Raw genomic sequence first — 57,671 nt, 5'->3', positions numbered from 1 at the left:
GATATCACCATTTACGACAACGTGGACCGCAAGAGCGGCGACAGCGTCTGGTGCGATCTGTGCCGCGGCCCGCATCTGCCCAACACCAAGCTGATCTCCAACGCCTTTGCCCTGACCCGTTCGTCGGCCGCCTATTGGCTGGGCAACCAGAACAACCAGCAGCTCCAGCGCATCTACGGCACCGCCTGGCCCACCAAGGACGCCCTCAAGGCCTACCAGGAGCGCATCGCCGAGGCCGAGCGCCGCGACCACCGCAAGCTTGGCGCCGAACTGGACCTGTTCTCTTTCCCCGATGAGTTGGGTTCCGGCCTGCCGGTCTTCCACCCCAAGGGAGGAATTATCCGCAAGGCCATGGAGGACTACTCCCGCCAGCGCCACGTGGACGCCGGCTACGACTTCGTGTACACCCCGCATATCACCAAGGGGCACCTTTACGAGGTCTCAGGCCACCTCGACTGGTACAAGGAAGGCATGTTCCCCGCGATGCACATCGATGCGGAACTGAACGAGGACGGCACCGTGCGCAAGCCCGGCCAGGACTACTACCTCAAGCCGATGAACTGCCCCATGCACAACCTCATCTTCCGTTCCCGCGGACGGTCCTACCGCGAACTGCCGCTGCGCCTCTTCGAATTCGGTTCTGTCTACCGCTACGAGAAGTCCGGCGTGGTCCACGGCCTGACCCGCGTGCGGGGCATGACACAGGATGACGCCCACATCTACTGCACCCGTGAGCAGATGAAGGACGAGCTCACCACCACGCTGAACTTTGTCCTCGGTCTGCTCAAGGACTATGGCCTGGACGACTTCTACCTGGAACTCTCCACCAAGAACGAAGACAAGTTCGTCGGCGAGGACGCCGCGTGGGAAGAGGCCACCCGCACCCTGGCTGAAGTCGCCGAAGCCTCGGGCCTGGACCTGGTTCCGGACCCGGGCGGAGCCGCGTTCTACGGTCCCAAGATTTCCGTTCAGGCGAAGGACGCGCTTGGCCGAACCTGGCAGATGTCCACCATCCAGCTGGACTTCAACCTTCCGGAACGCTTCGAGCTTGAGTTCCAGGCCGCCGACGGCACCCGGCAGCGCCCAGTCATGATCCACCGTGCCCTCTTCGGCTCGGTGGAGCGATTCATGGGTGTACTCACCGAGCACTACGCGGGAGCCTTCCCGGCCTGGCTTGCACCGGTCCAGGTGGTGGGCATTCCCGTCGCCGAGACCTTCAACGACTACATGTTCGACGTCGTGGACCAGCTGAAAGCCGCCGGCATCCGAGCCGAGGTCGATATCTCCTCCGACCGCTTCCCCAAGAAGATCCGTACAGCCAGCAAGGACAAGATCCCGTTTGTCCTGATCGCCGGCGGCGAGGACGCCGACGCAGGCGCTGTGTCCTTCCGTTTCCGTGATGGCAGCCAGGACAACGGCGTGCCGGTGGCCGAGGCTGTCCAGCGGATCGTGGACGCCGTCCGCAACCGGACCAGCTAGCCCGCGGCGGAAAGGCACACAGTGCAGGAGAACACAGGCGCAGGCTATCCGGGCGACGCCGAGGTGACGGACGACTTTGGCCTCGCCGGCGTTCCGGATGCCTTCCAGCGCCTGTGGACTCCGCACCGCATGGCGTACATCAAGGGTGGCCAGCACCAGTTCAAGAACCAGGACGACTGCCCCTTTTGTGTGGCCCCGGCACGCACCGATGAGGAATCCCTGATCGTGTACCGCGGCCGCACCAGCTACGTGGTGCTGAACCTCTTCCCGTACAACCCGGGCCACCTGCTGGTCTGCCCCTTCCGCCACGTTCCGGATTACACGGACCTGACCGTTGAGGAGACCGCCGAATTCGCCGACCTCACCCAGACCGCCATGCGCGTGCTGCGGAAGGTGGCGAACCCCGGCGGCTTCAACCTGGGCATGAACCAGGGGGTAGTGGGCGGCGCAGGCATCGCCGGGCACCTGCACCAGCACATCGTTCCGCGCTGGGGCGGGGACGGGAACTTCTTCCCGATCATTGCCCAGACCAAGGCCATCACCCAGACGCTCGATGAAGTCCGCCAGCAGGTTGCCGAGGCCTGGCCAGGGGAGACGCATGCTGAATAGGCATGCCCGCGGTTTCTTCACCGCGCTGTTCTCCCCGCTTGCCCGCTGGCTGCTCAAAATTGGCGTTTCGCCGGACGCCATCACCATCGTGGGAACGGCCGGTGTGGTGGTGGGCGCTCTAGTGTTTTACCCGCTGGGGCAGCTCTGGTGGGGGACGATCTTCATCACGGCCTTCATCTTCTCCGATGTCATCGACGGCATCATGGCGCGGCTGCAGGACCGGGGTGGCCCTTGGGGGAATTTCCTCGACTCGACGCTGGACCGCGTGGCCGACGGGGCGCTCTTTGCCGGCCTCACCATATGGTTTTTCACCGGCGGCGGGGAGACGGCGATAGCCGTGGCCGCCGTCGTCTGCCTTGTCCTGGGCATGGTGGTGTCCTACGTCAGGGCCAAGGCGGAATCTCTCGGGTTCCAGGCGAACGTGGGCATCGCCGAACGAGCCGAGCGGCTGGTCTCCGTGCTTGTCGTCACCGGATTCACCGGCCTGGGGCTGCCGAGCATCGTGCTGTTCGTGACCCTCGTTCTGCTGGGCGTGGCGAGCCTCGCCACGGTGGTCCAACGTGTGCTGGCAGTCCGGCGCCAGGCCTGCGAAGACACCCGGCCATCCTGATTAAGCCGGGCTGCCGCGGTGGGACTAGTATTAGGACTGCCTGGTCAATGGATCCGGTAATCCGGTGTGTGCGAATTACGGCATTGCCGTGCCACCTGCACTCCCGGCGAAGGTCATCTATCTACCCATAGGGGTTTTTGTGTCTACACCTGATGTAAGCAGCGAAGCCGGCTCGTCCGCCAACAGCGTCACGGGCAGCAACCGCGTCAAGCGCGGCATGGCAGAGATGCTCAAGGGCGGCGTCATCATGGACGTCGTCAACGTCGAACAGGCCCGCATCGCCGAAGACGCCGGTGCCGTTGCTGTCATGGCGCTTGAGCGCGTTCCGGCCGACATCCGCGCCCAGGGCGGCGTGTCCCGCATGTCCGATCCGGACATGATCGACAAGATCATCGACGCCGTCTCCGTCCCGGTCATGGCCAAGGCCCGCATCGGCCACTTCGTCGAGGCGCAGATCCTGCAGTCGCTCGGCGTGGACTACATCGACGAGTCCGAGGTCCTGACCCCGGCCGATTACACCAACCACATCGACAAGTGGAACTTCACCGTTCCCTTCGTCTGCGGCGCCACCAACCTCGGTGAGGCCCTGCGCCGCATCAACGAGGGCGCGGCCATGATCCGCTCCAAGGGCGAGGCCGGCACCGGAGATGTCTCCAACGCCACCACGCACATGCGCCAGATCCGCGCCGAGATCCTCAAGCTCGCCGCCCTCCCCGAGGACGAGCTGTACGTCGCGGCCAAGGAACTGCAGGCCCCGTACGAACTGGTCAAGGAAATCGCCACCACCGGCAAGCTCCCCGTGGTGCTGTTCACCGCTGGCGGCATTGCCACCCCGGCTGACGCCGCCATGATGATGCAGCTCGGCGCCGACGGCGTGTTCGTCGGATCCGGCATCTTCAAGTCCGGCAACCCCGCCCAGCGTGCGGCCGCCGTCGTGAAGGCCACCACGTTCTTCGACGACCCCGACGTCATCGCCAAGGCATCCCGCGGCCTGGGCGAAGCCATGGTCGGCATCAACGTGGACGAGATCCCGCAGCCGCACCGCCTCGCCGAGCGCGGCTGGTAACAGCTCCAAAAGCAGTACGACGGCGGCCGGTCACCTTTACTAGGTGACCGGCCGCCGTCGTACTGCTTTGCCCGTCGATTGCTCCGTAACTGCCCTTTAGAGCGTCGAAAAGGGCAGTTGCGGAGCAATCGATGTTCTTATTCCAGGCCGCGGCGCTTCAGGAGCGGCTCCAGGGCAGCGTCGCGGCCGCGGAGCGTGCGGAAGGACGCCAGCGGGTCCCTGCTGTTCCCGCGGGACAGGAGATCATTGCGGAAACGCTCGCCGTTGGCACGGGTGAGGCCACCATTTTCACTGAACCAGTCCACCGTTTCGGCGTCGAGCACCTCACTCCAGATGTACGAGTAGTAGCCGGCCGCGTAGCCGTCCCCAGCGAAGATGTGCTGGAAGTAGCCGGTCCGGTACCGGGGCGGAATGAGGGCGTGCGCGACTCCGGCTGCGGCCAGGGCCTTCGCCTCGAACTCCTGCGCGTCCTGCGGAACGCTGCCGGGATCCAGCACGTGCCAGGCCAGATCAAGCAGGGCGGCGCCGAGGTATTCCGTGGTGGCAAAGCCCTCGCCCCACAGCCGGGACTCATTCAGCCTGTCGATAATGTTCTGGGGAAGTGGATCTCCGGTGGCGTGATGGCGGGCGTAATTGGCCAGGACCTCGGGCCACATGATCCACATTTCGTTCACCTGGGACGGGTATTCCACGAAGTCACGGGGCACGTTGGTCCCTGAGAATCGCGGATAGGTGACACGGGAGAACAGCCCGTGCAGGGCGTGCCCGAATTCGTGGAAGGTGGTGCGGACTTCATCCAGCGTCAGCAGCGTGGGTTCCCCGGCAGGCGGTTTGGAGATGTTCAGGTTATTGATCACCACAGGTTTGGCGCCAAGGAGATCAGACTGCTCAACCAGTGAATTCATCCAGGCTCCGCCGCGCTTGGATTCCCTCGTGTAATAGTCGCCCAGGAAGAGTCCCAGTTCGGTGCCGTCCTCGTTGCGCACCTCCCAGACGCGGACGTCCGGGTGGTAGCCGGCGAGGTCTTTGCGTTCCTGGAAGGAGATGCCGTAAAGCGACGTCGCGGCAAAAAATACGCCGTCCACCAGGACCCGGTCCAGTTCGAAGTAGGGCCGGATGGCTTGCTCGTCCACGGAGTAGCGTTCCAGGCGCACCTTGGCGGAGTAATACGACCAGTCCCAGGCCTCCAGCGGGTGCCCGGCGCTCTCGGCCAGGGCGGCGGCTTCGGCGTCAGCGTTCCGGACGGCCGGCGGGGCCAGCCGGTTGAGCATGGTCCGCACCGCCTCGAAGTCCGGCGCGGTCTGCCGGTCCACCACGAGTTCGGCGTAGTTGGCGAAACCCAAAAGCTCAGCCTTCTCGGCACGCAGCTGCACCATGGACTTTACGAGGTCGAGGACGTCAAGGCTGCCTCCGCTGCTTCCCCGGGCTACGGAGGCCTCGTGCAGGCGGCGGCGGACCTCGCGGTTCTCCAGAGCTGCCAGGGCGGGCTGGTTGCTCGGCTGGATGAGGGTCAGGAGGAATTTGCCCTCGTGGCCCGCCACGCGGGCTGCTTCGGCGGCGCTGGCGACCTCATCCGCCGGCAGGCCGGCCAGGTCCCCGGCATCGTCCAGAAGCAGGGCTGCCGACTTCATCCCTTCCTTGACGCGCTGCCCGAATTCCGTGCCCAGCCGGGAAAGTTCCGCATTCAGTGACTTGAGCTTCTCCTGGCCGGCGTCGTCCAGCTGGATCCCGGACTGGCGGAATTCCTTGAGGTATTCCTCCACGAGCCGCGCCGACTCCGCGTCGAGGCCCTCCGTATCGATGTCGGCGAAGCGCTCATAGAGTCCGCGGTTGAGGTAGACGGCATCCTGGTGGGCGGCAAAGCGGGGAGAGAGCTCGGTTTCGAGGTCGCGGATGGCGTCCGAGGCGTCTGCCGATACCAGTGTGAAGAAGGACGCGGCAGCACGCTGGAGCAGGCCTCCCGACCGTTCCATGGCCACGGCGGTGTTTTCAAAGGTGGCCGGCGCGGCGTTGTCCACAATGGCCTGGATCTCAGCCAGGTGTTCGGCCAGACCGGCATCGACAGCTTCGGCGTAGTGGGCGTCTGTTATGTCCGCAAACGGCGGCAGCCCGAACGGCAGTTCACTCGGGCTCAGCAGTGGATTAGTCATGAAGCAACACTTTCATGCAGGAGACGCGTTCTCAATGGTGTCCACCGTGTTTTGAGTGCAGGTTCCGTCAGGGGCCCGCCGTAGGATTGCGGCCATGGGGAAAACAGGGAGCGTACTCTTCCGCCGGACGGCCCGTGCTGCCGCCGCGGCAGCACTTGTTGCATCACTGGCGTCCTGCGGCGTGATTGCCGGACAAGGCAGGCCTCAGGACACCAGGCAGGCCAGCCCCCCGGACACCGCCAGCGCGGCGCCGGGCAGTTCGGCCGCGTCCGCCGCCGCCCCTACGCCCAAACCGACCCCGACGCCGGGCGCCGGCCCGGCGTGCACCGCGATCCGCTGTACGTCCGTCCTGGTCACCGGCGACATGCTGGTCCATGCCCAGTTGTGGGAGCAGGCACGGCAGGACGCACTGGCAGCCGGCGCCAAGGGTCTTGACTTCGGTCCGCTGCTGGAGGGGCAGCGGCGGTATATCGACAAGAGCGATCTCGCCATCTGCCACCAGGAAACGCCTGTGGCGCTTCCGCAGGGACCGTTCTCCGCCTATCCCTCCTTCAACGTGCCGCCACAGATCATCGCCGCGTCTAAGGCGGTGGGCTACCGCGCGTGCACCACGGCCAGCAACCATACGATTGACCAGGGCACGGAGGGACTCGTGCGGACGCTGGACGTCCTCGACGCGTCGGGGCTCGAGCACACGGGGTCGTACCGGACGGCCGTGGAGTCCCAGGGCGTCCTCATCCTGCAGACGCCGGCCGCAAAGGTTGCCGTCATTGAGGCCGCCTATGGCCTGAACGGTCAGATCCCGGAGCAGGCCTGGCAGGTGGACATGCTCGACGCCCCGGCCATGATCGCGAAGGCGAAGAAGGCCAGAAAACTCGGCGCCGATATTGTGCTGGGCGTCATGCACGCTGGTGACGAGTATGCCAGCGCACCGAATGCGCAGCAGCAGGAGGTGGCGCACGCCCTGGTGGACAGCGGCCAGTTCACCATGGTCTACGGCCACCACACGCACTCGGTGTTGCCCATTGAGAAATACAAGGGCACCTGGATTGTATACGGCCTGGGCAACGGAGTGACGGAACTTTCGCCCACCTACGTGGTCAACAACGAGGGGCTGCTCGTGCGCGCCCAGTTCAGCCAGGACGCCACGGGAAAATGGACAGCCTCTGACCTGGGCTGGGCGCCGTCCGTCATTGTCAATGCTCCCTACCGCTGGTGTTCAGTGGCTTCGGACGCGCCGCAGGGCGTCTGTGCCAGCCCGGCGGCGGACGCCGAGACGCGGCAGCGGACCAAATCGGTGGTGGAGTCGATGGGTGCCGCCGCGGCGGGGGCCCACGAACTGCTCATCAGCAAGGGGCGCTGACCCGCTTGGACGGGCGCCCCGCCTAACGCGGACGGCGGATTGCGTGCTCGCGGGCAAGAACCGCATAGCGGTCATCCGGTCCGCCGGGCGTGAAGCTCCCATACTTGCGTTCGACGGCGGTCCGGATCAGGTAGTCAGCGATGGCCGGGTTCTTGGGGAGCAGCGATCCGTGAAGGTAGCTCGCCACGATGTTGCGGTAGCGGGCGCCCTCCTGCCCGTCTTTGCTGTTGTTGCCGGTTCCCTTGGGTACGGTGCCAAGCGGCGCCACGCCCGGGCCGAGAGTGGTCTGGCCGCTGTGGTTCTCATAGCCGAGAACCTCGCCGAACTCCGTCGTTGTGACCTTGACATTGCCGATCAGCCGTTCATCCGTGCCGTGCGTTTCCACGTCAAGGACACCGATGCCGGGAATGACCGACCCGGAACGTGTCTTGAAGAAGCGCCCGAACAGCTGGTACGTCCCGCAGATCAGCAGCATGGGCGTGTCGTCCTCCGCGAGGCCCCTGAGGGTTTCCGCGCGCGACTGCAGGTCGTCTTGAATGACCAACTGCCCGCTGTCCTGCCCGCCGCCGCCGACAATGAGGTCCACATCGTCAGGGAATTCGTCCCCCACGTTGTACTCAAGCAGTTCCGGAGTGTAGCCGTGCCATTTCAGCCGCTGTTGCAGGACCAGGGCATTGCCCCAGTCGCCGTAGATGTTCATGTCGCGGGGATACAGCTGCAGGACCCGGATGGTGCCTTTGCTGGCGTCCGCGGACGGGGTTGTCGGGGGAGCGTGTCCCGAATCGGCGGTCAAGAGACTACCTCCACTGTGGTGATTTTGGACAGTTCGCGGCGGATGGCGAGCATGGCAGTGTAGGTGCAGAAGACGCGCTTCGGCTTGCCTTGGGCGTTCCGGATGAAGTCGGCCAGCGCGGGGGCGATGTCCGTCTGCACTGCTCTGATGCTGACCTCGTCATACTGCAGCCGCAGTGCCATGTCGTAAGCGCGGGAGCCAGTCAGCTGGTCCACACCGTCCTCCCGCAGCGACTCAAAATCCACGTCCCACAGCCACGACATATCGCGGCCGTCCGCGTAGTTGTCGTTGATCGCGATCATGGTGGCGTAGCCGCCCGCCGGGAAGGACTGGAGGCCCAGCCGGAAACCGCTCGGGTTCTTGACCAGCACGAGGTCCAAGGGGAGGCCGTCCACGACGAGGCTCTCACCGCGGCCGAAGGCCGGCGCCACCTGGGACAGGGCCGTCAGCAGTGCGGCGTGGTCCGGCGCCGCCGAGCCCCCGCCGCAGATGCTGCGTGCCAGGGTCAGGGCCGCGGCCGCGTTGAAGATGTTGTAAACACCGCGGAGCTTCATCCCGGTGGTGACCGTGGCGCCGTCGTACTCAAAATCGGCGTTGTCCGCCCCCACCCGTCGAAGGACGACGTCGGCAGGTGGCTTTTGCGGCAGGGCCGCCGGTGCGGGGCTGCCGGGACCGGCGCGGAGTTCGTCGTCGTTGGGGAAGGTGCTGAGGAGGGAGTCGTCCAGTCCGAAGTAACGGACCTCGGGGCCGTCCAGGGTCGCGGCGATCCTGGCTACACGCGGATCCTCACGGTTCAGGACCACAGTCCCCGTGGTCTTGGAGGCGATGTGCTGAAGCAGTTGGGCGGTCTTATCGATTTCCCCGAAGCGGTCCAGCTGGTCGCGCAGCACGTTCAGCAGGAGGCTGAACCGCGGCGGAACCCGGTTGACGAAGTGCACGGCGTGGGCCTCGTCGAGCTCAAGCACGGCGATGTCCGCCTCGAGGCGGCCGCGCCAGTCCACCTCGCCCAGCAGTGCGGCGGCCACGCCTCTGGTGAAGTTGCTGCCGGTGCGGTTGGTGAAGACCCTCAGCCCCTGGCTTTCCAGCAGCTCCACCACCATTTTGGTGGTTGTTGTCTTGCCGTTGGTTCCGCTCACCACCGCCACGCCATGAGGGAGCGTGGACAGTGTCCGCTGCATGAAGCCTGGATCGATTTTTTCGACCACAAGCCCGGGAAGAGCGGAGCCTCCGCCCCTGAGCCGGGAAACCCGGCGGACGAGCTTGCCGAGCGGAACGCTGAAGGAAAACATGCTCTGTAATATATCCCAGCAGCGGCATGCAATGAGGCCAGGCAGGGCGGGCGGGGGCGTCGCCCGGCATCCGGGACACTATGATATTTGGATGACCAATCCCCTTTCTGCCGCGGTTCCCCGCGTTCCCCCGGGTGCCGGTTCTGGCTTGCGCATCGGCGTCCTGGCGCTCCAGGGCGATTTCCGCGAGCACCTTCGTGCCGTCGAAGCGGCCGGTGCCACCGGCGTCGGAGTCCGCCGGCCCGCGGAGCTTGACGGACTGGACGGGCTCATTATTCCCGGCGGCGAATCCACCGCCATCGACAAGCTTGCGCGGGCCTTCGAACTGGCCGAACCGCTCCGCAAGCGCATTGCGGATGGCCTTCCGGTCTACGGGTCCTGTGCCGGAATGATCCTGCTCGCCGATGACATTGCCGACCCCGCCACCGATCTCGCCGGAAATCCCCAGCAGACCTTCGGCGGACTCGACATCACTGTGCGGCGCAACGCGTTCGGCCGCCAGCGCGAATCGTTCGAGACCGATCTGGATTTCAAGGGCCTGGACTTCAGCGCCACCGAAAATGGCGTGGCGCCCGTGCACGCAGTGTTCATCCGGGGACCGTGGGTGGAGCGCGTAGGACCCGGCGTCGACGTGCTGGCCCAGGTGGAGCCGGCAGATCCTGCCCACGCCTCTCACACAGCCGATCTGCAAGGGACAGCTAGAATTGTTGCAGTGCGTTCCGGCCATCTGCTGGCCACCTCCTTCCACCCGGAAGTGACGGGGGAGAAGCGCGTACATGAACTTTTTATCCGCATGATCAGAGGAGAAGCGTAAAGCATGTCAGGCCACTCCAAATGGGCAACGACCAAGCACAAGAAGGCCATCCTTGATAGCCGCCGGGCAAAGTCGTTCGCCAAGCTGATCAAGAACATCGAAGTCGCGGCACGCATGGGCGGCCCGGACCTGGCCGGCAACCCCAGCCTGGAACTGGCAGTAACGAAGGCGAAGAAGACCTCGGTCCCCGCCGACAATATCGACCGTGCCATCAAGCGCGGCGCAGGCCTCACCGGCGAAGTCGTGGACTACACGGAGATCATGTACGAGTGCCGAGGCCCGCAGGGTTCTGCGCTGCTGATCGAATGCCTCACGGACAACAAGAACCGTGCCGCGTCCGAGGTCCGGCTCGCCATTTCCCGCAACGGCGGCACCATCGCCGATCCCGGTTCTGTCAGTTACCTCTTTTCCCGCAAGGGCGTGGTGACCCTGCCCAAGAACGGCCTCGGCGAGGACGACGTTCTGATGGCCGTGCTGGACGCCGGTGCCGAGGAAGTCAAGGACAACGGTGAGACCTTTGAGATCCACTCGGAGCCGACAGACCTGCAGGCCATCCGTGACGCCCTCAAGGAAGCCGGCATCGAATACGACACCGATGAGGCAGAATTCGTTCCGTCCATGGAGGTGCCCCTCGACCTGGATGCGGCCAAGAAGTTCATGAAGCTGGTTGACGCCCTGGAAGAGCTTGACGACGTCCAGAACGTTTACAGCAACGCCGACCTCAGCGACGAAGTGCAGGCCGCACTGGAAGCCGAGTGACCCTTCGCGTCCTCGGCGTCGATCCGGGCCTCACACGGTGCGGCATCGGGGTGGTGGACGTCGAAAAGAACCGCCGCGCCACCATGGTGGCGGTGGGCGTGGTGGGGACGTCCCCAGAGGAGACGCTGGACCAGCGCCTCCTTGTCATCGCCCTCGCCATCGATGACTGGCTCGACCGGTACGAACCCCACGTGCTGGCGGTGGAGCGGGTCTTCTCCCAGCTCAACGTCAGCACGGTCATGGGCGTGGCCCAGGCCTCCGGCGTCGTGATTGCCGCGGCCGCCCGGAGGGGCATCCCGGTGGCGCTCCACACGCCGTCGGAAGTCAAAGCGGCGGTGACGGGCAGCGGAACGTCTAATAAGGATGCCGTCACCAAACTGGTGACCAAGATTCTGCGGCTGGACTCCCCGCCGCGTCCCGCCGACGCCGCCGATGCGCTTGCCCTCGCCATCACGCATGCGTGGCGGGCCGGCAGCGGGGCCACGGTTGCCACCACCGGCCCGGGCAGCCAGTCGCTGACTCCGGCCCAGCGCGCCTGGGCCGAGGCGGAGGCCAAGGCGCGCCGTGCGCGCTGATTGTCCGGGGCCCTTGCTAGGGTATTCGTAGATATGTTCGGATAGTCGGTCTTGGGCCGGCGGTAGTTCAGGAGCTCGGCCTTGATAAGTTTTCTCCGCGGAACCGTAGCGCACGTTGGCCTGTCCACCGCCGTGATCGATCTCAACGGCGCCGGCATGAGTGTCCACGCCACGCCGCAGACCCTCAGCAGGCTCCGCACGGGCGAGGAAGGGAAGCTCTTCACATCCCTGATCGTGCGGGAGGATTCCCTGACCCTGTTCGGCTTCGCCAGCGACGACGAACGCGAGGTCTTCGACGTCCTGCTCAGCGTCAGCGGCGTGGGTCCGCGCCTTGCCCTGGCGGTCCTTGCCGTCCATGACCCGGAAGCGATCCGGGTGGCTGCACACACCGGTGACAGCAAGACATTCACCAAGGTTCCAGGCATCGGCCCGAAGGTTGCCGGCCGCATCGTGCTGGAACTGGCCGGAAAGCTCGTGCCCCACGGCACGGCGCCGAGTTCGGCCCCGTCGCCGTCCGGCGAGTCGGTCTGGAAGCCGCAGGTGGTCGCTGCCATGACCAGCCTCGGCTGGTCCGAAAAGGACGCCACTGGCAGCATCGACAAGGCGCTGGCCGATGCACCTGACCTGGCAGACCAGGGCAACGTGGCCGAGATCCTGCGGACCACCCTGCGCTGGCTTGGCCAGGACGGCGCCCGCGCCGGCAACAGGGTAGGCAGCCGTGGCTGAACCGTCCCTCGTGGCCGGGGGAGAGGAACCCGAGGAAAGAGTTATCGAGGCCGCCCTGCGGCCCAAGAACCTGCACGACTTCGTGGGCCAGCACCGGGTCCGCAAGCAGCTCTCCCTCGTGCTGCAGGCGTCCCGCATGCGGGGCCGCAGCGCCGACCACGTGCTTTTCTCCGGTCCGCCGGGTCTGGGCAAAACCACCCTGGCCATGATTGTCGCCGCGGAAATGAATGCCCCTCTGCGGATCAGCAGCGGCCCCGCCATCCAGCACGCCGGCGACCTTGCTGCCATCCTTTCTTCCCTCTCCGAGGGCGAGGTCCTCTTCCTGGATGAAATCCACCGGATGTCCCGGCCTGCGGAGGAAATGCTCTACATGGCCATGGAGGACTTCCGCGTAGACATTGTGGTGGGCAAGGGGGCCGGTGCGACGGCCATCCCGCTGGAGCTGCCGGCCTTCACCCTGGTCGGTGCCACCACCCGCGCCGGGCTGCTGCCGGGGCCGCTGCGCGACAGGTTCGGGTTCACGGGGCACCTGGAGTTCTATTCCGTCGAAGAGCTCGAGCTCGTGCTGCGCAGATCGGCCGGACTCCTCGACCTCAAGGTGAACTCCGCGGGCTTCAGCGAAATCGCGGGCAGATCACGGGGTACTCCGCGCATAGCCAACCGGCTGCTGCGCCGTGTCAGGGACTGGGCACTCGTCCACGGGATCGAACAGATTGACGCCCGGTCGGCGTCCGCCGCCCTGGACATGTACGAGGTGGACAAACGCGGGCTGGACCGCCTGGACCGGGCGGTCCTGGAGGCGCTCATCACCAAGTTCGGCGGCGGGCCCGTCGGCCTGTCGACTCTGGCCATCGCCGTGGGGGAAGAACCGGAGACTGTCGAGACTGTGGCGGAACCGTATCTGGTCCGCGAGGGACTGCTGGGGCGCACGCCCCGGGGCCGTATTGCCATGGCCCCGGCTTGGACCCATCTGGGCTTCGCCGTTCCCGCCGGCGTGTTCGGGCAGGAGACCCTGGACCTGTTCGACGACGGTGCGGCTGATGAACAAACAGCGTCCGAACGGGTTTCCAGCACGCAATAGCAGCGTCCTTCCAGCTTTCCCTCTAGACTGGAATGACGCTCGGCACGTCCGTGTCTTTGTTTTCGTGTCTTGTTTACGTGGTTGGCCCCAACAGGCCGCCGCTGCCGGCCATTGAGTTGGCCCGAGAACGCGGTGCGGGACGGACGCTGCCGTCAACCAGCTATGCAAGTACAGAACGGAACTACCCTGTGTTCGGACATATTTCTGCCCAGACCCAGCCGCAGGCAGGCGGCGGCATCGACATCATGACCATCCTGCTGTTCGTCATGCTCGGCCTCTTCATCTTCATGATGTTCCGCCGCAACAAGAAGACACAGCAGCAGCAGGCCACGCTCCAGTCGCAGTTTGCGCCGGGCATCGAGGTCATGACGAGTTTCGGCCTCTACGGCCGCATCGTGTCGATCGACGACGAAAACAACAAGGTTCTTCTCGAACTGTCACCGGGCAACGTGGCCACTGTCCACCGCCAGTCCGTCACCAAGATCGTCGAGCCCGCTGCCGAGACGCAGGCAGTTCCCGACGACGCGTCGTCCCTCACCGCCGATGATGACGGAAGCGCTGCGGCCGTCAACGAAACCCCGGACGAGACCCTGAAGCGCCTCAACGATGAGGGTAAAAAGGACATTTAGTCCGCCGCCGCGTTCTGTCCCGCTAAGTACCAAATCTACGGCTGCGGGCGGCCGCCGGAGCGTGTCTGACCCGCACCGTCGGCTCCTCCGTAATTAATAGAAAGATCGACAATGGCACGAACTGGCCGCAAGAAACCATCCCTCCGGGTGCTGGTCTGGCTTGGCGTAATCCTGGCTGTCCTGACGGCCGTCCTTGCGGGCGGCACCATGGCCGGAAAGGCAAGCTGGGCACCCAAGCTCGCGCTAGACCTTGAAGGCGGTACCCAGATGATCCTGGCGCCCAAGGTCGAGGGCGGTTCGGACATCAACGAGGAGCAGCTCAACCAGGCCGTGGCGATCATCCGTCAGCGCGTGGACGGCTCGGGCGTGGCGGAAGCTGAAATCAGCACCCAGTCCGGCCGCAACGTGGTGGTCAGCCTCCCTGGAACCCCTTCCGCAGAGACCCGTGCCCTGATTCAGGCTTCCGCGGACATGAACTTCCGCCCCGTTCTGGTAACGGGCCCCGGCGCGGCGGTTCCCGCAGCGCAGCGCACCCCGGCGGCAAAACTGCCAAAGCCCACAGCGAAGCCGCAGAACGGCAGTGACTCCAACTGGATTACGGCCGACGTCCAGAAGCAGTTCGAGGCACTCGACTGTGCCAAGCCGGAGCAGGACAAGCAGCAGCGCTCCGATCCCGCCAAGCCGCTGGTGACCTGCGAGCCTGCCACCGATCAGACCCCCGCGATCAAATACATCCTGGGCCCAGTGGAGGTCAAGGGCGTGGAGATCCAGGGGTCCACTTTCCAGCTCCAGCAGGGCGCGCAGGGTGCCGTCACCAATGAGTGGGCCGTTAATATCCAGTTCAACGGCGAGGGCACGGCCAAGTTCAAGAAGGTCACCGAGCGCCTGAACCAGTTCTATGTGACGGCCGGCGGGGAAACCGGCTCGGACCCGAAATCGCAGTTCGCCATCGTCCTGGACGACCAGGTCATCTCCGCGCCGCGGTCGCAGGCGGTCATCACCGACGGCCGTCCGCAGATTACCGGCGGATTCACCGAGAAGTCAGCCAAGGCGCTGTCCGACCAGCTGCGCTTCGGTGCCCTGCCGATCAGCTTCGACATCCAGAGCGAGCAGCAGATCTCGGCGACTCTCGGCGGCGAGCAGCTACGCATGGGTCTGCTGGCCGGCCTGATCGGGCTCCTGCTCGTGGTCGTCTACTCCCTGTTCCAGTACCGCGCCCTCGGATTTGTCACCATCGCCTCCCTTGTGGTGGCAGGTGCCCTGACATACCTGGCCATTGCCATCCTCGGCTGGACCGAAAACTACCGGCTGTCCCTCGCCGGTGTGGCCGGCATCATCGTGTCCATCGGCCAGACCGCGGACTCGTTCATTGTCTACTTCGAGCGCATCCGCGATGAGCTGCGTGAAGGCCGCGGCCTCGTTTCCGCCGTGGAAAACGGCTGGAAGCGGGCCAAGCGCACAGTCCTTGCCTCCAAGGCTGTCAACCTCCTGGCGGCGCTCGTGCTGTACTTCGTGGCCGTGGGCAACGTCCGGGGCTTTGCGTTCACCCTTGGCCTGACAGCCATCGCTGACCTCATCGTCGTGTTCATGTTCACGCACCCGACGCTGCAGCAGCTGGCTCGCACGCGGTTCTTCGGCGAAGGCCACAAGTTCTCCGGCCTTGACCCTGAGCGTCTCGGCGCGGTTCCGCTGTACCGGGGCGCCGGCAGGATCCGGACGCCGGACGACAAGCCGTCCGTGGTACGGGCTAAGAACACGGGCGCAGCCGCTGAGGCGGAACGCCGGATGACCATCGCTGAACGCCGCCGCGCTGAGCAGCAGGACCAGCTTGCGGGTTCCTCCAAGGGCCCGGCCAAGGAAGGCAAGTAATGTCCAGTTTCGCCAAATTCGGTAATGAGCTCTACACGGGCAAGCGTTCCTACAACTTTGTCGGTTCCAAGAAGATCTGGTTCCTGATTGCCGCCGCCGCCGTTGCACTGTCCATTCTGATCCCGGTCGCCAAGGGCGGGTTCAACCTGGGTATTGAATTCCGCGGCGGCTCGGAATTCACCGTGTCCAACGTCAAGACCACTGATGCGACGCTGGGCGAAAAAGCGGTGCACGATGTTGTGGCGGGAAGCGTCCCCAGGGTGGCGAACGTCGCCGGCAACACGATGCGGATCCAGACGGACAAGCTCACCGACGATGAAACCATCAAGATCAAGCAGGGCTTGACCTCGGCGTACGGCGTCACGGACAACGAGGTGACGTCCACGTTCGTGGGTCCCACATGGGGTGCTGACGTCACAAAGCAGGCCCTGATTGGCCTCGTGGTGTTCGTGGCCCTCGCCACCATCCTGATGGCCCTGTACTTCAGGACCTGGAAGATGTCGCTCTCGGCAATCTCGGGCATGCTCGTGACCATGTTCATCACGGCCGGCGTCTATGCCCTGAGTGACTTCGAGGTCACACCCTCGGCAATCATCGGCTTCTTGACGGTGCTCAGCTACTCGCTCTACGACACTGTGGTGGTGTTCGACAAGATCCGCGAGAACACGGCGGACCTCGAGTCTTCCACCCGACGGACGTTTGCCGAAGAGGTTAACCTGGCGGTCAACCAGACCCTGGTGCGGTCCATCAACACCATGATGGTGGCCATCCTGCCCGTGGGTGCGATCCTGTTCATCGGTGCCGGACTGCTCGGTGCCGGAACTCTCCGTGACCTGTCGCTGGCGCTGTTCGTCGGGATCCTCATCGGCACGGCCGCAACGATCTTCATCGCCGCGCCGATGTATGCCTTGCTGCGCCAGAAAGAACCTTTGCTCGTCAAGCAGGCCCAACGGGTGGAGCACCGGCGCGCAGACAGTGCCGCCAAGGTCACCGCCGAGCCAGCCAAGGCGTAGCAGCGATAGCTGAAGGCCGGATGCCGTCATGATGACGGCGTCCGGCCTTTTTGCGTCGGGTCCCGGCCCTGGGAAGCGTCCCGGTTATTGAGGAGGCCCGCGGCGGGAATAGACTGGAATAATTAAATGGGTCGTGAGGGGTGCTTCATTGGAAGAACGTTCGACGTCGGCGCCAGAGGCTGCCGGGGATAACGGTCCGGGCCAGGGCCCGCCGACTGGTCTGGTGGCTGCCGGACGTCCCGGTCCGGGTGTTCCGGTGGACAACTCGGGCGTGCGCCCCACATTTCCTGGCCGCCGTGAACGTACCCGGTCCCGGCTCGCGAGGCTGACTGGCCGGAGCACTGCGACGTATTCGCCCATCCTGGAGCCCCTGCTCCGGACGGTCCGGGCGAACAACCCCAAAGAGGACTTTGACCTCATCCAGCGCGCCTTCGTGGTCGCGGAGCAGAGCCACCGGGGACAGAAGCGCAAGAGCGGCGATCCCTACATCACGCACCCGGTAGCCGTGGCCACCATCCTCGCGGAACTCGGGCTCAGCGGCACCACGCTGGCGGCTGCACTGCTCCACGACACCGTGGAAGACACGCCTTACACCCTCGCCGACCTGAAGGCAGACTTCGGCCCAGAAGTGGCCATGCTGGTGGACGGCGTGACCAAGCTGGACAAGGTCAGCTTCGGCGAGGCCGCGCAGTCGGAGACGGTCCGCAAGATGGTCGTGGCGATGGCCAAGGACATCCGGGTCCTCATGATCAAGCTTGCGGACAGGCTGCACAACGCGCGGACGTGGCGCTTCGTCTCCGCGGAATCCTCGGCGCGCAAGGCCCGCGAAACACTGGAAATCTTCGCGCCGCTGGCGCATCGCCTCGGCATGAACACCATCAAGTGGGAACTCGAGGACCTATCCTTCGCCGCGCTGTACCCCAAGGTGTACGAGGAAATCGTGCGCATGGTGGGTGACCGGACGCCTGAGCGCGAGAAGAGCCTCAGCGTCATTCGGAACCAGATTGCCGACGATCTTCGCACGGCCAAGATCAAGGCGACCATTACCGGCCGGCCCAAACACTACTACTCGATTTACCAAAAGATGATTGTCCGCGACAAGGACTTCGACGACATCAACGACCTCATGGGTGTCCGCGTGCTGGTGGACTCCGTCCGGGACTGCTACGCGGCGCTGGGGACCCTGCATTCGCGGTGGAACCCGCTGCCCGGGCGGTTCAAGGACTACATCGCCATGCCCAAGTTCAACATGTACCAGTCGCTGCACACGACAGTGATCGGCCCGGGCGGCAAGCCTGTCGAGATTCAGATCCGCACGCACGAGATGCACCGGCGCGCCGAGTACGGTGTGGCGGCGCACTGGAAGTACAAGGACCAGCCGAACCGCACCGCCACCGGGCCAGGGAGTCCCCGCGACGGCGACATGGGCTGGCTCCGTTCACTGGTGGACTGGCAGCAGGAAACGTCCGACCCCGGTGAATTCCTGGATTCGCTCCGCTTCGAAATCAACGCCCGGGAAGTCTTCGTGTTCACGCCCAAGGGCGAGGTCATGGCGCTCCCGGCAGGATCCACGCCCGTGGACTTTGCCTATGCGGTGCACACCGAGGTGGGCCACCGGACCATCGGGGCCAGAGTCAACGGAAAACTGGTGCCGCTCAACAGCGAGCTCAACCACGGCGACTGGGTGGAGATCTTCACCTCGAAGGCCGAAGGGGCGGGACCCAGCCAGGACTGGCAGCATTTCGTCAAAAGCGCCCGCGCACGGAACAAGATCCGCCAGTGGTTCAGCAAGGAGCGTCGCGAGGAGGCCATTGACCGCGGCAAGGAACTGCTGACACGCGCCATGCGGAAGCAAAACCTGCCGCTGCAGCGCCTCATGACCCATGATGCCCTCGCGGCTGTGGCCGAGGATTTCAAATATGTGGACATCTCCGGGCTGTACGCGGGCGTGGGAGACGGGCACACCTCGGCGCAGTCCGTCATGGAAAAGCTCATCGAGAGCCTCGGCGGGAACGAAACCCCGGACGACGACCTCACCGAGGTCAGCATTCCCACGCAGGTCAGCAAGGCCCGCTTCTCGGACTCCGGTGTGGTGGTTCGCGGTGTGGGGGACGTGTGGGTCAAGCTGGCCCGCTGTTGCACCCCCGTGCCGCCGGACCCCATCCTCGGGTTCGTCACTCGCGGTTCGGGTGTTTCCGTGCACCGGACGGACTGTACCAACATCTCCGACCTCAAGGACCAGCCCGACAGGATTGTGGACGTTGACTGGGCTCCGACCCAGTCGAGCGTTTTCCTCGTGGAAATCCAGGTGGAGGCGCTAGACCGGAAGTCGCTCCTGTCCGACGTCACCCGCATTCTGTCCGAGAATCACGTGAACATCCTCGCCGCGAGCGTCCACACGTCAACCGACCGTGTGGCCATCTCAAAGTTTGCCTTCGAGATGGGCGACCCCAAGTACCTGAGCCACGTCCTGAGCGCCGTCCGGAGGATCGACGGCGTCTTCGATGTCTATCGGACCACGGGCAACCGCCGGCGAAGCTAGGGCGAGCTTTTCCAGCGCTGCCTTCTTGTGGGGCAATCTGGGCGTCGCCTCCACGGCCAGGCAGAGGAGCCGGAGCCGGACATCGAGCTCGGGCCGCTCCAGCAGCTGGCGCAGCGCGGGGACCGCGCGCTCGGCGTTGACATGCAATGCGACGTCCAGCGCGGTGCGCAGCGGGCTTGAAACCATCAGGCCACCCAGGCTGACCACGTCGAAGGGGCCGAGCCGGACCTCGTGGAGAGTGCAGCCGCGGGTGGACCGCAGGCTGGAGATCCGACGTTTGGCATCCACCAGGAGGGCCAAGCGGTCCGGTTCACGGGCGCAGCCGTAGATCCAGGCGGCTGTCATCCGTCCTGCGACCACACGCTGCCGGATGGCTGGCGGCACGGCCAACGCAGCGGCTCGCGCGCGCAGCTGCGGCGAAGAGGGTGCTCCCGGCAGCGTATAGCCATGCTGGTACAGGTGGGTTAGTACGCCGTCGGCGGCCATGGACTGCAACTCGGGCCAGGAAAACAGCTGTCCCGGCGCATAGAGGTCCAGCAGGTGTGCGGGGGAGTCCTGGCCGGGCCCCGTGACGGGCCGACGCGATATCGGGGTCATCCAGCAATCCTGCCGGAATGGCCCGGAACGAGGACAGGCCCCGACCCGGCTATGTGGATAACCGGGGCGGGGCCTGCAAGAAACTGACTAGGAAAGCTCGCTGGCCGACCGCTGGATCTGGTCGAGCCAGGCCTGGCGGGCGTCGAGGGCTTCCTGGGCGGCTTTGATCTTGCGCTGGTCGCCTACCTTCTCTGCCTTCACCAGGTCGTCCTTGAGTCCGGCGATTGCCGACTCTAGCTGGCTCAGCGCGCTGTTCGTGCGGGCCTTGGTTTCGGGGTTAGACCGCTGCCAGTTTTCGTCCTCGGCCTGGCGGACGGCATCCTCAATCCGGCGCAGACCGGCTTCGATGCGTCCCATGTCCGCGCGGGGCACCTTTCCGGCATCCTCCCAGCGGTCGCGGATGGACTGGAGAGCCTTCTTGGCGGCGCCCAGGTCCTTGACGGGAAGAATAGTGTTGGCCTCCTCGAGGAGGGCTTCCTTCACCTTCAGGTTTGCGGCGTATTCCTGGTCTATCTCATCGTTAGCAGCCTGGCGGTTGGTAAAGAAAACGTCCTGGGCGGCGCGGAAGCGGGCCCAGAGAGCGTCGTCGTCCTTGCGGCTGGCGCGTGGTGATGCCTTCCACTCGTCCATGAGGCGGCGGTATTCGCCGGCGGCGAATCCCCAGTCGGTGGACGAGGACAGCGCTTCCGCCTCGGTGATTAGCTTTTCCTTGGCGGACTTGGCGGCCGAGTTGTTGCTGTCCAGCTGGGAGAAGTAGGCACGGCGGTGACGGTCAAAAACCGTCCGGGCAGCCCGGAACCGCTTCCAGAGTGCGTCCTCATTGCTCCGGCCCAGCCTGATGCCGCTCTTCTGCGCTGTCTTCCAGCTTTCGAACAGCTCGTTCATCCTGGCGCTGGAAGTCTTCCACTGGATCTGCGCCGGATCGGTTCCCGAAATGGCTTCGGCCTCGGCGACGATGGCCTCCCGGGCGGCAAGCTCGGCTGCCCGGACGGCGTCATGCTGGGCTTTTTCGGTCTTTTCGAGTTCGGTGATCTGCGTGGACAGCGTGTCCAGACGGCCTTCGGCGGCGCGGATGTCTCCCACCATGTTCCGCTCAGCGAGCTGCTCGCGCAGGTGCGTAACGGTCTTCTGCATGTCCGTAGTGGGCGCCTTGGAGGCAACCCGCTGTTCCAGCAGGACAATCTGGGCCACGATGTCGTCATACTTGCGGGCGAAGTAGGCGAGGGCCTCGTCGTTGCTGACATCGGGGTACTGACCAACAGGGTGTTCCTCGCCGTCGATGGTCAGGAAGACGTGACCGTCCCCTTCCACCCGGCCCCAGCGGGCTGCTTCCGCGAGCGATGTGGCGGAAGGCGCGGCAACAGGCACCACGTTGGCTGCGGGGCCTGCCTTGGGGCGTGCAGCGAATGCTGCAGGTGACGGCGCCGGACGGGGAGCCGGCACGGGATGCGGAGCAGGAGCGCTTGCCTCAGTTTCGACGGGCTGCTCAGCTTCTGGCTGCTCAGACGGGGTTTCCTCCGCTGCGGGCTGCTCAGTTGCGGTTTCCTCGGCCGCCTCAGCAGCCGCCTCTTCAGCAGGTGCTTCCTCGGCCGGAGCCCCCTCCGTCTCTGCGCTCTCCGGCTGTGCTTCTTCTGCCTGGGTACCTTCGGCAGCTGCCTCCGCGGGCTCGGCCGGAGGGGCCGGAACCTCGGTCAGGTCTGCTGCTGCTGTTTCGTCGGATTTCTGACTGTCTGTCACCGCTAAAAGTCTTTCGCTTGGAGGAAAATACTCTCGTAATACACCGTTGGCCGCCTGGGACGCGGGCTTCTTACTTCAGAGAGAACGAGTCTATCGTGACTGGTTCCGCAGGCGCGCCGTCGGTGGCGTTTTCGCCCTTCTTAAGACCCGCGGCCGCAATCTTCGTGACTACATCCAGCCCCGAGGTCACTTTGCCCACCACCGTATAACCGCCGGCGGCGTCGGCTGGAATTACCGTGTCCTTGTACACGATGAAGAACTGGGTGCCGTTGCCGTAGGCATTTCCGGCGGTGCGGGCCACCGCGATGGTGCCGGCCGGGTATTTGTTGTCCGCCGGAGTGTTTTCCAGCGGACCCCAGGTATAGGCCGGGTCACCCTGCCCGTTTCCGGTCTTGGAGCCGCACTGCAGGACGCCAAAGTTGTCCGCGATGGTGAGGCGGTGGCAGCTGACGCCCTGGTAGTAGCCCGAGCCGGCAAGGGACTTGAAGACGGCGGCGGCCTGCGGCGCCTTGGTACCGTCCAGCTGGACGCCCAGGCTTCCGCGGTTGAGTTTCAGCGCGCCAGTGAACACCTTGCCCGCGGCCGATTCCGGCTTGGGGATGTTGGGGGCGTTGGTGGCCGCGGCGGACGTCGAAGCTGAGGGGGAGTTCAGCCCTGCTTCCGCGGCCGCGAACTCTTCTTCGGTCGGGTTTGCGGAAAAAACCGCCATTTGAAGCACGACGGCGAGTATCACCGCCGCCGCTCCGGCGCCGCCCGCAATCAGGTTGTCCCGCCTTCGCCGCTTCTCCTGGTCCCGTCGAAGCTCGCGCTTGGCTTCCATCTGCTGGATGCGCCGCTTGGCTTCACGCGTTTCGCGTGGACTGGCCGCCACAGGTCCTCCTCGTTGATCGGGCTGCCGGCCAGGGCCGCCCGATTAAGGCATCCCCGGCTGCAACTGCACAGCGGCAGAGCATACGGTCCGGCGGCCGCATTAGAGATGCCGGCGCCGAAAGCATAAACTGACTGCCGCACATAGTTTATGCATGACAGCTTGGACTCCCGCCCTTGCCGCCGCTTTTTGATCCAAATGGCGACGTGGAATACTGCGCAGCGGACTCCGGTCGTCGGTTACCTGAGGAGAAACTCCACCATGGCACGCACAGCCTCCCTGTCCGGATTCCCCGAGTGGCTTCCCGAGGAACGGCTGGTGGAGCAGCATGTCCTGGACACCCTGCGGCGTACCTTTGAACTCCATGGCTTTTCCTCCATTGAGACGCGCGCGGTTGAAACCGTGGGCCAGTTGCTGCGCAAAGGCGACATCGACAAAGAGGTATACGGGCTCAGCCGGCTTCAGGACGACGAAGGCGAAGAAGGCAAAGGCAAGCACGATCCCCACGCACTTGCCCTGCACTTTGACCTGACGGTTCCGTTTGCGCGCTACGTCGTGGAGAACGCCGGCTATCTCGCGTTCCCGTTCCGGCGCTACCAGATCCAGAAGGTATGGCGTGGTGAGCGCCCGCAGGAGGGCCGCGCGCGCGAATTCACCCAGGCAGACATCGACGTGGTGGGGGACGGCGACCTGCCCTTCCGTTATGACGTCGAAATCGCGCTGGTCATCGCCGAGGCGCTGGGCGCCCTCCCCATTCCGGACTTCCGCCTCCGCATTAACAACAGGAAACTTGCCGAAGGTTTCTACCGCGGCGTCGGCCTGGCGGACACGGCCGGCGTGCTCCGCAGCATCGACAAGCTGGAAAAGATCGGCCCGGACAAAGTGGCCGAACTCCTCAAGACCGAGCTGGGCGCCACGGATGACCAGGTTCAGGCGGCATTGAAGCTTGCCGGCATCCGGACCGAGGACACGTCCTTTGTGGCGCAGGTCCGTTCCTTGGGCGTGAGCAATGAGCTCCTCGAGGAGGGCCTGGATGAGCTTGAGCAGGTCATCGAGGCGGCGGTGAAGCGCGCTCCGGGCAAGGTTGTCGCCGATCTGAGCATCGCCCGAGGGCTGGACTATTACACCGGCACGGTGGTGGAAACCGTGCTCGTGGGCCACGAGCAGCTCGGGTCCATCTGCTCCGGCGGCCGGTATGACGCCCTCGCAAGCAAAGGCAACAGGAAGTTCCCCGGCGTCGGGCTCTCCATCGGGGTCACACGGCTGGTTTCGCGCATCCTCAGCCAGGACCTCGCGAAGGCCTCCCGCTCCGTGCCCACGGCGGTGCTGGTCGCGCTGAACGCCGACGACACCTGGGGGGAGGCCCAGGACGTCGCCACGCAGCTGCGCAGCCGGGGCATCGCCACGGAAGTCGCCGCCAAGGCCGAGAAGTTCGGAAAGCAGATCAAGTTTGCTGACCGCCGCGGCATCCCGTTTGTCTGGTTCACCGACGACGACGGCAAACACCAGGTCAAGGACATCCGCTCCGGTGTGCAGGTCGACGCCGATCCGGCGACGTGGACGCCGTCGGACGAGGACCTGCACGTCCAGGTCACCGGCGTGTCGCCTGAATAGCGGTCAGCGCTTGCTGGCTAGCCTCCGGCGCAGCCGCAGCGCCACCGCACGGGCGGCGACCCCCGCCGCCAACACGCCGGCCATGGCCAGGACCGATGACGGCGGCAGCGTGAAGGCCAGGACAAGGCAGCCCACGAGTCCGGCAGCATTGAGCCATTTCGGTGCGTGCCCGGGACGCTCCCGGAGCGTGTAGGCCGCTGCATTGGCCACGGCGTAGTACACGAGTACGCCGAAGCTGGAGAAACCCACCACCGTCAGCACGCTGCTGGTCAGCAACAGCAAAACCACGACGGCGGCCACGGCCAGTTCGGCGGCGAAGGGCACCGTGTGGCGTCCGCCGATCCGGGCAAGCGGACCCGGCAGGTCACGTTCCCGGGCCATGGCCATCGCCGTGCGCCCTACCCCGGTAATGAGCGCCAGCAGTGCTCCGAGGGACCCGGCGGCAGCTCCGCCCTGCACGAAGGGGGCGCCGGCAGCCAGCCGCGAGTGGGTCACGGCTTCGAGAAGCGGGGCCGCCGATGAGGCCAGTTGTGCCAACGGGAGGTGGGCCAGAAGCAGCACTGCCAGACCCAGGTAGATGGCAAACGCCACGGCGAGGGCGCCCAGGATGGCCCGAGGGATCACCCTCGCCGGATCCTTCACCTCTTCGCCGAGGGTGGCAATCCGTGCATACCCGGCAAACGCGAAGAACACCAGGCCGGCGGCGGGAAGGATGCCCCAGGCGCTGCCGACATCCGCCGCGGACACAGCACCGGCAGGATATGGACCAGCAGGATGTGGACCGATGATGGCCGCCGCGGCAACAAAGGCCAGGGTGGCCAGCACAAGGCCCAGCAGGATGCGCGTCAGCAATGCCGTCCGGGTGATGCCCAGCAGATTGATGCCGGTCAGCACCGTCACCGCGGCGACGGCTACAGGCGTGGCGTAGCCCGGCGCGACATACTGCCCGAACGTGAGGGCCATGGCGGCGCAGGAGGCTGTCTTGCCGGTCACAAAAGCCCATCCCGCGAGGAACCCCGGCCATTCGCCCAGCTGCCGGCGGCCATAAATGTACGTGCCGCCGCTTTGCGGGTACTTGGCCGCGAGCTGGGCGGACGCCACAGCGTTGCAATAGGCGACCGCCCCGGCGATGACGATGGAAACAACGAGCAGTTTTCCGGCCAGGCCGGCAGCGGGGGCAAAAACCACGAAGACACCGGCCCCAAGCATGGATCCGAGTCCGATCGATGTCGCGTCGAACACACCCAGCCTGCGCTGCAGCTGCTCATGCCTGGTCATGGCGGGGCAGGGACCTTTCCAACGGGTAAACTCGGACGGGATCGTTCCCGCAACGATCCTAATTCAACTTCGTTTCTGTCTTCCTTCTGAAAGGAATGCTGTGCTGCGCACACATGACCTCGGATCCCTTCGCTCCGAGCACATTGGACAAACCGTAACCCTGGCTGGCTGGGTCGGCCGCCGTCGTGATCACGGTGGTGTCGCATTCGTCGATCTGCGTGACGCCTCGGGCGTCGCGCAGGTTGTGGTCCGCGAAGAAGAGGTTTTCCACGGCCTGCGCAACGAGTACGTGCTGCAGGTGACCGGCACGGTGTCCAAGCGCCCCGAGGGCAACGAGAACCCGGCGCTGGCCACCGGCGAGATCGAGGTCATGGCGGACAAGGTGGTTATCCTCAACACCGCGGACCCGCTGCCCTTCCAGATCGATGAGCACGTGGAAGTGGGGGAGGAAGCACGCCTGAAGCACCGATACCTTGACCTCCGCCGCCCGGGCCCCAGCCGCAACCTCCGCCTGCGCTCCGAGGCCAACCGCGTGGCCCGAGAACTCCTTCACAAGGAGGGTTTCGTTGAAATCGAAACCCCCACACTGACGCGTTCGACGCCGGAAGGCGCCCGCGACTTCGTGGTCCCCGCCCGCCTGGCCCCGGGATCCTGGTACGCGCTGCCGCAGTCGCCGCAGCTTTTCAAGCAGCTGCTGCAGGTGGGCGGCTTCGAGAAGTACTACCAGATTGCCCGCTGCTACCGCGACGAAGACTTCCGCGCGGACCGCCAGCCGGAGTTCACGCAGCTGGACATCGAGGCCAGCTTCGTCGACCAGGACGACATCATCTCCCTGGGCGAAAACATCGTGAAGGCGCTGTGGAAGCTGATCGACGTCGAAATCCCGACGCCGATTCAGCGCATCACCTACGCGGACGCCATGGCCCGCTACGGCTCTGACAAGCCGGACCTGCGGTTCGGCCAGGAGCTGACCGAGCTGACCGAGTTCTTCAAGGAGACCAACTTCGGCGTCTTCAAGGCGCCCTACGTCGGTGCCGTGGTCATGCCCGGCGGCGCCTCCCAGCCGCGCCGTACCCTGGACGGCTGGCAGGAATTCGCTAAGCAGCGCGGTGCAAAGGGACTGGCATATGTCCTGTTCAAGGAAGACGGCGAGCTCGCCGGTCCGGTGGCCAAGAACCTCACGGAGACCGAACGCGCCGGCCTGGCCGACGCCGTAGGCGCCAAGCCCGGTGACTGCATCTTCTTCGCCGCCGGCGAGAAGACCCCGTCCCGCGCACTGCTCGGTGCGGCACGCGTCGAAATCGGCCACCGCACCGGCCTGATCGACCCCACTGACTGGGCGTTCTGCTGGGTGGTGGACGCACCGATGTTCGAACCGGCCGCCGCAGCGGTGGCCTCCGGCGACGTGGCCGTGGGTGCCGGCAAGTGGACGGCCGTCCATCACGCCTTCACCTCCCCCAAGCCCGAATTCCTCGACACGTTTGACAAGGACCCGGAGTCGGCCCTGTCTTACGCGTACGACATCGTCTGCAACGGCAACGAAATCGGCGGCGGCTCCATCCGTATCCACGAGCGCGACGTCCAGGAACGGGTCTTCGAGCTGATGGGCCTGGACCGTGCGGATGCGCAGACTAAGTTTGGCTTCCTGCTGGAAGGCTTCAAGTTCGGTGCACCTCCGCACGGCGGCATTGCCTTCGGCTGGGACCGCGTGGTCGCCCTGATGGCGGGAGTGGAGTCCATCCGCGACGTTATCGCCTTCCCGAAGACCGGCAACGGCTACGACCCGCTGACCCAGGCTCCCGCGCCGATCACGCCGCAGCAGCGCAAGGAAGCCGGCGTCGACTTCAAGGCTGAGGCCAAGAAGGCCGAGGCCGCCAAACCCGAACAGAAGTAGGCGGCCGGCACCGCCGGCGCCCGCGCCAACGGCTCCCTGGAATTCCAGGGAGCCGTTGGCGTCTCTCGACAGTTGGTGTCTCTCTGCAAAAGGAAACCGTGGCGTATCCGATCCCCTTGCCCACGCTGAAAATGCTGATGGACGCGGCGTGGCCTGCCCCGGAGCGCCACGACACGGGTGAGTGTATCGGCGGGCCCCTCTCAGGAGGGGCCGGTTCCGGCTGCTAGGCCGTCTCACTCGGGCAGTGGAGACCGAACCAAGGCCAGGCGGCCAGTTCGTGATGGTTGGGGGACTGCACCGGCATTTCTCCGGCAGCTGCGTCAAATTCTGGCCACGTTTGCACGGGCGGCGTTTGAGGGCCAGTAAGTGCGGACACTGGCATCTCCTTCCTGACTGCGCTCAGCGCAGGCATTTTTACGGGCGCCGCCTGTATTGGCGGCCGCGCTCCAGCCAGAGTGCCAGTGTGATGTGACGGGAACCACAGTATTGCCGATGAACGGATGCGACACGGGCGTGACTCTGCGCGGGTAGGAGAATTTACCTATGGCAAACTCCCCAACAGGTGAATCCGTCATCAGCCGTGTCGTGCGGCTCATGAGCGCATTCGACCGGGATCTTCCGACCATGACGCTTTCCGGCCTCGCCCGCCGGGCGGATCTGCCGCTGACCACAACGCGCCGCCTGCTGGAAGATCTCGTCGAGCACGGACTGATCGAGCGGCTCGGCGACGGAAGCCTCCGGCCTGGGATGCGGATGTGGGAACTTGCGGCACGTGGCTCGCGGGCGCTGAACCTTCAGGAGCTGGCGTTGCCGTTCATGGACGATGTCCTGGCGACCGTACACCAGCACACGACGCTCGCGGTGCTGGACCACGGCAGCGTGCTGTACGTCGAGCGGCTCTCGTCGCCGGATTCCCGGCTGAATGCGGCGCACATCGCGCAGCGGATGCCGGTGCATGCCGCATCGTCAGGCCTAGTGCTCCTCGCGTTCTCGCCCCTTGCCGTCCAGGAGGAGGTTCTCGCCGCACCTTTGGCGAAAGTTACCCCCGAGACAATCACCGATCCGGCGCTGATCCGGAAGCACCTGGCGGAGATCCGGCAGCGAGGCTATGTGGCCATCCCGGGGATCGGCGTCACGGAGTGGACCGGAATCGCCGTGCCGGTCTTCGGTTCCGGCAACGAGATTGCTGCAGCCCTGAACGCGATCGTTCCGCGCGACGAAGCCGACGTTCCCTTCACCGTCCCGGCACTCCTGACGGCCGCCCACGGCATTTCCCGCGCGCTGAAGTCGATGAGCCCTGTACCGCGTCGGTAGAAGCGCTTTGAACGATCCGAGCCGATGAACGGAAGTCCTCTGGGACGCGCAGGGACACCGCAGGCATTCTTGGTGAGACGTGGATCACGAATCCGCACTTTCGGCGGGGATTACGCCTCCTGGCGGCCCGCGGATCATCCTGCTTCACCATTATCCAACCGCTATCGAACCTGCCGGTCTGCAGTGCTATCGATCGGAACGGCCCGGAAAGAAGGACAACGATGTCTGCTGCAACGACAGAACAAAGCGCCACCACGGCGGAGCTTCCCCCGTACTCCCATGACCTGGGCTGGCCCGCGGGTATGGCCCCGTTCAAGGTCGTCGACGACGGAACCCAGGGTGATCCCTACGCGCACTACGCATGGATCAGGGACAACGCCCCGGTGCTCCGCGCTGCCTCGCCGGTTTCAGACGTCTGGTTCATCTCCCGGTACGACGACGTCCGTAAGGCCATGCGGGCCCCTAAAGTCTTCTCCTCGCAGGTTGTGGACCCGGTTCCGCTGACGTTCCTGACCTTGTTCGATGCTCCCAACCACACCCGTCTGCGCCAGGTGGTGGCTCAGGCCTTCACGCCAAAGGCAATCGCCGCCTTCGAGGGCCGCGTCCGGGAAAACGCCGAAAAATACCTGGACCCGATGATCGCTGCCGGGGGCGGCGATGCCGTAGACGAGTACGCGATCCCCCTGAGCATGTCCACCATCAGTGCCCTGCTCGACGTCCCCGCCGCGGACTTCGAGAAGATGAAGTTCTGGTCCGACGAGACGTTCAGCTACTTCGGCCGGCTCGCCCGCAACGCCGAAGGGACGGGCACCGACGAACACAGCACCTTCGAATTCTTCGCTTACCTGAAGGACACCATGGAGCGGCTCTACCGCGAGGAAAACGACTCCGTTGGCGGCCACATCGCCAGAATGTGGAAGGAGGGCCTGCTCAGCGAGAAGGAAGCCAAGGAACTCTGTGCCTTTGTCTTCGTCGCCGGACATGACACCACCACCATTTTGCTGGCCAATGCGTTCCGAGTCTTCAGCGAACAACCGGAACTGCTGGGCCGGATCCGGCAGGATCCGGCGGACGCCAGCATGTTCGTCGAAGAACTTGCCCGTTACCGCGGCACGGTGCAACGGGCCAGCCGGATCACCACCGAGGAGGTCGAGGTAGCCGGGGTGACAATACCCGCCGGGGCGATTGTCCGGCTGCTGCCCGCCGCCGCGAACCGGGACAGCAGCAAGTACCCCGACGGCGAGACCTTCGACATCGACCGCACCACCGACGGCCACCTTGGTTTCGGCCATGGAGTGCACAGCTGCCTTGGCGCACCGCTGGCCCGGCTGGAAACAAAGGTGACGGTGGAGATCCTCGCCGCGAAGCTGGGCTCCCTGACGCTGAATACGACCAGGCCGATCGAATACGTCCGCGGAAACAACCTGACCAACTCGGGGCCGGAGCACCTTCACGTGGAACTGGAGTCGTTCAGTGCCTGATCTGCAGCCTGGAATCAACAACGGGCAGCCCGTCATCATCGTCGGCGCCGGCCATTCCGGGGTCGCGGTCGCTGCGGGATTGCGCACGCGCGGCTGGGTCGGGGGCATTCTCCTGCTCGACGGCGAAAAGGAGACGCCCTACGAGCGTCCGCCCTTGTCCAAGGAACTCCTGAAGTCCGGCGCCCCGGACGAGTCCACAGTGCTGCGCAAGGAGAAGTTTTACCAGGACAAGCGCATTGAACGGCTGGCGGGGATCACTGCCGAAGCCATCGACCGGCAAAGCCGGACCGTGGTGCTCTCCGACGGCAGCCGCCGCGGTTACGACCGCCTGGTCGTCGCGACCGGCTCCCGCGCCCGCCCCCTCACCGTTCCCGGCTCCGGACTCCCGGGCGTCCACGCCCTGCGGACCCGTGAAGACGCTCTCGACCTCAAACGCGCTCTCGTCGCCGGCACGCGGGTCGCCATCATCGGCGCTGGTTACATAGGGCTCGAAGTTGCCGCCGCCGCTGCTGCGAGGGGATGCAAGGTCACGGTGCTGGAGCTCCAGGACCGCGTGATGAGCCGGGTGACGTCGGAACCGGTCTCCCGCTTCTTCGAGCAGCTCCACGAACAGAACGGTATTCGGTTCGTTTTTGGTGCCGCGGTTACGGCGATTGAAGGTCAGCGCCGGGCCGAGCGCGTGGTCACGGCCGACGGCACCGTCCACCCGGCCGACGTCGTGCTGGCAGGTATCGGCGTGCTTCCCAACCAGGAGGTGGCCACGGAGGCCGGACTGGAGTGCCGGGATGGCATCCTCGTGGACGGGGAAGGCCGGACGTCGGACTCCGCCATTTACGCCACCGGCGACGTCACCCGTTTCGCCAGCCCTGTCGACGGCACCAGCCAGCGCCTCGAATGCATCCAGAACGCGCAGGCCCAGGCCGACCGGGTGGCCGCGCACATCACCGGCCAGCAGCCGGCGGAGCCGGAAATCCCGTGGTTCTGGACCGTTCAGCACGGCGTACGGCTGCAGACCGCCGGCGTTCGCTACCCGGACGACGACGTCATCGTCAGAGGCACGCCCGCAGTCGGCAAGTTCGCAGTCATCTATCTCCGTGACGGACGCCTCGCCGCCGTCGACACTGTTGCTGGGCTTGCCGACTTCCGGCCGGCCAAAAAACTGATCGCCGCTGGAGCCCTGATCGACCCGGCGCTGGCAGCGGACCCCCGCATCCCCCTCACGGACACCATTCCCAATGACCCCAGTCTTACCGACGCTGACCTGGTATCAGCCCGAATCTAAGGAACCGCCATGAGCAACAACAAACTGACCGTCGTCGACCGCGAAGGCAAGTCCCGCGACCTCGAATGGGAGCCGGACCAGACCCTGATGGAGGCCTTGAGGGACAATGACCTGCCCATCTTGGCTTCCTGCGGTGGGACCGCCTCCTGCGCAACGTGCCACGTATTCCTCGCGGACGAGGTCTTCGACACCCTGGGGGAGCGCAGTGAGGATGAGATTGAACTGCTGGTCGAAGCCGAGGGTTATCGGGAGTCCGGCTCGCGGCTCTCCTGCCAGCTGGACTTCACCAAGGACCTCGACGGCGTCACCGTCACGCTGGCCCCCGAAGAGTAGCGCCGTCGCAGTCGCGGCAGCCTGGCTATGCCGGCGGGTCCGTCACCGTGACGCGTACGGAGCAGGCATCCGCGGCGGCCTTCTTCAGGACGGCAGCACGGGGATCGGCAACATCGAGGTAAGCCAGCCGCGGCAGCCGGGCGTAGGCCTTCAGCGCAGGCTCATCGAGCACGAGATCGGCCAGTGACCTGTCGCCCCCCGGAACCACGTACTCGAAGACCTGGCCGCTGAAGACCTGCCGGGCCTGTTCCGCGACCGCCTCCACCATCGCATCCGCCTGGTTGGAACGGCGCCGCGCGAACCGTTGCTGGGACTGGCCTCCTGCGGCCGTCCGGGACTGAACGTATTTGGACCCGGTTTTGGAGGTACGGATCAGGCCTTCGCTGGTGACCGCGACACCATAGCCTCCACGCCGGACCAGAAGGAGGCCGATGCTGCGCGGCTGGGACGCCAGCGACGCCAGCCGGGCCACCAGATCGGGGCCGCGCCCCGGCCGGCCGTCGTCCGGCCACGGCGCCTGCAGCAGTGCGCTGGCGCCGTCGGCCGCGAGCAGCCGCACGCCGTCGTCGTGGTCTTCAATCCGGAGCGGGCCGTGGCTGGCGCCGAAGCGGTGCACCCAGCCGGCCAGCCGAGGTCCGGACACGAACGCGGTCCGCGATGCCGGTGCCGGACGTCCGCCCGGTGAACCGCTCTGTGGCATTGCCGAATCCTTGCTGTACGTGACCGGACATTGCCCGATGAATCTATGAGTAGCCTATCTATGTGGATGATCTCTTTGGCCCGGGGCAGGGCAACGACGACGACGGCGACGACTCGCCCACGGCTGGCGGCGCTGGCAGCCGCCCGGCCGCAGGGGCGCAGGGTCCGTCCCGGACTGCCTCGCCACGCGGGCCCTTGGCCGTCCGGATGCGGCCCCGCACGCTGGACGACGTGGTGGGGCAGCAGCACCTGCTGGGACAGGGGTCGCCGCTTCGCCAGCTGGCTGCCGGTGCCGACGCCACCGGGCCCGCGGGCCCCAGCTCTCTCATCCTCTGGGGTCCGCCCGGCACCGGAAAGACAACCCTCGCGCACGTGATCGCCAGGGGACCCGGGCGGAAGTTCGTGGAACTCTCGGCCATCACGGCCGGGGTCAAGGACGTACGCCGGGTCATGGACGATGCGCTGACGGCCCGCGATCTCTACAAAACCACCACTGTCCTGTTCCTCGACGAGATCCACCGCTTCAACAAGGCCCAGCAGGATGCGCTGCTGCCCGGCGTCGAGAACCGCTGGGTGGTGCTGGTGGCGGCAACCACCGAGAACCCGTCCTTCTCGGTCGTCTCGCCGCTGCTGTCCCGTTCACTTTTGCTGACTCTCAGGCCGCTGACCGACACCGACATTGAAGGCCTGCTCCTGCGCGCCGTTGAGGATGTCCGCGGGCTCGGCGGCAAAGTCAGGCTCAGCGCCGAGGCGCTGGCACACCTCGTGCGGCTGTCCGGAGGGGACGCGCGGCGGGCTTTGACAGCTCTCGAAGCGGCCGCCGGGGTCGCCTTCGGTGACGCCGACGACGTCGACACCTCCGAGAGTTCCGACGGCGCCGATGATTCCGCGGACGGCGCCGGTGCCAGCCCGCCGGTCACAGTCGAGCCCGTTGCGGTGGAACTGCGGCACACCGAACGCGCCCTTGACGTGGCCGCAGTGCGCTACGACCGCGCGGGCGACCAGCACTACGACGTCACCAGCGCGTTCATCAAGTCCATCCGGGGCTCCGACGTGGACGCGGCCCTGCACTACCTGGCCCGGATGCTGGAGGCGGGGGAGGACCCGCGCTTCGTGGCACGGCGCATTGTGATTTCCGCAGCGGAGGACGTCGGCATGGCAGATCCCACGGCCCTGCAGACCGCCGTGGCCGCCGCGCAGGCCGTCCAGCTCATCGGCATGCCGGAAGGCAGGATTGTCCTGGCCGAAGCGGTGGTCCACCTGGCCACGGCGCCCAAGTCCAATGCCGCGTACATGGGCCTGAACAAGGCCATTGCGGACGTCCGGGCGGGACTGGGCAACGGGATCCCCGCTCACCTTCGCGATGCGCACTACCCGGGATCGAAGCAACTGGGACACGGTCTGGGCTACAAGTACGCCCACGACGCCCCGCACTCCGTGGCCAGCCAGCAGTACCCTCCGGACGATCTCGTGGGCCGCGACTACTACGAGCCCACCGGCAACGGCGCAGAGCGTGACATCGCTGTGCGGCTTGAGCGACTGCGGAAGATCATCCGGGGCAAGTGAGCTTTCTGGTAGGATTGATCGTTGTCTGGCAAGGCACGGACGCACAATCCACCAAAGTTTCTATTTGATGAGGTTATGCCTGTGCCCAGTAGCAAAAGGCAGCGGTTGGCCGATGCTCTCCATCGTGGAGGCCAGTAACACTGACACACCGCAGATATTGGAAGGACACAAGTGGCTAACAACACTCGTGCTCGCCGTACAGCACGCCTCTCGCGTGCACTCGGCATCGCTCTGACCCCCAAGGCCGCCAAGTACATGGAGCGCCGCCCGTACGGCCCCGGTGAGCATGGCCGTGCCCGCAAGAAGCAGGACTCCGACTACGCCGTACGTCTGCGCGAAAAGCAGCGCCTGCGCGCCCAGTACGGCATCCGCGAAGCCCAGATGACCCGTGCCTTCGAAGAAGCACGCCGCACCAAGGGCCTGACCGGTGAAAACCTGATCGAACTGCTCGAAATGCGTCTCGACGCCCTTGTGCTGCGTGCCGGCTTCGCCCGCACCATCGCCCAGGCCCGCCAGCTGGTTGTACACCGCCACATCCTGGTTGACGGCATCCGCGTTGACCGCCCGTCTTTCCGCGTCAGCGAGGGCCAGCTGGTCCACGTTCACAGCCGCAGCGAGCCCATGCCTCCGTTCCAGGTTGCAGCAGCCGGCGCACACCGCGACGTCCTGCCCCAGGTTCCCGCCTACCTGGACGTCAAGCTTGACGCCCTGCAGGCACGCCTGGTCCGTCGCCCGAAGCGCTCCGAGGTCCCCGTGACCTGCGAAGAGCAGCTCGTCGTCGAATTCTACGCACGCTAAATTTCGGCAGCGTACCCAAAGAAGCCCGTGGCAAGCGCCGCGGGCTTCTTTGTATGTAAGGTACTTGGGGGACATCCGCGGCTGCAGCACGCTGCCGCCACGCACGATGTCCCGTTCCACGGAGATTCAAGGAGATGAACGTCTATGTCTGGTGGCGATATTGCCGGCCTGATCGCGGCCGGGGTATTTGCGCTCCTGGTCCTGTTGCTTGCTGTCCCTATCCTCAAACTGGGCCGGGTATTCGATGAAGTGCGGACCTCGATCCGTTCCATCAGCGACGGCGCTACGCCCCTCATGGACGAAGTCACGGCTACCGTCTCCACCACCAACCAGCAGCTGAAGAAAGTGGACGGCATCGCCTCGAACGTTTCGGACGCTTCGGCGAACCTTTCGGCGCTGTCCTCGCTGGTTGCAGCCACCGTTGGCTCCCCGCTGATCAAGGTGGCCGCCTTCAGTTACGGCGTGCGCTCCGCCTTAGCCGCCCGCAAGAAACCCGCCGCCGGCCGCCGCAGCCGCTAAGCCACCCGGAGAACTGAAATGAAGAGACTTGTCTGGATGGGCATCGGCGTTGCAATCGGTGTCATAGCTTTCCGCAAAGTGACCGAGGCGCAGGCGAACCTGGGGCCGGAAGGCCTGAACCGGGCTGTGGGCCGGCTGGCCGACGGTGTCTACGACTTCGCGGACGCAGTACGCGCCGGCATGCGCGAGCGGGAGACCGATCTGCGCACCGCGCTCGGCGTCGAGTCCCAGGATGTTGTCCGCCGCTAGGCACAGCCGCGAGAGAATTAAAACGGCAGCGTCCGGCGTTAGCGCCGGAACTGCTATCTGAATCAAACTGTCACGCGTCAGAACGCGTGAACCAAGAAGGGTATGTAATCAGCTCATGAAGTCGCAGGAGATCACAAAGCGCTGGGTGGACTTTTTTGTCAGCAAAGGCCACACCGCGGTTCCCTCCGCGTCGCTGGTCTCCAGCGACCCCTCCCTGCTGTTCACGGTTGCGGGCATGGTCCCGTTCATCCCTTACCTGACCGCCCGTGAAGAAGCACCCTACTCCCGCGCCACCAGCGTGCAGAAGTGCATCCGCACCGGCGACATCGAGGAAGTGGGCAAGACTGCCCGCCACGGCACGTTCTTTCAGATGTGCGGCAACTTCTCCTTCGGCGACTACTTCAAGGAAGACGCCATCAAGTTCGCCTGGGAACTGCTCACCACCAGCGTTGACGACGGCGGCTACGGACTTGCGCCGGAACTCCTGTGGGTCACCATTTACGAAGAGGACGACGAAGCCAAGGACCTGTGGCTGAAGAACACCGGCATCCCGGCCAGCCGCATCCAGCGCATGGGCAAGGCTGACAACTACTGGCACACCGGCCAGCCCGGTCCTGCCGGTCCCTGCTCGGAGATCTACTACGACCGCGGCCCGGCCTACGGCGTGGACGGCGGGCCCATCGCCGATGAAAACCGCTACGTCGAGATCTGGAACCTCGTGTTCATGCAGTACCAGATCGACAACGTCCGCTCGAAGGACGACTTCGACATCGTGGGCGAACTGCCCAAGAAGAACATCGACACCGGCCTCGGCATGGAACGCCTCGCGATGATCCTGCAGGGCGTCGAGAACATGTACGAGACGGACCAGGTCCGTCCGGTCATCGACAAGGCCGCCGAACTCTCCGGCAAGGAGTACACCTCCGCCGAAACCGTCGATGATCCCCACCACACTGATGACGTCCGGATGCGCGTTGTCGGCGACCACATCCGCTCGGCGCTCATGCTCATTGCCGACGGCGTGACGCCGTCCAACGAGGGCCGCGGCTACGTGCTGCGCCGCCTGATCCGCCGCGCCGTGCGCTCGATGCGCTTGCTCGGCGTCGAAAAAGCCTGCCTGCCGGACCTCCTGCCCGCCTCGCGTGACGCCATGAAGGGCGTCTACCCGATCGTGGCGACCGACTTCGACCGCATCAGCCGCATCGCGTACGCGGAAGAAAAAGCCTTCCTGCGGACCATCGCGTCGGGCACCGCCCGGCTCGAGGATGCCGTCAACGAGTCGAAGGCTGCCGGCCGTCCGCTGTCCGGCGCCGACGCGTTCGCGCTTCACGACACGTACGGGTTCCCGATCGACCTCACGCTTGAAATGGCGGAGGAAGCCGGCCTCAGGGTCGACGAGCCCGAGTTCCGCAAGCTCATGCTCGAACAGCGCAAGCGCGCCCAGGCGGACGCCAAGGGCAAGAAGGGGGCCCACGCGGACCTCAGCGCCTTCCAGGAACTGCTCTCCGAGGGCGAGACAGTCTTCACCGGCTACGCCGAACTCGACGGAGAATCGCGGGTCCGCGGGATCCTCAGCGCCGGCCGCAAGGTCTCGCAGGCTGCCACCGGCGACGAGATCGAACTGGTCCTCGCCGAGACGCCGTTCTACGCCGAAGCCGGCGGCCAGGCTGCGGACACGGGCCTGATCACCGGTGACGGATTCGTCGTCGAGGTCCTCGACGTCCAGCGGCCGGTGAAGGGCCTGAGCGTCCACAAGGCGATCGTGCGTGAGGGCGAAATCGCCTCCGACGCGCTGGTCAGGGCAGCGGTGGACCGCGAGCGGCGGCACGCCGCCGAGCAGGCACACACCGGCACCCACATCGTGCACGCCGCACTGCACCAGATCCTGGGCCCGGAAGCCACCCAGCGTGGTTCCTACAACAAGGCCGGGTACCTGCGCTTCGACTTCGCCTGGGGCGAAGGCCTCAGCACAGCCACCCGCTCCGAGATCGAGGAAGTGTCCAACCTGGCCATCCGGAACAACTTCCGGGTGGACACCAAGGTGATGCCCCTCGCTGAAGCAAAGGCCCTCGGCGCCATGGCGCTGTTCGGCGAGAATTACGGCAGCGAAGTCCGCGTCGTGGAGATCGACGGCGCGTGGTCCCGTGAGCTCTGCGGCGGAACCCACGTTTCAAACACGTCGCTAATCGGCAGCCTGTCGCTGCTCGGCGAACAGTCCGTGGGGTCAGGAAACCGCCGCGTGGAGGCCTTCGTGGGCATGGATGCCTTCCGGCACCTTGCCGCCGAACGCGCCCTCGTCACCGAGCTGACCGAAATGCTCAAGGTGCCCTCCGGCCAGCTTGCCGACCGGATTGCCACTACCCTGACCAAGCTCAAGACCGCGGAAAAAGAGCTCGAGCGGCTCCGCAAGGAGCAGCTCGCCGCCGCAGCCGCGCAGCTCGTCGGTACCGCCCGGGACGCCGCCGGCGTGCGCGTCATTGCGCACGACGCCGGGCAGATCGGCGGAGCTGACGACCTCCGGGGCCTGGCCCTCGACCTGCGGAACCGTCTCGGAGCAGCTGCTTCCACTGTGGCCGTGGCCGGCGTCAGCAACGACCGCCCGGTGATCCTCATTGCCACCAACGAGGCCGCACGCGAAACGGGCGTCAAGGCTGGTGCGCTGGTACGGCTCGCGGCCGGCATCCTGGGCGGCGGCGGAGGCGGCAAAGACGACGTTGCCCAGGGCGGGGGCACCGACGCATCCAAGGTCGGCGCCGCGCTGTCGGCCGTCGTAGACGCCGTAACCGGGCGCTAGCGAATCCGTGACCTCATCTGCAGCGTCCGGCGTCTACCCCCGGGGAATCAAACTGGGGGTAGACGTTGGCACCGTCCGAGTCGGCGTCGCCATCTGTGACAGTGATGCCATCCTGGCCACTCCGTTGAAAACCCTTGACCGCAACCCCAAAAAGAATTCGGACGTGCGCGTCATTGCCGGCCTTGCCGCGGAGCGGGAGGCGGTGCAGATTTTTGTGGGCCTGCCCAGGACCATGAAGGGTGAAGAACATGCTTCCGCCCGCATGGCCACAGAGTATGCCGAGCTGCTGGCAGAGGAGCTTATTCGCGCCGGACTGGACGTGCCCGTGCACCTCGTCGACGAACGCCTGAGCACCGTAACCGCACACCGCCACCTTCACGAAGCTGGCATGAGCAGCAAAAATCACCGTAAAGTGGTGGATCAGGTTGCTGCTGCGGGAATTCTGCAGCACGCCATCGACATGCAAAAAGCCAGGGGAACGGATGTGGGAAGCCGCGTACGCGCGCTTTCTCAGCCGGGGCTTTCCGGAGACGCCGCAGCGGTTAATGCTGTGCAGGCCGTCCCGGAGAAAGACACGCAATCTTCAGAAGATGGAAGGCTACAGTGAGCCCGGTCAATAGCGACGACTCCTCCGGCAGGAACCTCAGGGACGCCGGACGGCCGCTGACGCGCAAGGAAATCCGTGCCCGGGAGAAGTCCCTCACGGCGGATTCCGGGGACCTCGTGCCCGAACAGGCCTACGAGTCAGTGAACGATACGACGCCGGACGTTCCGGAGCGCGGTCAGGAGCGCCCTCAGGCCGCATCTCCCGCACCGGCTCCGGCCCCGTCCGCAGTTTCGGCCCAGGAGCGGGTTCAGCCTCCCGCGACTGCGCCGGAGGGTGTGGCCCCGGATCTGATGGCGCCGACTGTTGGGGTTCCCATGGTTCCGCCAGCTCCGCCCACCATCCGGCCGCCTGCGGGAGGAGCTGGCCCGGCTCCGGCCAGCCACGACGATGGCGGCGTCGCGGAAGCGGACGTCCACGCTGACGGCGTTGCGCACCATGCCGGTCCTGCAGGCGAGGATTACGCGGCGTCACACCACGACGCGCACCACCACACGCACGGCGACCACGACGCGCACCACGGCGTGCACGATGACCACGACCACGACGCGCACCACCACACGCACGGCGACCACGACCACGACGCGCACCACGAGACGTACGTGCACCACGAGACCTACGAGGACCACGAGCCGTATGAACACGAGGCCGTCGGGCACCAGCTTCTCGGCAGCCCCGAAAGCGTGACAGCAGTGCCGCGTGCGTCCAAGAAGGTCCGTCGCCGACGCCGCCTTGTGGCGCTTCTGCTGTCGCTCGCACTCTTCGTCACCGCCACGGTCGTCGGCGCCCAGTTCCTCAAGCCGCTGCTCGGCACGGACAAGCCCGCCGACTATCCGGGCCCGGGCACGGGCCAGGTCAAGGTCGCAGTCCTGGCCGGTGAAGGACCCGTCTCGGTCGCCGCCAAGCTGGAGGACGCGAAGGTGGTCGCCAACGCGGAAACGTTCGTATCTGAACTGGCCGCTGCGGGCGGCACCCTGGCTCCCGGCGAGTATGACTTCAAGCAGGAAATGAAGAATTCCGACGCCGTGGCCGTCCTGCTCAACGTGGGGCAGTCGAAGGTCATGTACTTCGCACTAAGCGCCGGGCTCAGGGTCAATGAATCGCTGGACGCCATTGCGGAGGGCTCAGGCCTTCCCGTGTCCCAGCTCAAGGCGCTCAGTGATTCGCCCAAGCAGTTCGGCCTTCCGGCCAAGGCGAAAAACCTGGAGGGGTTCCTGTTCCCGGGCGAGTACAGGTTCCCGGTCGGGAGCACTGCCAAAGACATCCTCCAAGCGCTGGTCAAGAGCACGCAAGACGAGTTGAAAGCGCAAGGCGTCACGGACCCGGCCAAGCAGTACGACACTGTCACGGTCGCGAGCATCGTGCAGGCGGAGGGCGGCCAGGCTGAGTACAAGGACGTGGCCGGTGCAATCTACAACAGGCTCAAGCCGACCAACACGGAAACCAACGGCCTGATCCAGTCCGACGCCACGGTTACCTACGGCCTGGGCAAGAAGACCTTCCAGCTCGATGAGTCCGAGAAGGCCGACAAATCCAACCCGTACAACACCTACGCCAACAAGGGCCTTCCGGTGGGTCCCATAGGCTCGCCGGGCAAGACTGCCATCGACGCAGCGGCCAAGCCGAAGGACAACGACTACCTGTACTGGGTGACCATCAACCTGGACACCAACGAGACGAAGTTCTCCAAGACCCTGGCGGAGCACAGCAAGTATGTTGACCAGTACAACGCCTGGTGTGCGGAGCATGCCGGCCGTTGCGTATGAGCCGTCGGGCGGCCGTCCTCGGGCATCCGATCGGCCATTCCAAATCGCCTGCTCTCCACCTGGCCGCATATGCGAAGCTAGGTGAGGAAATCGGCTACAGCGCCATCGACGTGACCGAGGATTCCCTGCCGGCATTCATGGCCTCTGTGGGTGCCGAAAAGGGTTGGCGTGGGCTTTCCGTCACCATGCCGCTCAAGAAGGCCATGGTCGGAGAGGTAGATGAAATCCGCGGCGTGGCACGCGTGCTCGGCGTCATTAACACCGTTGTGTTCGAAGGCGAAGGCCCCTCCGGCCGGCGGATCGGCTACAACACGGACGTGGCGGGGATCATCAACGCCCTCCGCAACGCCGGTGCGGCCGAAGCGCCTGCCGCCGTAGTTCTTGGCGGCGGCGGAACCGCAGCCGCCGCTGTGGCCGCCCTCCAGGAACTCGGCGCAAAGTCCGTTGATGTCTACGTCAGGGACACGGCGAGGGCGGCGGAAGCGAGGGCCGCGGCCAGCGGGCTGGCCCTGGACATCGCGGTGCGTCCCATGGCCGACGCCGTTGCCGCAATGGCGCGCGCCGACGTCGTAATTTCCACCCTGCCGCCACGGGCGGCGGACGGAATGGCTGCGGAGCTAGAGCAGCTCGGCCTGACAACGGGCGGCGTGCTGCTCGACGTCGCCTACGACCCCTGGCCCAGCCGCATCGCCGCCGCCTGGCAAAAAGGCGGGGGAGCGGTGGTGCCTGGACTGGAGATGCTGCTCTACCAGGCCGTTGAGCAGGTCCGCTATTTCACGGGCCGCGAGGATGCGTCCAGCGCCGAAGTCATAGATGTGATGTGTGACGCAGTCGGGGCACCCCGACGCGTGTTCTGACCGCCATACATGGCAGGATGGATTCTATGTTGCGTTGGTTGACTGCCGGTGAATCCCATGGTCCGGCCCTGGTCGGAATTATTGAAGGCGTCCCCGCAGGTGTTGAACTCACCAGCGGGCACATCGCCGATGCCCTGGCGCGACGCCGCCTCGGGTACGGACGCGGTGCCCGGATGAAGTTCGAGCAGGATGTGGTCACCATCCTTGGCGGCGTCCGTCACGGCATTACACAGGGGGGCCCCGTCGCTGTCCAGGTCGGCAACACTGAATGGCCCAAGTGGGAGCAGATCATGTCTGCCGATCCCGTGGACGCCGAGACACTCGCAGACCAGGCGCGCAATGCTCCGTTGACGCGGCCGCGTCCGGGCCACGCAGACTTCACCGGGATGCAGAAATACGGATTCGACGAGGCCCGGCCGGTGCTTGAGCGTGCCAGCGCCCGCGAGACGGCGACGCGCGTCGCCATGGGAACCGTTGCTGCGCAGTTCCTGAAGCAGCTGGGTATCGAACTCGTGAGCCACACTGTGTCCATCGCCAGCGTCACGGTGCCCGAGGGCAGGCCCCTGCCCCTTCCCGGAAACGTGATTGCGCTCGACGCCGATCCTCTCCGCTGCTTCGACCGCGAGACCTCCGACGCCATGGTCGCAGAGGTGGATGCCGCGCACAAGGAAGGCGAAACCCTCGGCGGAGTGGTGGAGGTGCTCGCCTACGGTCTTCCGCCGGGCCTCGGCAGCTACGTGCACTGGGACCGCAGGCTTGATTCGCGCCTAGCCGCTGCTCTCATGGGCATCCAAGCCATCAAGGGCGTGGAAGTAGGGGACGGATTCCTGACCGCTGCCCGCCGAGGATCGGCGGCCCACGACGAAATCGTCAAGGACGCCGACGGCCGGATCATCCGCACCAGCAACCGCGCCGGCGGCATTGAAGGCGGCATGAGCATCGGCGACGTCCTGCGCGTGCGGGCGGCCATGAAGCCGATCGCTACGGTGCCCCGCGCCCTGAAAACCATTGACGTCAGCACCGGCGAGGCTGCCAAGGCCCACCACCAGCGCTCGGACGTCTGTGCCGTCCCTGCCGCCGGCGTCGTGGCCGAGGCCATGGTTGCCCTGGTTTTGGCCGAAGCCGTCACCGAAAAGTTCGGCGGCGATTCCGTGGCCGAGACCGCCCGCAACATCAGGGGCTACCTCGAGAACATTCCGGCGTCGCTGGACTCGATCGGACGCTAGTGCCCGTCAGCAATACACCCTGTGCCGCGGGGGAGCGGCCAATTGTGCTCATTGGACCCATGGCGGTTGGCAAGTCGGCGATCGGGCAGCAGCTGGCACAGCAGCTTGGCGCCCCCTTTGTGGACACGGACGCCGTCATCGTTGAGAACCATGGTTCCATCGCTGACATCTTCGCGGGCCGCGGCGAGCGGGCGTTCCGGGAAATTGAGGCGCGGACGGTTGCCCGCGTGGTCGAGGAAGCGGCCGGCACAGCCACGGTGATTTCACTTGGCGGCGGCTCGGTGCTGGACTCCGGAACCCAGCAGCTGCTGGGGCGGTGCACGGTGGTCTACCTCGAATGCGACGCCGAGACCGTGGCCGCGAGGATCGCCAGAAACTCTGTCCGCCCACTTCTCGCCGGCGACGGAATCCACCGCTGGAAGGTGCTGTTTGCCACCAGGAAGCCCGTCTATGAGCGCCTTGCAAACATTGTCCTGGACGTCCGGCGCGGTTCAGTGCCTGAGCTGGGACGCCGGCTGGAAGCGGCCTTGCGTGCCTTCGCCGAAGGGGCCCAAACAGAAGATCCGGCTGCGGAAAACCCCGCCCCGGAGAACATAACCGCGGCGGACGCAGCCGCGACGACGGCGGCCGGCGACACCGCGGCCGCGAAACAGGAAGTTGAAAAGTGAGCGAATCAACGGTCATCAAGGTCACCGGCGAATCGGCCGGGGACAACTACGACGTCGTAGTCGGCCGCGGCCTGCTCGGCACCCTTCCGGAACTGCTCGGTGAGCGGGTACGGCGGGTCCTGGTCATCCACCCCCGGGCCCTGCGGCTCACGGGAGACACCGTCCGCGACGAGCTGGCGGCAGCGGGATTCACGGCCCTGACAGCTGAAATCCCCGATGCCGAGGAAGGCAAGCACATCCAGGTGGCCGCGTTCTGCTGGCAGGTGCTGGGACAGAACGACTTCACCCGCTCGGACGCCGTTGTATCGGTGGGCGGAGGGGCGGTTACCGACGTCGCAGGCTTCGTTGCCGCGACGTGGCTCCGGGGCGTCAAGGTCATCCACATGCCCACCAGCCTGCTGGGCATGGTTGACGCCTCCGTGGGCGGCAAGACCGGCATCAACACGGCCGAAGGAAAGAATCTTGTGGGTGCTTTCCACCCGCCGGCAGCCGTCCTTGCCGATCTGGACACCCTGAACACGCTGCCGAAGAACGAGATCATTTCCGGCATGGCGGAGGTCATCAAATGCGGCTTCATCGCTGATCCGGCCATCCTGGACCTCGTGGAGCAGCACCCCGAAGCCGTCACGGACCCACAGTCGGACACGCTGCGAGAACTCATTGAACGCGCCATCACCGTCAAGGCCCGTGTCGTGTCCGAGGACCTGAAGGAATCCGGGCTGCGCGAAATCCTGAACTACGGCCATACCCTGGGCCACGCCATCGAACTCGTGGAGCGGTATTCCTGGCGCCACGGCGCCGCGGTGTCGGTGGGCATGATGTTCGCCGCTGAGCTGTCCCGCAGCGTGGGAAGGCTGAGCGATGCCGACGCCGACCGGCACCGGACCATCCTCGAGTCCCTCGGGCTGCCCGTGACGTACCGCCGGGACCGCTGGCAGGGCCTGCTGGACGGCATGCGCCGCGACAAAAAGTCACGCGGCGACCTGCTCCGCTTCGTGGTGCTCGACGGCGTCGGAAAGCCCGGCATCCTCGACGTCCCGGATACGTCCCTGCTCTTTGCCGCCTACCAGGAGATTGCGTCCTGATGGGCGACATCAGCGGCGGAACCATTGAATGGCCGGACGGGGGCTTCCCTGGAATCAGGATCAACCCGGAATCCCTCATTCCGGAGATCACCAGCCCCGAGGCGTGCGCGGCAGCGCTTGAGGCGTCCACCGATCCCGCAGACCGTGTCTTCGTCCTGCTTGTGGAGGGCCATGCCGCCGACGCCGCCGAGCTGCTGGCCGAGGCGCGGTACAAGGACCCCGAATCGTTCCGGCTCCGGGCCTTCGAGGCTGAAGTATTACGCGTCTCGCACCGTCATGACCGGGCCGTTGAGCTGTTCAAACAGCTTCTGGCGGAAGTGCACGGAACGCCCAACGAGGCACTCGTGCACCAGTACCTCGGCAGGACCCACTTCGTCTCCGGCCATGTCGGGGCGGCCGTGGAGTCATTCGCCCGGGCACTGGACCTGCGGGTCGCGGAGTCGGCCGACGCGGCGCTCATCTATTCGTCGACTGTGGCGCTGCAGAGGGCGCGGGACGTCCTTGAACTGGCCTCCTGACGGACGCCCGAAGACCGGACCGAACGAGCCCGCCCGCAATTCCGCTAGAATGGTTCTTGGATTTTTGATAAATACACGCTGGCGGGCCGTTCGGCATGCCTGCTTGGCATAACCGGCTGGCAGCAAGAAGCAGTCACATAGAAACCAGAGGAAACCAGTGGCAACCACAAACGACATCAAGAACGGAACCGTCCTGAAGCTTGAGGGCCAGCTCTGGAACATCATCGAGTTCCAGCACGTCAAGCCGGGCAAGGGCGGGGCGTTCGTGCGCACCAAGATGCGGAACGTCATGTCCGGCAAGGTGGTCGACAAGACCTTCAACGCGGGCCTCAAGATCGAAACCGCCACGGTGGACCGCCGCGACTACCAGTACCTGTACCAGGACGGTGCGGACTTCGTCTTCATGGACACCCAGGACTACGACCAGATCACAGTCTCCGGCGCGACGGTGGGCGACGCCACCAACTTCATGCTGGAAAACCAGATGGTCAACATCGCCATCCACGAAGGCAACCCGCTCTACATCGAACTGCCGCCGAGCGTTGTCCTCGAAATCACCTACACCGAGCCGGGCCTGCAGGGCGACCGCTCCTCCGCCGGAACCAAGCCGGCCACCCTCGAAACCGGCTACGAGATCCAGGTGCCGCTGTTCGTCGAGAACAACACCAAGGTCAAGGTCGACACCCGTGACGGCAGCTACCTGGGCAGGGTCAGCGAGTAGTGAGCGCACGCGGTAAAGCCCGTAACAGGGCCCTTGATGTCCTCTTCGAGGCGGAACAGCGATCCGTCTCCGCCTTCGACGTGCTTCGCGCGCGGCGCGAGAGGACCGACCAGATCGTCAACCCCTACACGCTTGAAATCGTCGAAGGCGTGGTTTCGCTTCAGCCTGCCATCGATGAATTCCTCGAAACGTACTCGCAGGGCTGGACCCTGGAGCGCATGCCGTCCGTGGACCGCATCATCCTGCGGATCGGCACCTGGGAGCTGCTGTACAACGACGACGTCCCCGACGGCGTAGCCGTCAGCGAAGCGGTCGCACTGGCCAAAACGCTCTCAACGGACGAGTCGCCGTCGTTCATCAACGGCCTTCTCGGACGCCTCCAGCAGCTGAAGCCCTCGCTGCTGGCCTGACCCGACGCGCGGTCCGCAGACAGCAAGAGCCCCGGCCATTTGGCCGGGGCTTTTTTGCTCCCCGTCGCGGTGCGGTCTTATTGCCGGGCCGTTTTCTTACTGCCCGACGGCGGCGCGCAACGCGACCAGTTCGCGCAGCTGCTGCAGTTCGTCCTGCTGGTGGGCCAGGACATCCCTGCCGCTGAGGATCCGCTGGCGGGTGAAGGCGAGCCGTGTTGCGGCTTTAACGAAGTCCTTCATCTGGGGACCGCGGTTGTATGAGCCGGCCCAACGCACCGCCTGGCGCCTGCCTCCTGCGGTGGCCAGCATCCCCACTTCGGCCGGGGTGAACCAGCCTGCGGCGGAATACTCGAGCAGGCGCTGCCGGGTGAGGCGCGTCTCGGCGACCCGCAGCATCACGATGCACGCCACCGCCAGCAGGAAGATCGGGACCTGCACCAGCACATATTGGGCCAGGAAGTCCTGCCCCATGCTGTTCCAGCGGTTGTGCAGCACCATGGCCGGAATCAGGCCCACCACGAAGGCGGCTACGGAGACGCCAGGATGCCAGCGGCGGGCGGCGAAGCCCATGATCAGGCCGGTGGTGCCAGTAAAGATGGCGTGGGCGAAGGGCGACATGACGCCGCGAAGGAAGAAGATCTGGGCGAGGTCCGTCCCGGGCGTACTGGATTCGGCAATGGCCCGGCCGAAGTAGAGGATGTTCTCGGTGAAGGCGAAGCCCCCGGCGATGGTGAAGGCGAAAACCACGCCGTCCACGGGACCGTCGAAGTTCTTGCGTGCCAGCAGGAGCAGGAGCAGCAGGCCAAGGGATTTGGCGAATTCCTCCACAATCGGCGCCTGGACGGTGGTCATGAAGTCGCGGAAGGATGCTTCATCGGAGTACGGGGCCGCAAGCGCGAAGACCGGCTGGATCAGCAGTGTGACTGCGATGGACACGGCGGCGCCCCACGTAAACGCAAAAAGGAGCAGCCGCTTAGGTTCCGGTTCCCAGCGGTCGATGAGGTACACGGAAAACAGCACTGCGCCGAGCGGAATCAGTGAAGCGACGAACCCGGTCACGAAGCCGGTGACTCCCGTGTTGGCCAGCAGGAAAGGTACAACCAGGAAAAGGCTGACGAAGGCGAGGACCCCTCCGCCCAGGACCAGGGCGAGAACCCCTGACGACGGGCGGGCGGCGACGGTGGATGCCGCCTCCGGGATGACCTGGACCACTGACCCGCCGCTGTGCCCGGGCGCGGGCCTGTAGTTCTGCTGGTGCACGTGCCCCATCCAGCTGGGGTTGGTCTGCTCGTGGAACTGCCACTCCGGGTCGCCGGGGCGGGCACCTGAAGGTCCGGGAGCAGGCTGCTGCGGGTTCATCGACATAGTCATGAGCCTAAATGGCGGCGCCCGCCTCGCCAAAGGCCCCTGCGCCGGATGTGACCGAAGACGCCCTCTGCCCGGGCAATGCTGGAACGCCCCGTGTGGTAATTTTGGAAGGCAAATGTTCCTTTTTTAATTCCGTCCCGTGAGGCGGGGAAAGGGGAGACGAGCGTTGACTCCTGTCACACAGGCACCGGTACCGGCCAGGGTTGTACTCAACCAGGCGGACATTGACCGTGCACTCACTCGTATCGCCCATGAGATCCTCGAGGCCAACAAAGGTTCGCAGGACCTGGTGCTGCTGGGCATCCCGCGCCGCGGCTATCCGCTGGCAGTCCGGCTCGCCGAAAAGATCGCCGCCGCGGATCCGGCTGTGGACGCTTCCGCGATCGTCGGACAGCTCGACGTCACCATGTTCCGCGACGACCTCTCCCACCAGCCCACCAGGCCGCCGCACCATACGCAACTGCCGCGGACCGGCATCGACAACAAGGTCGTAGTCCTGATCGATGACGTTCTGTACTCGGGCCGCACCATCCGCGCCGCCCTGGACGCCCTGGTTGACCTGGGCCGGCCCCGCATTGTGCGCCTGGCCGTGCTGATCGACCGAGGGCACCGGGAGCTTCCCATCCGGGCTGACCACGTGGGAAAGAACCTGCCCACCTCCTCCGCCGAAAAAGTCCGGGTCCGCCTCGAGGAAACCGACGTCATTGACGGCCAGGCTGTCAATGAAGTGGTCATCGAGGCCGGCGCATGAAGCACCTGCTGTCCACCGAGGACCTGAGCCTCTCCAACGCCGTCCGCATCCTCGACACCGCCGAGGAGATGGCGGCCGTCGGCGACCGCGAGGTCAAGAAACTTCCTGCCCTGCGTGGCCGCACCGTGGTCAACCTCTTCTTCGAGGACTCCACGCGCACCCGCATTTCGTTTGAGGCAGCCGCCAAACGGCTTTCCGCGGACGTCATCAACTTCGCCGCCAAGGGATCGTCGGTGTCCAAGGGGGAGTCCCTCAAGGACACCGCCCAGACGCTGTCCGCGATGGGCGCTGACGCCGTCGTAATCCGCCACTGGGCCTCAGGCGCGCCGCACCGGCTCGCTGCAACCGACTGGATCGACGCTGCCGTCATCAACGCCGGTGACGGCACGCATGAACACCCCACGCAGGCGCTGCTGGACGCCTTCACCATGCGCCGGCACTGGGCAAAACTCGCCGGGCTGCCGTCCGCCGGCGCGGACCTCAAGGGCATGCGCGTGGCCATCGCAGGAGACGTCCTGCACTCCCGTGTCGCGCGCTCCAACGTCTGGCTGCTGCGCACGCTCGGCGCCGAGGTGACGCTCGTTGCCCCGCCCACCCTGCTGCCCATCGGCGTCGACAAGTGGCCGTGCAAGGTCAGCTACAACCTGGACGAAACGCTCGAAAAGGGCGTTGACGCCGTGATGATGCTCCGGGTCCAGGGCGAACGGATGAATGCGTCGTTCTTCCCCTCCACCCGCGAGTACTCGCGCCGCTGGGGCTTTGACGACAACCGGCTCCGCGCGCTGGACAGCCTGGGCCTCAAAGACACCATCATCATGCACCCCGGTCCCATGAACCGCGGGCTGGAAATTTCCGCCGCCGCCGCCGACTCGCCACGTTCCACCGTCCTCGCCCAGGTCCGGAACGGCGTGTCCATCCGCATGGCCGCCCTGTATCTGCTGCTCTCCGGGGACACCCGCGAACCAGCCGCCACCCTGAAAGAGAGCAAGTAATGGCTGAACAATCTGCCGACAACGGCGCCAACAGCAACGCCACCGCCGGAAGCAGCGAAACCTACCTCATCCGCGGAGCGGCCATCCTCGGAGCCGGAGCCGAGGACCTGCTCATCCGCGACGGCGTCATCACCGCGCGCGGCACGGACCTGTCGGAGACAGACACTGCCGACGGCGCCACCGTCATCGATGCCGACGGCCTCATCGCGCTGCCGGGCATGGTCGACGTCCACACTCACCTCCGCGAACCCGGCCGCGAAGACGCCGAAACCGTCGAGACCGGAACCCGGGCGGCGGCACTGGGCGGTTTCACCGCCGTACATGCCATGGCCAACAGCACCCCCGTTGCCGACACGGCCGGAGTGGTGGAGCAGGTCCACAGCCTGGGCCGCGCCGCCGGCTGGGTGGACGTCCGTCCGGTCGGCGCCGTCACAGTTGGCCTTGCCGGGGAGCAGCTGGCCGAACTCGGCGCCATGGCGGACTCCCGCGCCCAGGTCCGCATGTTCTCCGACGACGGCATCTGCGTCCATGATCCCGTCCTGATGCGCCGCGCCCTGGAATACGTCAAGGCGTTCGACGGCGTGGTGGCCCAGCACGCGCAGGAACCCCGCCTCACCGCCGGCGCCCAGATGAACGAAGGCGAAGTCTCCGCCGTCCTCGGGCTGACGGGCTGGCCGGCGGTCGCCGAGGAAAGCATCATCGCCCGAGACGTCCTGCTCGCCCAGCACGTGGGCTCCCGCCTCCACGTCTGCCACGTGTCCACCGCTGGGTCCGTGGAGATCATCCGCTGGGCCAAGGGCCGGGGCATCAACGTCACCGCCGAAGTGACCCCGCACCACCTCCTGCTCACCGACGAGCTGGTCCGCAGCTACGACCCCGTGTACAAGGTCAACCCGCCGCTGCGGACCGACGCCGACGTCCAGGCCCTGCGCGCCGCCCTCGCCGACGGGACCATCGACGTGGTGGGCACCGACCATGCTCCGCACCCGAGCGAACACAAGGAATGCGAGTGGGCGCAGGCGGCAATGGGCATGACCGGGCTGGAGACCGCCCTGTCCGTCGTCCAGCACGCCATGATCGAGACCGGCCTCATGACCTGGGCTGATTTCGCCAGGGCGACCTCCATTGCGCCGGCCGGGATCGGCCGCCTGGCGGACCAGGGCCGCCCCCTGGAGGAAGGCGAGCCCGCCAACATCATCCTGGTGGACCCGGCCGCGCGCTGGACCGTGGACCCGTCCGCCATGGCCACCATGGGACGCAACTCGCCGTTCCGCGGCATGGAGCTCCCGGGCAAGGTCGTGGCCACGTTCTTCAAGGGCCACCCCACCGTCCTGGACGGCAAGCTCAACACCCCCTACCGCTACCCGGCCGACGCCGCCACAGCGCCGGTGGGCGCGTACTGATGGACAATAAGACCCTGACGCTGGTCACCACGCTGCCGCTCATCGCCCTTGTGCTGGTCCTGATCGGCATCGGGTGGCGGAACCGTTTGCGGCGCCAGTCCGACGTCGAACAGCTGCCCCCCGTTCCGGCCGACCTGAGCATGCCGCTTGCAGCCGCGGACGGCCAGTACGTCGCGTCCACCACGGCCGGCGACTGGCTGGACCGGATCGCCGTGCACGGACTCGGCATCCGCACGAACGCGGAACTCACCGTCCACCCGGAGGGTGTGCTCTTTGAGCGGTCCGGAGCCGGGCCGCTGTTCATCCCCGCGGCCAGTCTGTCAGGCGTCCGCCAGGACAGCGGCATGGCCGGCAAGTTCGTCGAGAAAGACGGGCTGCTGGTGCTGAGCTGGACGCTCGGACAGCACGAACTGGACACCGGCTTCCGCACCCGGAGGGCCGCGGACAAACCGGCCCTCCTCCAAACACTTCAGGAATTGATCTCCGCAGGCCCTCAGGCAGATGCCCATAGTGGAAAGTAATACAGTGACGGACACCAACAAAGTGACAGCAAACGCAGGTACTGCGCCTCAAGCAGCAAGTTCCACCCCGGCTGCCCTGGTCCTCGAAGACGGCCGCATCTTCCGCGGCACGAGCTACGGCGCCCAGGGCACCGCCCTCGGCGAGGCGGTGTTTGCCACCGGCATGACCGGCTACCAGGAGACCATCACGGACCCGTCCTACGCCCGGCAGCTGGTGGTGCAGACGGCGCCGCACATCGGCAACACCGGTGTGAACAGCGAAGACGCCGAGTCGCGCCGGATCTGGGTGGCCGGCTACATCGTCCGCGACGCCGCGCGACGCCCGTCCAACTGGCGCTCTGAGCGCAGCCTGGACGATGAACTCGTGGAGCAGGGCATCGTCGGCATCCAGGGTGTGGACACCCGCGCCATCACCCGCCACCTGCGCGAACACAAGACCATGCGCGCCGGCATCTTCTCTGGCGGCGCAGCGCAGGCCACCGACAAGGAACTGGTGGACGCCGTGCTCGCCAGCGCGCCGATGGAAGGCGCCCGGCTGGCCGAAGAGGTCAGCATCGACGAAGCCTACGTCGTCGAGCCCAAGGAACACGGCTGGGACGGCGACCCCCGGTTCAGCATCGCGGCGATCGACCTCGGCATCAAAGCCATGACGCCGATCCGCTTCGCCGAGCGCGGCGTCCGCGTCCATGTCCTGCCCGCCACCGCCACCATGGAGGACGTCAAAGCCGTCAACCCGGACGGCTTCTTCATGTCCAACGGCCCGGGCGACCCCGCGACGGCAGACAACCAGGTGAAGCTGCTCCGCTCGGTGCTGGACGAGAAGCTGCCCTACTTCGGCATCTGCTTCGGCAACCAGATCCTGGGGCGGGCCCTTGGCTTCGGCACGTACAAACTCCGCTACGGCCACCGCGGCATCAACCAGCCGGTCATGGACCGCCGCACCGGAAAAGTGGAAATCACCTCGCAGAACCACGGCTTCGCCGTCGACGCGCCGCTCGACGGTCCCACCGCGGCGCCCGAAGAGCGCTACGGCCGGGTCGAGGTCAGCCACATCAGCCTGAACGACGACGTCGTGGAAGGGCTCGCGTGCCTCGACATCCCGGCATTCTCGGTCCAGTACCACCCGGAGGCAGCAGCCGGCCCGCACGACGCCGCCTACCTGTTCGACCGCTTCATTGACCTGATGGAAGGCACACGGGACGGCAAGACCGCCGGACTCTCCGGTGAACCCGTGGACGCCGCGCACCCCGCCCAGGGACAGCACAACCCGATCGACAACAACACTGAGGACAAGAAGTAATGCCTAAGAGAACTGACCTTAAGAGCGTCCTGGTCATCGGTTCCGGCCCGATCGTCATCGGCCAGGCCGCCGAATTCGACTACTCCGGCACCCAGGCCCTTCGCGTCCTCAAGGAGGAGGGCCTGCGCGTCATCCTCGTCAACTCCAACCCGGCCACCATCATGACGGACCCCGAGTTCGCCGACGCCACGTACATTGAGCCGATCACCCCCGAGGTGGTCGAGAAGATCATCGCCAAGGAGCGGCCCGACGCCGTGCTGCCCACACTGGGCGGCCAGACGGCCCTCAACACGGCCATTGCGCTCGACAAGAACGGCGTTCTCGAGAAGTACAACGTGGAACTGATCGGTGCGAACATCGCGGCGATCGAACTCGGCGAGGACCGCGAGAAGTTCAAGGGCGTGGTGGAGCGCTGCGGCGCCGAGTCCGCCCGCAGCCACATCATCCACTCCATGGACGAGGCACTGAAGGCAGCCGAAGACCTGGGCTACCCGATGGTGGTCCGCCCGTCCTTCACCATGGGCGGCTTGGGATCCGGCCTCGCCTACAACGAAGACGACCTGCGCCGGATCGTCGGCCAGGGCCTGCAGTACAGCCCCACCAGCGAGGTGCTGCTCGAGGAGAGCATCCTCGGCTGGAAGGAATACGAACTCGAAATGATGCGGGACAAGAACGACAACGTGGTTGTCGTCTGCTCCATCGAGAACTTCGATCCCGTAGGCGTCCACACCGGCGACTCCATCACCGTGGCCCCCGCACTGACCCTCACGGACCGTGAATACCAGCGGCTGCGCGACATCTCCATCGCCGTCATCCGCGAAGTGGGCGTAGACACTGGCGGCTGCAACATCCAGTTCGCCATCGAACCGGACACCGGCCGCGTGGTGGTCATCGAGATGAACCCGCGCGTGTCCCGCTCCTCGGCCCTGGCCTCCAAGGCCACCGGCTTCGCCATCGCCAAGATCGCCACCAAGCTGTCCCTCGGCTACACGCTGGATGAGATCCCCAACGACATCACGCAGAAGACGCCCGCGTCCTTCGAACCCACCCTGGACTACGTGGTGGTCAAGGTTCCGCGGTTCGCCTTCGAGAAGTTCCCGGCCGCCGACAACACGCTGACCACCACCATGAAATCCGTGGGCGAGGCCATGGCCATGGGCCGCAACTTCACCGAGGCCCTCCAGAAGGCGCTGCGGTCGCTGGAGCAGAAGGGCTCGCAGCTTGACTTCAGCTCCGTCCCGGAATGGGAAATCCCGGAGCTCATCGAAAAGGCCAAGCGCCCCACCACGGACCGCCTGCACCAGGTCCAGCGCGCCATGCTCGGCGGGGCCAGCGTCGAGGAACTCTACGAGGCCACCAAGATCGATCCCTGGTTCCTGGACCAGCTCCAGCTGCTGAACGAGATCTCCCGCGAGATCCGCCAGTCCGGTGCCCTGACCGTGGAGATGCTCCAGCGGGCCAAGCGCCACGGCTTCTCGGACGAGCAGATCGGCGCCCTCACGCACAACTCCGAAGCCGTGGTCCGCGGAGTCCGCCAGGCCCTGGGCATCCGCCCGGTCTACAAGACCGTGGACACCTGCGCCGCCGAGTTCGCCGCCTACACCCCGTACCACTACTCGTCCTACGACGAGGAGGACGAGGTTGCGCTGCACGCCAAGCCGTCCATCCTGATCCTCGGCTCCGGCCCCAACCGCATCGGCCAGGGCATCGAGTTCGACTACTCCTGCGTCCACGCCTCGATGGCGCTGCGCAAAGCCGGCTACGAGACCGTCATGGTCAACTGCAACCCGGAAACCGTCTCCACCGACTACGACGTCTCCACCCGCCTGTACTTCGAGCCGCTGACCCTGGAAGACGTCCTTGAGGTCATCGCCGCAGAGGAGCGCACCGGCGGCGTGATGGGCGTGTTCGTGCAGCTCGGCGGACAGACCCCGCTGAAGCTGGCCCAGCAGCTGGCGGACGCGGGCGTGCCCATCCTTGGCACTTCGCCGGAAGCGATCGACCTTGCCGAGCACCGCGGCGCCTTCGCCCGGGTACTGGACGAAGCCGGGCTCATTTCCCCGAAGAACGGCACGGCCGTGTCCTTCGAGGACGCCAAGAAGATCGCAGACGAAATCGGCTACCCCGTGCTGGTCCGTCCGTCGTACGTCCTGGGCGGCCGCGGCATGGAGATCGTTTATGACGAGCCCAACCTGTCCCGGTACATCGCCAACGCCACGGAGATCACCCCGGACCACCCGGTGCTGATCGACAGGTTCCTGGAAGACGCCGTTGAAATCGACGTCGACGCCTTGTTCGACGGCAAGGACATGTACCTTGGCGGCATCATGGAGCATATCGAGGAGGCCGGCATCCACTCCGGCGACTCAGCCTGCGTCCTGCCGCCGATTACCCTCGGCAACAACGTGCTGGAACGCGTCCGCACGGCCACCCGCGCCATCGCTGAAGGCGTCGGCGTCCGCGGCCTCATCAACATCCAGTTCGCGCTGGCGTCGGACGTCCTGTACGTGCTGGAAGCCAACCCGCGCGCCTCGCGGACCGTGCCGTTCGTGTCCAAGGCCACCGGCGTGCAGATGGCCAAGGCCGCAGCCCTCATCGGCACCGGCGTCACCATTAACCAGCTCCGCAGTGCCTACAAGATGCTGCCGGAAACCGGTGACGGCTCCACCCTGCCGCTGGACGCGCCCGTCTCGGTCAAGGAGGCAGTCCTGCCGTTCAGCCGCTTCCGCACCCCCGAAGGCAAGGTCGTGGACTCCCTGCTCGGCCCGGAAATGCGCTCCACTGGCGAAGTCATGGGCATCGACAAGCACTTCGACACCGCCTTCGCCAAAAGCCAGGCAGCCGCGAACAACGCGTTGCCCACGGAAGGCAAGATCTTCGTCTCCGTGGCCAACCGGGACAAGCGTTCGGTGATAATGGGCGTCAAGCGCCTGTCCGACCTCGGCTTCGAGATCGTCTCCACCGGCGGAACGGCCGACGTGCTGCGCCGCAACGGCATCCAGGCCACCCCGGTGCGCAAGGTTGCCGAGGGCAGCAGCGCCGAGGGCGAAGGCACCATCGCCGACCTCGTCATCGCCGGCGAAATCGACATGGTGTTCAACACCCCGTCCGGCGGCGAAGCCCGCAGCGACGGCTACGAACTCCGTGCCGCGGCCACGTCCATCGGCATCCCGTGCATCACCACGGTGGCCGAATTCAACGCGGCCGTCCAGGCCATCGAGGCGCTGCGCACCTACGAATGGTCCGTAACCAGCCTGCAGGAGCACGCCGCCGCCCTGGTGGCTTCACAGAACGCGGCAGCGCAGAATGCCTGAGCCAGAGGCAGCAGCCACGCCCGGCCGGGAGTCCTTCGGCTCCCGGCTGGGCCAGGCCATGGCCGACCGCGGGCCCCTGTGCGTCGGCATCGATCCGCACCCGGCGCTGTTGCAGGCCTGGGGACTGAACGACGACGCCGCGGGCCTGGAGCGCTTTTCACTGACAGTCCTGGAGGCCGTGGGTTCCCTCGCTGCCGCGGTGAAGCCGCAGGTGGCGCTCTACGAGCGACACGGCTCCGCCGGGATGGCCGCCCTGGAGCGGACGCTGGAGGCAGCGGCGGGGGCCGACGTGCTGAGCATCGCTGATGCCAAGCGCGGCGATATCGGCTCCACCATGGCCGCATACGCCGACGCCTGGCTTCGGGACGGCTCGTCCCTCGCCGCGGACTCCGTGACGTTGAGTCCGTACCTCGGGTTCGAGTCACTCCGCCCCGCCCTGGACCTCGCGGCGGAGTACGGCCGCGGCGTGTTTGTCCTGGCCCTGACCTCCAACCCGGAGGGGGCCTCGGTCCAGCACGTGGGCGGCAGCGACTCCGTCGCCCGCAGGATCGTGCAGGCAGCCGCCGCCGAAAATACGCGGTATGGGGCAACGCTTGGTTCCGTCGGCCTCGTAGTGGGCGCCACGGTGGGATCGGCCCTCACGGACCTCGGTCTTGACCTCGGAGCAGTCCGTGGACCCATTCTGGCCCCGGGCCTGGGTGCCCAGGGTGCCACGCCTGCAGATCTCCGGAAGACCTTCGGCACCGCCTATCCGCAGGTGTTGGGGACGTCCAGCCGGGACATCCTCAAGGCGGGTCCCGGTGTCCGGGATCTGGCTGATGCTGCCGCCCGCACGCTGGACGGTCTCCGCGCCGCATAGTCCATTGATTTCTGCAGCCGCCGAGGAGTAGGTTCAAGGACAAGTCCAACGGCCTCGGCCGTGGATCCATTGGCTACCCCCGGGGGATCACCGTGACCTTGCGACCCTTGTCAGCCCAGGAACGCGCTGATGCGCTGAAAAAAGCCGCCGCAGCGAGGGCCGCCCGGGCCGCTGCCAAGGAGAGGCTGAAAACCGGTGACCTGTCCATCGCAGAGGTGCTGGACTCGGGAGGCAGCGAGGAGGCCATTGCCCGGATGCGTGTCTCCGAGCTGCTCGAGGCCCTGCCCGGGATCGGAAAGGTCCGGGCAGCGGCGATCATGGAGGCCGTAGGCATCGCGGCTTCGAGGCGGGTGCGGGGACTGGGCGTGCACCAGCGCCGGGCGCTGGTAGATTTTATGAACGAGAAATAGATCCATCCGAACAGAGTCATCTGAAGACCGCCCAAAAGGAATACGTGAGCAAGAAACCCGGACTGACAGTCCTCGCAGGTCCTACGGCTGTTGGCAAAGGCACCGTGTCCACCTATATCCGCGACAACTACCCCGGGGTCTGGCTGTCCGTTTCAGCCACCACCCGCGCTCCGCGGCCCGGAGAGGTCGATGGGGTGCACTACTTCTTCAAGTCGAAGGAGGAGTTCGAGTCCCTGGTGGCCGCCGGCGAATTCCTGGAATGGGCAGTCGTGCATGGACAGAATACCTATGGCACGCTGAAGAGCACGGTAGACCAGGCAATCGCCGAAGGACGTTCAGTCCTGCTCGAAATCGACCTGCAGGGCGCACGCCAGGTCAAGGAAGCCGTTCCGGACGCACAGTTCGTCTTCCTGGCACCCCCCACGTGGGACGAAATGGTGCGCCGCCTGGTGGGCCGCGGCACCGAAAGCGCCGAGGAACAGCAGCGCAGGCTGGAAACCGCTAAACT

General features: G+C 65.8%; 51 protein-coding genes and 1 pseudogene (2 of these 52 cut by a window edge). 43 read left to right on the top strand and 9 right to left on the bottom strand.

Annotation, left to right across the window (positions count from 1 at the left end; genetic code table 11):
- From thrS to pdxS, 4 genes are all read left to right on the top strand, one after another.
- Positions 1-1,479 carry the 3' portion of a threonine--tRNA ligase gene (thrS, locus tag AC1DD3_RS07955; protein ID WP_476881420.1) on the top strand. It extends 486 nt beyond the left edge of the window, so the window shows 1,479 of its 1,965 coding nt (coding positions 487-1,965); its start codon lies off the left edge, out of view; it ends in the stop codon at positions 1,477-1,479.
- 21 nt (positions 1,480-1,500) lie between these two features.
- On the top strand, positions 1,501-2,088 hold the full coding sequence (locus tag AC1DD3_RS07950) for an HIT family protein (protein WP_230118034.1): 588 nt from the start codon (positions 1,501-1,503) through the stop codon (positions 2,086-2,088).
- Positions 2,078-2,698 (top strand): phosphatidylinositol phosphate synthase, encoded by a 621-nt coding sequence (gene pgsA / locus AC1DD3_RS07945; RefSeq protein WP_476881372.1) that lies wholly within the window; start codon positions 2,078-2,080, stop codon positions 2,696-2,698. The genes AC1DD3_RS07950 and pgsA overlap by 11 nt, the downstream gene beginning before the upstream one ends.
- 139 nt (positions 2,699-2,837) lie before the next feature.
- On the top strand, positions 2,838-3,764 hold the full coding sequence (gene pdxS, locus AC1DD3_RS07940; protein ID WP_476875530.1) for a pyridoxal 5'-phosphate synthase lyase subunit PdxS: 927 nt from the start codon (positions 2,838-2,840) through the stop codon (positions 3,762-3,764).
- 137 nt (positions 3,765-3,901) lie between these two features.
- Here the strand turns inward: pdxS and AC1DD3_RS07935 are convergent, their stop codons facing one another.
- On the bottom strand, positions 3,902-5,914 hold the full coding sequence (locus tag AC1DD3_RS07935) for a M3 family metallopeptidase (protein ID WP_230118032.1): 2,013 nt from the start codon (positions 5,912-5,914) through the stop codon (positions 3,902-3,904).
- A gap of 94 nt (positions 5,915-6,008) precedes the next feature.
- Here AC1DD3_RS07935 and AC1DD3_RS07930 point away from each other — a divergent pair, with 94 nt between their 5' ends.
- On the top strand, positions 6,009-7,277 hold the full coding sequence (locus AC1DD3_RS07930; protein ID WP_476881371.1) for a CapA family protein: 1,269 nt from the start codon (positions 6,009-6,011) through the stop codon (positions 7,275-7,277).
- Between the two features lie 22 nt (positions 7,278-7,299).
- Here the strand turns inward: AC1DD3_RS07930 and AC1DD3_RS07925 are convergent, their stop codons facing one another.
- Together AC1DD3_RS07925 and AC1DD3_RS07920 are read right to left on the bottom strand one after the other, a co-directional pair.
- Positions 7,300-8,070, bottom strand: a complete 771-nt coding sequence (locus tag AC1DD3_RS07925; protein WP_290369729.1) for a type 1 glutamine amidotransferase — start codon at positions 8,068-8,070, stop codon at positions 7,300-7,302.
- The gene (locus AC1DD3_RS07920) at positions 8,067-9,359 is read right to left on the bottom strand and encodes a Mur ligase family protein (protein WP_230118030.1); all 1,293 of its coding nucleotides are present in this window, start codon (positions 9,357-9,359) and stop codon (positions 8,067-8,069) included. The genes AC1DD3_RS07925 and AC1DD3_RS07920 overlap by 4 nt, the downstream gene beginning before the upstream one ends.
- 91 nt (positions 9,360-9,450) lie before the next feature.
- Between AC1DD3_RS07920 and pdxT the strand changes: the two genes are divergently transcribed.
- The 9 genes from pdxT (at position 9,451) to AC1DD3_RS07875 (ending at position 19,367) form a co-directional block, all read left to right on the top strand.
- Positions 9,451-10,173 (top strand): pyridoxal 5'-phosphate synthase glutaminase subunit PdxT, encoded by a 723-nt coding sequence (gene pdxT / locus AC1DD3_RS07915; protein ID WP_476881370.1) that lies wholly within the window; start codon positions 9,451-9,453, stop codon positions 10,171-10,173.
- 3 nt (positions 10,174-10,176) lie between these two features.
- Positions 10,177-10,932, top strand: coding sequence for a YebC/PmpR family DNA-binding transcriptional regulator (locus tag AC1DD3_RS07910; RefSeq protein ID WP_230118028.1), 756 nt, complete (start codon positions 10,177-10,179; stop codon positions 10,930-10,932).
- On the top strand, positions 10,929-11,507 hold the full coding sequence (gene ruvC, locus AC1DD3_RS07905) for a crossover junction endodeoxyribonuclease RuvC (protein ID WP_230118027.1): 579 nt from the start codon (positions 10,929-10,931) through the stop codon (positions 11,505-11,507). Before AC1DD3_RS07910 ends, ruvC begins: the two co-directional genes overlap by 4 nt.
- Positions 11,508-11,588: 81 nt before the next feature.
- On the top strand, positions 11,589-12,233 hold the full coding sequence (gene ruvA / locus AC1DD3_RS07900; RefSeq protein WP_230118026.1) for a Holliday junction branch migration protein RuvA: 645 nt from the start codon (positions 11,589-11,591) through the stop codon (positions 12,231-12,233).
- Entirely contained in the window at positions 12,226-13,314 is a 1,089-nt protein-coding gene (ruvB, locus tag AC1DD3_RS07895; RefSeq protein WP_230118025.1) for a Holliday junction branch migration DNA helicase RuvB, read from the top strand. The genes ruvA and ruvB overlap by 8 nt, the downstream gene beginning before the upstream one ends.
- 245 nt (positions 13,315-13,559) lie before the next feature.
- Positions 13,560-13,943, top strand: coding sequence for a preprotein translocase subunit YajC (gene yajC, locus AC1DD3_RS07890; RefSeq protein WP_230118081.1), 384 nt, complete (start codon positions 13,560-13,562; stop codon positions 13,941-13,943).
- 111 nt (positions 13,944-14,054) lie between these two features.
- Positions 14,055-15,812: a protein translocase subunit SecD gene (gene secD / locus AC1DD3_RS07885; protein WP_230118024.1), complete on the top strand. Its 1,758-nt coding sequence runs from the start codon at positions 14,055-14,057 to the stop codon at positions 15,810-15,812.
- Entirely contained in the window at positions 15,812-16,825 is a 1,014-nt protein-coding gene (secF, locus tag AC1DD3_RS07880) for a protein translocase subunit SecF (RefSeq protein WP_230118023.1), read from the top strand. Before secD ends, secF begins: the two co-directional genes overlap by 1 nt.
- 148 nt (positions 16,826-16,973) lie before the next feature.
- Positions 16,974-19,367 (top strand): RelA/SpoT family protein, encoded by a 2,394-nt coding sequence (locus AC1DD3_RS07875; protein ID WP_230118022.1) that lies wholly within the window; start codon positions 16,974-16,976, stop codon positions 19,365-19,367.
- Here AC1DD3_RS07875 and AC1DD3_RS07870 read toward each other — a convergent pair.
- The 3 genes from AC1DD3_RS07870 to AC1DD3_RS07860 form a co-directional block, all read right to left on the bottom strand.
- Complete coding sequence (locus AC1DD3_RS07870) at positions 19,248-19,964, bottom strand: hypothetical protein (RefSeq protein WP_476881369.1); 717 nt, start codon at positions 19,962-19,964, stop codon at positions 19,248-19,250. The two genes, AC1DD3_RS07875 and AC1DD3_RS07870, sit on opposite strands and share 120 nt — an antisense overlap.
- An 87-nt stretch (positions 19,965-20,051) precedes the next feature.
- The gene (locus AC1DD3_RS07865) at positions 20,052-21,701 is read right to left on the bottom strand and encodes a DUF349 domain-containing protein (protein ID WP_476881368.1); all 1,650 of its coding nucleotides are present in this window, start codon (positions 21,699-21,701) and stop codon (positions 20,052-20,054) included.
- Between the two features lie 70 nt (positions 21,702-21,771).
- Complete coding sequence (locus tag AC1DD3_RS07860; protein WP_476875520.1) at positions 21,772-22,572, bottom strand: peptidylprolyl isomerase; 801 nt, start codon at positions 22,570-22,572, stop codon at positions 21,772-21,774.
- A gap of 258 nt (positions 22,573-22,830) precedes the next feature.
- Between AC1DD3_RS07860 and hisS the strand changes: the two genes are divergently transcribed.
- Positions 22,831-24,183, top strand: coding sequence for a histidine--tRNA ligase (hisS, locus tag AC1DD3_RS07855; protein ID WP_230118018.1), 1,353 nt, complete (start codon positions 22,831-22,833; stop codon positions 24,181-24,183).
- A 3-nt stretch (positions 24,184-24,186) separates the two neighbouring features.
- Here hisS and AC1DD3_RS07850 read toward each other — a convergent pair whose 3' ends face one another.
- A complete protein-coding gene (locus AC1DD3_RS07850) occupies positions 24,187-25,461 on the bottom strand; it encodes an APC family permease (RefSeq protein ID WP_230118017.1) in 1,275 nt (424 codons plus the stop codon).
- A 100-nt stretch (positions 25,462-25,561) separates the two neighbouring features.
- Here AC1DD3_RS07850 and aspS point away from each other — a divergent pair, with 100 nt between their 5' ends.
- The 5 genes from aspS to AC1DD3_RS07825 all read left to right on the top strand — a co-directional run bounded on the left by aspS (position 25,562) and on the right by AC1DD3_RS07825 (position 31,765).
- A complete protein-coding gene (aspS, locus tag AC1DD3_RS07845; RefSeq protein ID WP_230118016.1) occupies positions 25,562-27,355 on the top strand; it encodes an aspartate--tRNA ligase in 1,794 nt (597 codons plus the stop codon).
- Between the two features lie 543 nt (positions 27,356-27,898).
- Positions 27,899-28,669 carry an IclR family transcriptional regulator gene (locus AC1DD3_RS07840; RefSeq protein ID WP_230118015.1) on the top strand — a complete coding sequence of 257 codons (771 nt, stop codon included), beginning with the start codon at positions 27,899-27,901 and terminating at the stop codon, positions 28,667-28,669.
- Between the two features lie 221 nt (positions 28,670-28,890).
- On the top strand, positions 28,891-30,150 hold the full coding sequence (locus AC1DD3_RS07835) for a cytochrome P450 (protein WP_476881367.1): 1,260 nt from the start codon (positions 28,891-28,893) through the stop codon (positions 30,148-30,150).
- Complete coding sequence (locus tag AC1DD3_RS07830; protein ID WP_476881366.1) at positions 30,143-31,432, top strand: NAD(P)/FAD-dependent oxidoreductase; 1,290 nt, start codon at positions 30,143-30,145, stop codon at positions 31,430-31,432. The genes AC1DD3_RS07835 and AC1DD3_RS07830 overlap by 8 nt, the downstream gene beginning before the upstream one ends.
- A 9-nt stretch (positions 31,433-31,441) precedes the next feature.
- The gene (locus tag AC1DD3_RS07825; protein WP_476881365.1) at positions 31,442-31,765 is read left to right on the top strand and encodes a 2Fe-2S iron-sulfur cluster-binding protein; all 324 of its coding nucleotides are present in this window, start codon (positions 31,442-31,444) and stop codon (positions 31,763-31,765) included.
- 25 nt (positions 31,766-31,790) lie between these two features.
- Here AC1DD3_RS07825 and AC1DD3_RS07820 read toward each other — a convergent pair whose 3' ends face one another.
- Positions 31,791-32,465 carry an acVLRF1 family peptidyl-tRNA hydrolase gene (locus AC1DD3_RS07820; protein ID WP_230118011.1) on the bottom strand — a complete coding sequence of 225 codons (675 nt, stop codon included), beginning with the start codon at positions 32,463-32,465 and terminating at the stop codon, positions 31,791-31,793.
- 62 nt (positions 32,466-32,527) lie between these two features.
- Between AC1DD3_RS07820 and AC1DD3_RS07815 the strand changes: the two genes are divergently transcribed.
- From AC1DD3_RS07815 to nusB, 14 genes and pseudogenes are all read left to right on the top strand, one after another.
- On the top strand, positions 32,528-34,030 hold the full coding sequence (locus tag AC1DD3_RS07815; protein ID WP_230118010.1) for a replication-associated recombination protein A: 1,503 nt from the start codon (positions 32,528-32,530) through the stop codon (positions 34,028-34,030).
- A gap of 171 nt (positions 34,031-34,201) precedes the next feature.
- A complete protein-coding gene (gene rpsD, locus AC1DD3_RS07810; RefSeq protein WP_230118009.1) occupies positions 34,202-34,828 on the top strand; it encodes a 30S ribosomal protein S4 in 627 nt (208 codons plus the stop codon).
- Between the two features lie 144 nt (positions 34,829-34,972).
- Positions 34,973-35,347, top strand: coding sequence for a DUF948 domain-containing protein (locus AC1DD3_RS07805; protein WP_230118008.1), 375 nt, complete (start codon positions 34,973-34,975; stop codon positions 35,345-35,347).
- Positions 35,348-35,365: 18 nt separating this feature from the next.
- Positions 35,366-35,596, top strand: a complete 231-nt coding sequence (locus AC1DD3_RS07800; protein WP_230118007.1) for a DUF6167 family protein — start codon at positions 35,366-35,368, stop codon at positions 35,594-35,596.
- A 115-nt stretch (positions 35,597-35,711) separates the two neighbouring features.
- Positions 35,712-38,390 (top strand): alanine--tRNA ligase, encoded by a 2,679-nt coding sequence (gene alaS / locus AC1DD3_RS07795; protein WP_476881364.1) that lies wholly within the window; start codon positions 35,712-35,714, stop codon positions 38,388-38,390.
- 7 nt (positions 38,391-38,397) lie between these two features.
- Entirely contained in the window at positions 38,398-38,997 is a 600-nt protein-coding gene (ruvX, locus tag AC1DD3_RS07790; RefSeq protein ID WP_230118005.1) for a Holliday junction resolvase RuvX, read from the top strand.
- A complete protein-coding gene (gene mltG / locus AC1DD3_RS07785) occupies positions 38,994-40,760 on the top strand; it encodes an endolytic transglycosylase MltG (RefSeq protein ID WP_476881363.1) in 1,767 nt (588 codons plus the stop codon). Before ruvX ends, mltG begins: the two co-directional genes overlap by 4 nt.
- Entirely contained in the window at positions 40,757-41,617 is an 861-nt protein-coding gene (locus AC1DD3_RS07780) for a shikimate dehydrogenase (RefSeq protein WP_230118003.1), read from the top strand. Before mltG ends, AC1DD3_RS07780 begins: the two co-directional genes overlap by 4 nt.
- Before the next feature lie 26 nt (positions 41,618-41,643).
- On the top strand, positions 41,644-42,843 hold the full coding sequence (aroC, locus tag AC1DD3_RS07775) for a chorismate synthase (protein ID WP_230118002.1): 1,200 nt from the start codon (positions 41,644-41,646) through the stop codon (positions 42,841-42,843).
- A 59-nt stretch (positions 42,844-42,902) separates the two neighbouring features.
- A pseudogene (locus AC1DD3_RS07770) lies at positions 42,903-43,397 on the top strand (shikimate kinase); the annotation flags it as partial.
- A 110-nt stretch (positions 43,398-43,507) separates the two neighbouring features.
- Positions 43,508-44,596 (top strand): 3-dehydroquinate synthase, encoded by a 1,089-nt coding sequence (gene aroB, locus AC1DD3_RS07765; RefSeq protein WP_476875510.1) that lies wholly within the window; start codon positions 43,508-43,510, stop codon positions 44,594-44,596.
- Complete coding sequence (locus tag AC1DD3_RS07760; RefSeq protein ID WP_230118000.1) at positions 44,596-45,114, top strand: tetratricopeptide repeat protein; 519 nt, start codon at positions 44,596-44,598, stop codon at positions 45,112-45,114. Before aroB ends, AC1DD3_RS07760 begins: the two co-directional genes overlap by 1 nt.
- 157 nt (positions 45,115-45,271) lie before the next feature.
- Complete coding sequence (efp, locus tag AC1DD3_RS07755) at positions 45,272-45,835, top strand: elongation factor P (protein WP_230117999.1); 564 nt, start codon at positions 45,272-45,274, stop codon at positions 45,833-45,835.
- Positions 45,835-46,245 carry a transcription antitermination factor NusB gene (gene nusB, locus AC1DD3_RS07750; RefSeq protein WP_056635239.1) on the top strand — a complete coding sequence of 137 codons (411 nt, stop codon included), beginning with the start codon at positions 45,835-45,837 and terminating at the stop codon, positions 46,243-46,245. The genes efp and nusB overlap by 1 nt, the downstream gene beginning before the upstream one ends.
- A 96-nt stretch (positions 46,246-46,341) precedes the next feature.
- Here the strand turns inward: nusB and AC1DD3_RS07745 are convergent, their stop codons facing one another.
- The gene (locus AC1DD3_RS07745; protein ID WP_230117998.1) at positions 46,342-47,610 is read right to left on the bottom strand and encodes a PrsW family intramembrane metalloprotease; all 1,269 of its coding nucleotides are present in this window, start codon (positions 47,608-47,610) and stop codon (positions 46,342-46,344) included.
- Between the two features lie 169 nt (positions 47,611-47,779).
- Here AC1DD3_RS07745 and pyrR point away from each other — a divergent pair, with 169 nt between their 5' ends.
- From pyrR to gmk, 9 genes are all read left to right on the top strand, one after another.
- The gene (gene pyrR, locus AC1DD3_RS07740; RefSeq protein WP_230117997.1) at positions 47,780-48,364 is read left to right on the top strand and encodes a bifunctional pyr operon transcriptional regulator/uracil phosphoribosyltransferase PyrR; all 585 of its coding nucleotides are present in this window, start codon (positions 47,780-47,782) and stop codon (positions 48,362-48,364) included.
- A complete protein-coding gene (locus AC1DD3_RS07735) occupies positions 48,361-49,356 on the top strand; it encodes an aspartate carbamoyltransferase catalytic subunit (protein WP_476875509.1) in 996 nt (331 codons plus the stop codon). Before pyrR ends, AC1DD3_RS07735 begins: the two co-directional genes overlap by 4 nt.
- Positions 49,356-50,759, top strand: coding sequence for a dihydroorotase (locus tag AC1DD3_RS07730; protein ID WP_230119687.1), 1,404 nt, complete (start codon positions 49,356-49,358; stop codon positions 50,757-50,759). The genes AC1DD3_RS07735 and AC1DD3_RS07730 overlap by 1 nt, the downstream gene beginning before the upstream one ends.
- Entirely contained in the window at positions 50,759-51,280 is a 522-nt protein-coding gene (locus AC1DD3_RS07725) for a PH-like domain-containing protein (RefSeq protein ID WP_230119686.1), read from the top strand. The genes AC1DD3_RS07730 and AC1DD3_RS07725 overlap by 1 nt, the downstream gene beginning before the upstream one ends.
- Positions 51,261-52,580 carry a glutamine-hydrolyzing carbamoyl-phosphate synthase small subunit gene (carA, locus tag AC1DD3_RS07720; RefSeq protein ID WP_476881362.1) on the top strand — a complete coding sequence of 440 codons (1,320 nt, stop codon included), beginning with the start codon at positions 51,261-51,263 and terminating at the stop codon, positions 52,578-52,580. The genes AC1DD3_RS07725 and carA overlap by 20 nt, the downstream gene beginning before the upstream one ends.
- Entirely contained in the window at positions 52,580-55,894 is a 3,315-nt protein-coding gene (carB, locus tag AC1DD3_RS07715; RefSeq protein ID WP_230119684.1) for a carbamoyl-phosphate synthase large subunit, read from the top strand. Before carA ends, carB begins: the two co-directional genes overlap by 1 nt.
- Entirely contained in the window at positions 55,887-56,753 is an 867-nt protein-coding gene (gene pyrF / locus AC1DD3_RS07710) for an orotidine-5'-phosphate decarboxylase (RefSeq protein ID WP_230119683.1), read from the top strand. The genes carB and pyrF overlap by 8 nt, the downstream gene beginning before the upstream one ends.
- A gap of 92 nt (positions 56,754-56,845) precedes the next feature.
- The gene (mihF, locus tag AC1DD3_RS07705; protein WP_230119682.1) at positions 56,846-57,163 is read left to right on the top strand and encodes an integration host factor, actinobacterial type; all 318 of its coding nucleotides are present in this window, start codon (positions 56,846-56,848) and stop codon (positions 57,161-57,163) included.
- A 44-nt stretch (positions 57,164-57,207) separates the two neighbouring features.
- Positions 57,208-57,671: the 5' portion of a guanylate kinase gene (gene gmk, locus AC1DD3_RS07700; RefSeq protein ID WP_230119681.1), read on the top strand. Its footprint extends 109 nt past the window's final position; only the first 464 of its 573 coding nucleotides appear in the window; it begins with the start codon at positions 57,208-57,210; its stop codon lies off the right edge, out of view.

This window comes from Arthrobacter sp. 05T444 (assembly GCF_056395905.1).
The sequence above is the reverse complement of the archived record's forward strand: the minus strand, read 5'-3'. Positions and strand labels throughout refer to the sequence as shown.

What these genes read in the sequence shown, in the direction of transcription:
- pgsA (WP_476881372.1), top strand. Translation starts at nt 2,078, where the DNA reads ATGCTGAATAGGCATGCCCGCGGTTTCTTCACCGCGCTGTTCTCCCCG.
- AC1DD3_RS07935 (WP_230118032.1), bottom strand. Translation starts at nt 5,914, where the DNA reads ATGACTAATCCACTGCTGAGCCCGAGTGAACTGCCGTTCGGGCTGCCG.
- AC1DD3_RS07930 (WP_476881371.1), top strand. Translation starts at nt 6,009, where the DNA reads ATGGGGAAAACAGGGAGCGTACTCTTCCGCCGGACGGCCCGTGCTGCC.
- AC1DD3_RS07920 (WP_230118030.1), bottom strand. Translation starts at nt 9,359, where the DNA reads ATGTTTTCCTTCAGCGTTCCGCTCGGCAAGCTCGTCCGCCGGGTTTCC.
- pdxT (WP_476881370.1), top strand. Translation starts at nt 9,451, where the DNA reads ATGACCAATCCCCTTTCTGCCGCGGTTCCCCGCGTTCCCCCGGGTGCC.
- AC1DD3_RS07910 (WP_230118028.1), top strand. Translation starts at nt 10,177, where the DNA reads ATGTCAGGCCACTCCAAATGGGCAACGACCAAGCACAAGAAGGCCATC.
- yajC (WP_230118081.1), top strand. Translation starts at nt 13,560, where the DNA reads ATGACCATCCTGCTGTTCGTCATGCTCGGCCTCTTCATCTTCATGATG.
- secD (WP_230118024.1), top strand. Translation starts at nt 14,055, where the DNA reads ATGGCACGAACTGGCCGCAAGAAACCATCCCTCCGGGTGCTGGTCTGG.
- secF (WP_230118023.1), top strand. Translation starts at nt 15,812, where the DNA reads ATGTCCAGTTTCGCCAAATTCGGTAATGAGCTCTACACGGGCAAGCGT.
- AC1DD3_RS07870 (WP_476881369.1), bottom strand. Translation starts at nt 19,964, where the DNA reads ATGACCCCGATATCGCGTCGGCCCGTCACGGGGCCCGGCCAGGACTCC.
- hisS (WP_230118018.1), top strand. Translation starts at nt 22,831, where the DNA reads ATGGCACGCACAGCCTCCCTGTCCGGATTCCCCGAGTGGCTTCCCGAG.
- AC1DD3_RS07850 (WP_230118017.1), bottom strand. Translation starts at nt 25,461, where the DNA reads ATGACCAGGCATGAGCAGCTGCAGCGCAGGCTGGGTGTGTTCGACGCG.
- AC1DD3_RS07840 (WP_230118015.1), top strand. Translation starts at nt 27,899, where the DNA reads ATGGCAAACTCCCCAACAGGTGAATCCGTCATCAGCCGTGTCGTGCGG.
- AC1DD3_RS07835 (WP_476881367.1), top strand. Translation starts at nt 28,891, where the DNA reads ATGTCTGCTGCAACGACAGAACAAAGCGCCACCACGGCGGAGCTTCCC.
- AC1DD3_RS07825 (WP_476881365.1), top strand. Translation starts at nt 31,442, where the DNA reads ATGAGCAACAACAAACTGACCGTCGTCGACCGCGAAGGCAAGTCCCGC.
- AC1DD3_RS07820 (WP_230118011.1), bottom strand. Translation starts at nt 32,465, where the DNA reads ATGCCACAGAGCGGTTCACCGGGCGGACGTCCGGCACCGGCATCGCGG.
- AC1DD3_RS07805 (WP_230118008.1), top strand. Translation starts at nt 34,973, where the DNA reads ATGTCTGGTGGCGATATTGCCGGCCTGATCGCGGCCGGGGTATTTGCG.
- AC1DD3_RS07800 (WP_230118007.1), top strand. Translation starts at nt 35,366, where the DNA reads ATGAAGAGACTTGTCTGGATGGGCATCGGCGTTGCAATCGGTGTCATA.
- alaS (WP_476881364.1), top strand. Translation starts at nt 35,712, where the DNA reads ATGAAGTCGCAGGAGATCACAAAGCGCTGGGTGGACTTTTTTGTCAGC.
- AC1DD3_RS07780 (WP_230118003.1), top strand. Translation starts at nt 40,757, where the DNA reads ATGAGCCGTCGGGCGGCCGTCCTCGGGCATCCGATCGGCCATTCCAAA.
- aroC (WP_230118002.1), top strand. Translation starts at nt 41,644, where the DNA reads ATGTTGCGTTGGTTGACTGCCGGTGAATCCCATGGTCCGGCCCTGGTC.
- AC1DD3_RS07760 (WP_230118000.1), top strand. Translation starts at nt 44,596, where the DNA reads ATGGGCGACATCAGCGGCGGAACCATTGAATGGCCGGACGGGGGCTTC.
- AC1DD3_RS07745 (WP_230117998.1), bottom strand. Translation starts at nt 47,610, where the DNA reads ATGTCGATGAACCCGCAGCAGCCTGCTCCCGGACCTTCAGGTGCCCGC.
- AC1DD3_RS07735 (WP_476875509.1), top strand. Translation starts at nt 48,361, where the DNA reads ATGAAGCACCTGCTGTCCACCGAGGACCTGAGCCTCTCCAACGCCGTC.
- AC1DD3_RS07730 (WP_230119687.1), top strand. Translation starts at nt 49,356, where the DNA reads ATGGCTGAACAATCTGCCGACAACGGCGCCAACAGCAACGCCACCGCC.
- AC1DD3_RS07725 (WP_230119686.1), top strand. Translation starts at nt 50,759, where the DNA reads ATGGACAATAAGACCCTGACGCTGGTCACCACGCTGCCGCTCATCGCC.
- carA (WP_476881362.1), top strand. Translation starts at nt 51,261, where the DNA reads ATGCCCATAGTGGAAAGTAATACAGTGACGGACACCAACAAAGTGACA.
- carB (WP_230119684.1), top strand. Translation starts at nt 52,580, where the DNA reads ATGCCTAAGAGAACTGACCTTAAGAGCGTCCTGGTCATCGGTTCCGGC.
- pyrF (WP_230119683.1), top strand. Translation starts at nt 55,887, where the DNA reads ATGCCTGAGCCAGAGGCAGCAGCCACGCCCGGCCGGGAGTCCTTCGGC.